At 68.5% G+C, this 56,637-nt stretch carries 51 protein-coding genes and 1 pseudogene (1 of these 52 cut by a window edge); 23 read left to right on the top strand and 29 right to left on the bottom strand.

Going from position 1 to position 56,637, the window contains the following annotated elements; translation table 11 throughout:
• The first annotated feature begins 80 nt into the window (after positions 1–80).
• The 3 genes from IPG50_12460 to IPG50_12450 all read left to right on the top strand — a co-directional run bounded on the left by IPG50_12460 (position 81) and on the right by IPG50_12450 (position 3,736).
• Entirely contained in the window at positions 81–1,592 is a 1,512-nt protein-coding gene (locus IPG50_12460; protein ID MBK6692994.1) for a PAS domain S-box protein, read from the top strand.
• Positions 1,593–1,760: 168 nt separating this feature from the next.
• On the top strand, positions 1,761–2,753 hold the full coding sequence (locus tag IPG50_12455; protein MBK6692993.1) for a phosphatase PAP2 family protein: 993 nt from the start codon (positions 1,761–1,763) through the stop codon (positions 2,751–2,753).
• Positions 2,750–3,736 (top strand): hypothetical protein, encoded by a 987-nt coding sequence (locus tag IPG50_12450; protein ID MBK6692992.1) that lies wholly within the window; start codon positions 2,750–2,752, stop codon positions 3,734–3,736. The genes IPG50_12455 and IPG50_12450 overlap by 4 nt, the downstream gene beginning before the upstream one ends.
• A 16-nt stretch (positions 3,737–3,752) precedes the next feature.
• Here the strand turns inward: IPG50_12450 and IPG50_12445 are convergent, their stop codons facing one another.
• Both IPG50_12445 and IPG50_12440 read right to left on the bottom strand, forming a co-directional pair.
• Positions 3,753–6,191, bottom strand: a complete 2,439-nt coding sequence (locus IPG50_12445; GenBank protein MBK6692991.1) for a protein kinase — start codon at positions 6,189–6,191, stop codon at positions 3,753–3,755.
• A 75-nt stretch (positions 6,192–6,266) separates the two neighbouring features.
• Complete coding sequence (locus IPG50_12440) at positions 6,267–6,917, bottom strand: hypothetical protein (protein MBK6692990.1); 651 nt, start codon at positions 6,915–6,917, stop codon at positions 6,267–6,269.
• A 110-nt stretch (positions 6,918–7,027) separates the two neighbouring features.
• Between IPG50_12440 and IPG50_12435 the strand changes: the two genes are divergently transcribed.
• The 6 genes from IPG50_12435 to IPG50_12410 all read left to right on the top strand — a co-directional run bounded on the left by IPG50_12435 (position 7,028) and on the right by IPG50_12410 (position 14,991).
• Entirely contained in the window at positions 7,028–7,855 is an 828-nt protein-coding gene (locus IPG50_12435) for a hypothetical protein (protein MBK6692989.1), read from the top strand.
• A 280-nt stretch (positions 7,856–8,135) separates the two neighbouring features.
• Entirely contained in the window at positions 8,136–9,923 is a 1,788-nt protein-coding gene (locus tag IPG50_12430) for an OmpA family protein (GenBank protein ID MBK6692988.1), read from the top strand.
• Positions 9,924–9,958: 35 nt separating this feature from the next.
• Positions 9,959–10,738 carry a nitrate ABC transporter permease gene (locus IPG50_12425; GenBank protein MBK6692987.1) on the top strand — a complete coding sequence of 260 codons (780 nt, stop codon included), beginning with the start codon at positions 9,959–9,961 and terminating at the stop codon, positions 10,736–10,738.
• Positions 10,735–11,586, top strand: coding sequence for an ABC transporter ATP-binding protein (locus tag IPG50_12420; GenBank protein MBK6692986.1), 852 nt, complete (start codon positions 10,735–10,737; stop codon positions 11,584–11,586). The genes IPG50_12425 and IPG50_12420 overlap by 4 nt, the downstream gene beginning before the upstream one ends.
• Positions 11,587–11,600: 14 nt before the next feature.
• A complete protein-coding gene (locus IPG50_12415) occupies positions 11,601–13,838 on the top strand; it encodes a serine/threonine protein kinase (GenBank protein ID MBK6692985.1) in 2,238 nt (745 codons plus the stop codon).
• A gap of 76 nt (positions 13,839–13,914) precedes the next feature.
• A complete protein-coding gene (locus IPG50_12410) occupies positions 13,915–14,991 on the top strand; it encodes an SGNH/GDSL hydrolase family protein (GenBank protein ID MBK6692984.1) in 1,077 nt (358 codons plus the stop codon).
• Between the two features lie 48 nt (positions 14,992–15,039).
• On the opposite strand, the gene IPG50_12405 is transcribed toward IPG50_12410, so the two are convergent.
• From IPG50_12405 to IPG50_12375, 7 genes are all read right to left on the bottom strand, one after another.
• Positions 15,040–15,360 carry a hypothetical protein gene (locus tag IPG50_12405; GenBank protein ID MBK6692983.1) on the bottom strand — a complete coding sequence of 107 codons (321 nt, stop codon included), beginning with the start codon at positions 15,358–15,360 and terminating at the stop codon, positions 15,040–15,042.
• A 1,099-nt stretch (positions 15,361–16,459) separates the two neighbouring features.
• A complete protein-coding gene (locus tag IPG50_12400; protein ID MBK6692982.1) occupies positions 16,460–17,683 on the bottom strand; it encodes a hypothetical protein in 1,224 nt (407 codons plus the stop codon).
• A gap of 103 nt (positions 17,684–17,786) precedes the next feature.
• Complete coding sequence (locus IPG50_12395; GenBank protein ID MBK6692981.1) at positions 17,787–18,398, bottom strand: hypothetical protein; 612 nt, start codon at positions 18,396–18,398, stop codon at positions 17,787–17,789.
• 120 nt (positions 18,399–18,518) lie between these two features.
• Positions 18,519–19,355 (bottom strand): hypothetical protein, encoded by an 837-nt coding sequence (locus tag IPG50_12390; protein ID MBK6692980.1) that lies wholly within the window; start codon positions 19,353–19,355, stop codon positions 18,519–18,521.
• Between the two features lie 3 nt (positions 19,356–19,358).
• Positions 19,359–19,775 (bottom strand): hypothetical protein, encoded by a 417-nt coding sequence (locus IPG50_12385; GenBank protein MBK6692979.1) that lies wholly within the window; start codon positions 19,773–19,775, stop codon positions 19,359–19,361.
• A gap of 202 nt (positions 19,776–19,977) precedes the next feature.
• Positions 19,978–20,781: a hypothetical protein gene (locus IPG50_12380; GenBank protein ID MBK6692978.1), complete on the bottom strand. Its 804-nt coding sequence runs from the start codon at positions 20,779–20,781 to the stop codon at positions 19,978–19,980.
• Between the two features lie 73 nt (positions 20,782–20,854).
• Positions 20,855–21,808, bottom strand: coding sequence for a hypothetical protein (locus IPG50_12375; protein MBK6692977.1), 954 nt, complete (start codon positions 21,806–21,808; stop codon positions 20,855–20,857).
• Positions 21,809–22,590: 782 nt separating this feature from the next.
• Between IPG50_12375 and IPG50_12370 the strand changes: the two genes are divergently transcribed.
• Positions 22,591–23,814, top strand: a complete 1,224-nt coding sequence (locus IPG50_12370) for a hypothetical protein (protein MBK6692976.1) — start codon at positions 22,591–22,593, stop codon at positions 23,812–23,814.
• A 362-nt stretch (positions 23,815–24,176) separates the two neighbouring features.
• A complete protein-coding gene (locus IPG50_12365; protein ID MBK6692975.1) occupies positions 24,177–24,803 on the top strand; it encodes a Uma2 family endonuclease in 627 nt (208 codons plus the stop codon).
• A 156-nt stretch (positions 24,804–24,959) separates the two neighbouring features.
• On the opposite strand, the gene IPG50_12360 is transcribed toward IPG50_12365, so the two are convergent.
• The 3 genes from IPG50_12360 to IPG50_12350 all read right to left on the bottom strand — a co-directional run bounded on the left by IPG50_12360 (position 24,960) and on the right by IPG50_12350 (position 27,045).
• Positions 24,960–26,051 carry a hypothetical protein gene (locus tag IPG50_12360; protein ID MBK6692974.1) on the bottom strand — a complete coding sequence of 364 codons (1,092 nt, stop codon included), beginning with the start codon at positions 26,049–26,051 and terminating at the stop codon, positions 24,960–24,962.
• 135 nt (positions 26,052–26,186) lie between these two features.
• A complete protein-coding gene (locus tag IPG50_12355; protein MBK6692973.1) occupies positions 26,187–26,468 on the bottom strand; it encodes a hypothetical protein in 282 nt (93 codons plus the stop codon).
• Between the two features lie 238 nt (positions 26,469–26,706).
• Positions 26,707–27,045, bottom strand: coding sequence for a hypothetical protein (locus IPG50_12350; GenBank protein MBK6692972.1), 339 nt, complete (start codon positions 27,043–27,045; stop codon positions 26,707–26,709).
• A 353-nt stretch (positions 27,046–27,398) separates the two neighbouring features.
• On the opposite strand from IPG50_12350, the gene IPG50_12345 reads away from it, so the two are divergent.
• Complete coding sequence (locus IPG50_12345) at positions 27,399–28,178, top strand: hypothetical protein (protein ID MBK6692971.1); 780 nt, start codon at positions 27,399–27,401, stop codon at positions 28,176–28,178.
• Here IPG50_12345 and IPG50_12340 read toward each other — a convergent pair.
• The 5 genes and pseudogenes from IPG50_12340 to IPG50_12320 form a co-directional block, all read right to left on the bottom strand.
• On the bottom strand, positions 28,142–28,963 hold the full coding sequence (locus IPG50_12340) for a nucleotidyl transferase AbiEii/AbiGii toxin family protein (GenBank protein ID MBK6692970.1): 822 nt from the start codon (positions 28,961–28,963) through the stop codon (positions 28,142–28,144). The genes IPG50_12345 and IPG50_12340 overlap by 37 nt on opposite strands.
• An 11-nt stretch (positions 28,964–28,974) precedes the next feature.
• Positions 28,975–30,255 carry a hypothetical protein gene (locus IPG50_12335; GenBank protein ID MBK6692969.1) on the bottom strand — a complete coding sequence of 427 codons (1,281 nt, stop codon included), beginning with the start codon at positions 30,253–30,255 and terminating at the stop codon, positions 28,975–28,977.
• Positions 30,239–30,991 (bottom strand): hypothetical protein, encoded by a 753-nt coding sequence (locus IPG50_12330; protein ID MBK6692968.1) that lies wholly within the window; start codon positions 30,989–30,991, stop codon positions 30,239–30,241. The genes IPG50_12335 and IPG50_12330 overlap by 17 nt, the downstream gene beginning before the upstream one ends.
• On the bottom strand, positions 30,988–31,155 hold the full coding sequence (locus IPG50_12325; GenBank protein MBK6692967.1) for a DUF99 family protein: 168 nt from the start codon (positions 31,153–31,155) through the stop codon (positions 30,988–30,990). The genes IPG50_12330 and IPG50_12325 overlap by 4 nt, the downstream gene beginning before the upstream one ends.
• 161 nt (positions 31,156–31,316) lie before the next feature.
• Positions 31,317–31,577 (bottom strand): annotated as a pseudogene (locus tag IPG50_12320) (DUF99 family protein).
• Positions 31,578–31,706: 129 nt separating this feature from the next.
• Between IPG50_12320 and IPG50_12315 the strand changes: the two are divergent.
• The 3 genes from IPG50_12315 to IPG50_12305 all read left to right on the top strand — a co-directional run bounded on the left by IPG50_12315 (position 31,707) and on the right by IPG50_12305 (position 34,060).
• Entirely contained in the window at positions 31,707–32,315 is a 609-nt protein-coding gene (locus IPG50_12315; protein MBK6692966.1) for a hypothetical protein, read from the top strand.
• Complete coding sequence (locus tag IPG50_12310; protein MBK6692965.1) at positions 32,312–33,178, top strand: hypothetical protein; 867 nt, start codon at positions 32,312–32,314, stop codon at positions 33,176–33,178. Before IPG50_12315 ends, IPG50_12310 begins: the two co-directional genes overlap by 4 nt.
• 147 nt (positions 33,179–33,325) lie before the next feature.
• Positions 33,326–34,060 carry a hypothetical protein gene (locus IPG50_12305; GenBank protein ID MBK6692964.1) on the top strand — a complete coding sequence of 245 codons (735 nt, stop codon included), beginning with the start codon at positions 33,326–33,328 and terminating at the stop codon, positions 34,058–34,060.
• Between the two features lie 40 nt (positions 34,061–34,100).
• Here the strand turns inward: IPG50_12305 and IPG50_12300 are convergent, their stop codons facing one another.
• From IPG50_12300 to IPG50_12265, 8 genes are all read right to left on the bottom strand, one after another.
• On the bottom strand, positions 34,101–34,643 hold the full coding sequence (locus IPG50_12300) for a hypothetical protein (protein ID MBK6692963.1): 543 nt from the start codon (positions 34,641–34,643) through the stop codon (positions 34,101–34,103).
• Entirely contained in the window at positions 34,588–35,190 is a 603-nt protein-coding gene (locus IPG50_12295; protein ID MBK6692962.1) for an SH3 domain-containing protein, read from the bottom strand. Before IPG50_12295 ends, IPG50_12300 begins: the two co-directional genes overlap by 56 nt.
• 179 nt (positions 35,191–35,369) lie before the next feature.
• Positions 35,370–37,139: an amidohydrolase family protein gene (locus IPG50_12290; GenBank protein MBK6692961.1), complete on the bottom strand. Its 1,770-nt coding sequence runs from the start codon at positions 37,137–37,139 to the stop codon at positions 35,370–35,372.
• An 84-nt stretch (positions 37,140–37,223) separates the two neighbouring features.
• Positions 37,224–37,844: a hypothetical protein gene (locus IPG50_12285; protein MBK6692960.1), complete on the bottom strand. Its 621-nt coding sequence runs from the start codon at positions 37,842–37,844 to the stop codon at positions 37,224–37,226.
• On the bottom strand, positions 37,751–38,740 hold the full coding sequence (locus IPG50_12280) for a hypothetical protein (GenBank protein ID MBK6692959.1): 990 nt from the start codon (positions 38,738–38,740) through the stop codon (positions 37,751–37,753). Before IPG50_12280 ends, IPG50_12285 begins: the two co-directional genes overlap by 94 nt.
• A 158-nt stretch (positions 38,741–38,898) precedes the next feature.
• Entirely contained in the window at positions 38,899–41,259 is a 2,361-nt protein-coding gene (locus tag IPG50_12275; protein ID MBK6692958.1) for a M28 family peptidase, read from the bottom strand.
• Positions 41,241–42,161, bottom strand: a complete 921-nt coding sequence (locus tag IPG50_12270) for a branched-chain amino acid transaminase (protein ID MBK6692957.1) — start codon at positions 42,159–42,161, stop codon at positions 41,241–41,243. The genes IPG50_12275 and IPG50_12270 overlap by 19 nt, the downstream gene beginning before the upstream one ends.
• Positions 42,162–42,281: 120 nt before the next feature.
• Positions 42,282–42,998 (bottom strand): Smr/MutS family protein, encoded by a 717-nt coding sequence (locus IPG50_12265; GenBank protein MBK6692956.1) that lies wholly within the window; start codon positions 42,996–42,998, stop codon positions 42,282–42,284.
• Between the two features lie 592 nt (positions 42,999–43,590).
• Here IPG50_12265 and IPG50_12260 point away from each other — a divergent pair.
• The 4 genes from IPG50_12260 to IPG50_12245 all read left to right on the top strand — a co-directional run bounded on the left by IPG50_12260 (position 43,591) and on the right by IPG50_12245 (position 47,486).
• Positions 43,591–44,667: a protein kinase gene (locus IPG50_12260; protein ID MBK6692955.1), complete on the top strand. Its 1,077-nt coding sequence runs from the start codon at positions 43,591–43,593 to the stop codon at positions 44,665–44,667.
• 197 nt (positions 44,668–44,864) lie between these two features.
• A complete protein-coding gene (locus tag IPG50_12255) occupies positions 44,865–46,607 on the top strand; it encodes a hypothetical protein (GenBank protein ID MBK6692954.1) in 1,743 nt (580 codons plus the stop codon).
• A gap of 121 nt (positions 46,608–46,728) precedes the next feature.
• The gene (gene smpB, locus IPG50_12250; GenBank protein MBK6692953.1) at positions 46,729–47,205 is read left to right on the top strand and encodes an SsrA-binding protein SmpB; all 477 of its coding nucleotides are present in this window, start codon (positions 46,729–46,731) and stop codon (positions 47,203–47,205) included.
• Entirely contained in the window at positions 47,202–47,486 is a 285-nt protein-coding gene (locus IPG50_12245; protein ID MBK6692952.1) for a hypothetical protein, read from the top strand. The genes smpB and IPG50_12245 overlap by 4 nt, the downstream gene beginning before the upstream one ends.
• Before the next feature lie 14 nt (positions 47,487–47,500).
• On the opposite strand, the gene IPG50_12240 is transcribed toward IPG50_12245, so the two are convergent.
• From IPG50_12240 to IPG50_12230, 3 genes are read right to left on the bottom strand one after another with little or no spacing between them, the layout of a single operon-like run.
• Complete coding sequence (locus tag IPG50_12240; GenBank protein MBK6692951.1) at positions 47,501–48,196, bottom strand: hypothetical protein; 696 nt, start codon at positions 48,194–48,196, stop codon at positions 47,501–47,503.
• Positions 48,193–49,029 carry an ATP-binding cassette domain-containing protein gene (locus tag IPG50_12235; GenBank protein MBK6692950.1) on the bottom strand — a complete coding sequence of 279 codons (837 nt, stop codon included), beginning with the start codon at positions 49,027–49,029 and terminating at the stop codon, positions 48,193–48,195. Before IPG50_12235 ends, IPG50_12240 begins: the two co-directional genes overlap by 4 nt.
• Entirely contained in the window at positions 49,026–49,661 is a 636-nt protein-coding gene (locus IPG50_12230) for a hypothetical protein (GenBank protein MBK6692949.1), read from the bottom strand. Before IPG50_12230 ends, IPG50_12235 begins: the two co-directional genes overlap by 4 nt.
• A 387-nt stretch (positions 49,662–50,048) precedes the next feature.
• Here IPG50_12230 and IPG50_12225 point away from each other — a divergent pair, with 387 nt between their 5' ends.
• The 4 genes from IPG50_12225 to IPG50_12210 all read left to right on the top strand — a co-directional run bounded on the left by IPG50_12225 (position 50,049) and on the right by IPG50_12210 (position 55,765).
• Complete coding sequence (locus IPG50_12225; protein MBK6692948.1) at positions 50,049–52,298, top strand: hypothetical protein; 2,250 nt, start codon at positions 50,049–50,051, stop codon at positions 52,296–52,298.
• A 56-nt stretch (positions 52,299–52,354) separates the two neighbouring features.
• Positions 52,355–53,101, top strand: a complete 747-nt coding sequence (locus tag IPG50_12220; GenBank protein MBK6692947.1) for a hypothetical protein — start codon at positions 52,355–52,357, stop codon at positions 53,099–53,101.
• A gap of 27 nt (positions 53,102–53,128) precedes the next feature.
• A complete protein-coding gene (locus IPG50_12215; protein ID MBK6692946.1) occupies positions 53,129–53,797 on the top strand; it encodes a pseudouridylate synthase in 669 nt (222 codons plus the stop codon).
• Between the two features lie 75 nt (positions 53,798–53,872).
• Positions 53,873–55,765 (top strand): PD40 domain-containing protein, encoded by a 1,893-nt coding sequence (locus tag IPG50_12210; protein MBK6692945.1) that lies wholly within the window; start codon positions 53,873–53,875, stop codon positions 55,763–55,765.
• 47 nt (positions 55,766–55,812) lie between these two features.
• Here the strand turns inward: IPG50_12210 and IPG50_12205 are convergent, their stop codons facing one another.
• Positions 55,813–56,637, bottom strand: the 3' portion of a protein-coding gene (locus IPG50_12205) for a hypothetical protein (protein MBK6692944.1). The gene runs 303 nt beyond the window's last position; the window shows 825 of its 1,128 coding nt (coding positions 304–1,128); its start codon lies off the right edge, out of view — the gene reads right to left on this strand; it ends in the stop codon at positions 55,813–55,815.

Below are 56,637 nucleotides of genomic sequence, written 5' to 3'. Positions count from 1 at the left end.
AGCCGCTTCGCATTTCAGGGCCTCGCCGCGGCGTCCGAGGGCGCGTATGCTCCCCCCCGGGGAGGCGGCGGCGGGGGCCTATGACGGACGAAGACGAACGCGCGGACGACGTGCATTTTCGGGCCCTCGTGGAGGCGGCGCCCGATGGCGTCGTCGTCTCGCGTCGGGGGGTCGTCCTCTTCGCGAACGCCGCGGCGTTGCGGCTGCTGGGTTGCCAAGAGCCCTCCGACCTCGTCGGCCGCTCGATGGGGGAGTTTCTTTCGCCCGACGACATGCGCGTGATGCAAGAGCGCATCATGGCGAGCCGCGGCGGCGAAAGCCTCGGTCCTCGTACGTATCGCGCGAAGCGCAAAGATGGCGGCGAGGTCGCCGCCGAGATCACCTCGCTGCCGCTACCCTGGGAAGGCGGCCCGGCGGTCATCGCCTTTGCACGCGACGTGACCGAGCGCGCCCGCCTTGAGGCCGAGTTGGCGCGCGCCGAACGCCTCGCCTCGGTGGGGACGTTGGCGACGGGCCTCGCGCACGAGATCAACAATCCGCTGGCCTTTGCGCTCTTGAGTCTCGATCGCCTCCGTCGCGTCGCGACCGGCGAGGCCGATGAAGACGGGCGTCGCCAAGTCGAGGGAATCCTCTCCGACGTGCGCGGTGGCCTCGATCGCGTGGCCGCCATCGTCCGCGACCTTCGCGCCTTCGCTCGCGACGGTGACGGTCGCAGCGGAAGCGCGAACCTCGCGACGGTGGTCGGCGACGTTCGTCGCCTCGTCGCTCACGAGGTCGAGCCGCGCGCTCGGCTCGCGGTCGAGGTTGGTGAGCTCCCGCGTGTTCGCGGCGACGCGCTCCGCATCGAGCAGGTCCTCGTGAACCTCATCGTGAACGCGGCGCAGTCCTTCGCGCGGCCGGCCCCCGAGAACCTCATCGCGCTCTCGGCGGACTGCGAGCGATCCGGCCGCGTCGTCGTGACCGTGCGCGACAACGGTGAAGGCATGGCGAGCGACGTCCTCGCGCGGGCCTTCGATCCATTCTTTACGACGAAGGCCGGCTCCGGCAGCGGCCTCGGTCTCTGGATCTGCCACACCATCGTCGAGAAGCTCGGCGGCAAGCTCACACTCGAGAGCCGCCTCGGCGGTGGCACCACGGCGCGGCTCGAGCTCGCCTCCGCCGACGACGTCGACGCGATCCTCGCCGCGCCTCGGAGCGAGCGCGTCAGCGCTCCCGCCCGGCGCTCGGTGCTGGTCGTAGACGACGAGCCGGCGCTCCTCCGAACGGTTCAGGCGCTCTTGTCGGATCGTTTCCAAGTGGAGGTGGCCACCTCTGGCGACCAAGCCATTCATCGACTGACGGGAGACGCCCCGCCCGACGTGGTCCTCTGCGATGTGCAAATGCCCGGCGTGAGCGGCGTCGACGTCTTCACGCGCGTTGCGCGGGAGCGCCCGGGCCTTGAGGATCGCATCGTCTTCATGTCGGGCGGGAGCTTCCTCGATGACACGGTTCAGTTTCTCGCGAGCGTGCCGAACCGTCGCATCGAGAAGCCCTTCTCGATCTCCGCGCTCGAGGCGGCGCTCTTGGAGGGCCCGCCGAGCTCTCGGGCCTAGCGTTCGGGCCAGCGTTCTGGCCTAGCGTTCGGGCGTCGCGTTCGGCTTCAGGCCGCTCGCGCCCCGCGGCCAAGAGACGGCGTTGTTCCCCGCCCTGGGGACCGTTGTTGTATCGTCGGTTCGTTGGGCCCATCGCCGTCTTTTCGCGCTTCCGCGGCGCGCGTTCTCGTGGCCGTCGCCGCTCTTTTCGGCGCTCCCGCGGCCATGGCGCAGACGGCGCAGACGGCCGACTCGGTGGAGGCTCCGGTCTCGCCGGCGGCTGCACCGGCGGCCACGGGTCCCGCGGCGGCGAAGCCGGCTTCGGACGAACCGACCGTTCGGCGTCAGTCGTTGCCGCCGGGCGTCCAGCAAGGCGCCGTGGTGGGCGGAGCCACCGAGGCGTGGCAGCCCACGTTCCGCTACGAGACGGGCCTCGCGGATTTCGTCGTGACGGGCCTGGCCGTAGGCGTGGCCGTGGGCGCCGCCGTGGTTCCGCCGAGGGCCGGCGAGCTCCGCCACGGTCTGTGGTTCGACGACGACGTCCGCGGCGCGTTGCGCCTCAAGTCTGTCGACCAGCGCTACCGAATCCGCGACGCGAGCGACGTCGGCGTGTCGCTCCTCACGACCTGGCCGATCCTCGTCGACTCGCTCATCAGCGCCTGGTGGTACCGCGGCAACTCGGAGGTCGCCAAGCAGATCGCCATCGTCGACGCGGAGGTGCTTGCGGTGGTGGCTGCCGCGCAAGGCATGACGACGACGCTCGTCGGTAGGCAGAGGCCTTTTGGCAACGACTGCGGTGGCAGCATTCCCGAGAGCGGCGTCGATTGCGACAAGCAGGTTCGCTTTCGCAGCTTCTTCAGCGGTCACTCGGCCCAATCGTTCGCGTCGGCGGCGGTGCTCTGCGTCAACCACATGAAGATGGGCCTCTTGGGCGACGGCCGCGACGCCGCCACCTGCGTCATCGCCTTGGGCGTGGCGGCCACGACGGGCACCTTTCGCATCGTCGGCGACATGCACTATGCAACCGATGTCCTGACGGGCGCGCTCGTGGGCAGCGCACTCGGGGTGACGATTCCGCTACTCCACGGGACGGATACGACGAAGGGGGCGCGCGAGCGCGAGGGGCTCCGCGTGCGCCTTGTCCCCATGGGCATGGGCCTCTCGTTGGGAGGCTCGTTTTGACGCGCCGCCTTGGCTTTGGTCTTGGTCTTGCGGCCCTGTCGTTCGCTTGGTCGCCGGCGGCTCTCGGCGACGAAGCGCCAGCCAACGTACCGGTCAACGCCCCCGTCGACGCGCCGGCCGACGCTCGCGCCGAGACCGCTCCCGTCGCGGAGCCGGCGCCCGTGGCGTCGACCTCGCCGCCCGTCGGGCCGCCCGCCGCCCCGGCCCCGGCCGACGCGACCGACGCGAAGTCGAGCGACGCGCTCGTGGATCCGACCATGCGGCGCTCCTGGTGGGAAGGGAAGGACCGCCTCTTCTTCGCGACGACCGTCGACGGTGGGTACCTCTACGTCAGGCCGCGCGCGTCCTTTGGCTACGGCTTGCCGTTTACGCGGTGGTTTGGCGTGGACGTAAACCCCGTGGCGACGGGCGCCGGCCTCGCGGCCTACGGCGGCTTGCGCCTGTCTTTGCCGCACTTCGATGTGCGCGTGGGCTCGCGCTACTTCTCGGCGTTCCAGCACTCCTACTTGCCCGTCAAAGACAACTACGGTCGCCTTGATCTCGAAAACGCCGCGCTCGATCGGGCGCGGATCGTGACTCACGAGGTCGAGCTCGACGGGACCGTGCCTGTCGGGCCCGGTGAAGTCCTCGCGCTCGCCAGCGGCTCGTACGTCGCCAACGTGCCGAACGGCGCCTACGTCTTCGAGGAGACGCTGAAGGTGGTGGTGAACCCGCCGCTCGTCTGGCGCCTGCGCGGCGGTTATCTCTTGCGGCTTGGTGCCTACAACCAGCACTCCGTTGGCTTTGTGGCCGATGTCCTCAACGTTCCCCGGCGCGAGTCCGACACCACCGTGCGCGCTGGGCCCGTCTTTCGCGTGGTGCTGTCGCGTCACTTCGAGGTGCGCGGCAGCTTCGTCTTGACCGTGTGGAGTCCCGATCGGCTCGGTCTCTCCGGCGGCGACTTCACCGAGCTCGGCGTTCGCTACCGCTGGGCCACCGAGTAAACGAAGGCCGCGCGCGTCACGGTCGATTGGGCAACGCTGTAGGACGCGGCCGTTGCACTTTGGGGCGCGCCGGTGCTGTGCCACGGACCTCGCCGGGCGCGTTCGGCGCGGGCGACGACGTGACCGGCGGAACGCTGGGCGCAACGACGGGCGGAATCGCCACCGCCGACGTGGGCGCCGTCGCGGGTGGTGTTGGGAACGTCGCCGTCGGAGGCGCAGTCGGCGGCGGCGGCGCCGTTGGCTTGGTCGAGGCGGGCGCGTCGTCGCTTGTGGCCGGCGGCACGACCTCGCGCGATGGCCGAAGGGCAAAGAAGAGCGCGAGGAGCACCACGAGCGCGCCGGCGCCGACCACCGCGAGCACGCGCGGCGGAAGCCGTCGCAACGACTGCACCAGGGCCTCCGCCCGCGAACCTTTGTCGCCCGGCTTGGGCGTTCGCCTCGGTGCTTTGGCACGAGACGCACGAGCCGCGGGCCCACGCGAGGCGCCGCCGTGCGCCGGAGGCCGCGGCCGATCGACCCGCGACGTCGGGGGCGTGGACGGCATGGTCGGCAAGGCAGCCGGTTTGCCGCGCGACGCGATGGATTCCAGAAGAGGCGCTTCCTCCGGGCCGACGAAGGCGCGGAGCGCCAACGCGAACTCCTGGATGCTCGGGAGCCGCTCGGTCAGGTCCTTGGCGAAACAGCGCGCGAAGAGCGCGTCGAGCTCCTCGGGCAGTCCCGGGTTGCGCGTGCGGATGGGCACGTAGGCCTCCGTCGTCACGGCCAAGAACACCGTCGCGGGCGTAGCGCCGTCGAAGGGCAGCGCTGCCGTGAGAAGCTCGTAGAGCACGACGCCGAGAGACCAAACGTCGGTTCGCGCGTCGACCTTCTTCGTGCTTCGAATCTGCTCCGGCGACATGTACGCCGGCGAGCCCATGATCATGTTCGTCTGCGAGATGTCCGAGCCGACGGCGATGCGCCGTTCGTCGGTGATCTTCGAAAGGCCGAAGTCGACGACCTTGGCGAAGCGTGAGCCATCGGCCGCCGTGGCGAGGAAGATGTTGCCGGGTTTCAGATCGCGGTGGACTACGCCGAGCGCGTGGGCCTCGGCGAGCGCGTCGCACGCCTCGAGCACGTGATGAACGGCTTCGCGCAGCGGGAGCGGTCCGCGCTGCTGGAGAACGGCCTCGAGATCTTGTCCCGTGAGCAGCTCCATGACGATGTACGGCGCCCGGTTCTTCGGCGTCGCCACGTCGAAGACGCGTGTCGCGTGTCGGCTCGAGAGCTCGGAGGTGACGAGCGCCTCGCGGGCGAAGCGATCGTGGACCGCCTCGGCGCCCGTGGACCGCAAGAACTTGATGGCGACGGGGCGCTTGAGGAGGAGGTGTTCGCCCGCGAAGACCTCTCCCATCGTGCCGCGGCCCAAGACGCCGGTGAGCTGATAGCGGCCGTCGAGGATCTCGCCAACCTGGGGCACTTCGCCCCGCCCGCGAACACGCAGGGGCGACGCTTGCACCGGCGCCTTCGACGGGGACGCGCCAGCGACAGATGGCGCGAGAGGAGCCGCAAGGGCCGGCGCGACCACGGGCTCGAGCGTCGCCGCTTCGTCGTCGGCATCCGGCGCGTCGGGCTTTCCTTCCCCGGGGAGCCTAATCTCTGTGACGAGATCCGCGGCTTCGTCGAACTTTGCCGGCGTCGCGATCGTCGTGAGGCTTTCGGCCACGAGGCCAAGGGCGCTTCGGAGATCGGTCATCGTCGCAAAGCGCCGCGCCGCATCCTCGCTCCGCGCCCGCGTGATCACCGACTCCCACTCGTCGGGAAGGCCTGGCGCAAGCTCCGAGAGGCGCGGGGCCGTCGCCGCGCGTTCGTCGGGATGGTGACCCGCGACGACCTCGTAGGCCAACGTGCCCCACGCGTGCTGATCGCTCGCAGCCGTCGCGAGGCCGAGCCGCTGCTCGGGCGCCATGTACCGCGGCGTCCCCGCGAGCGCCATCGCGGCGTGTGCGCCATCGTTTGAGAGCTTGCCTTCGGCGAGACCAAAGTCCATGAAGCGAGCCTTGCCGTCGCGATCCACGACGACATGGTCGGGGGTCAGGTCGCGATGAACGAGGCCCCCTTGGTGCATGACCTCGAGCGCGCCGGCGAGGTCTTGGAGCCATTCGAGCTTGGTCGACGTCGGGATCGCATCGCTGGCGACGCGCTCTCGCATCGTCGGCCCCGTCACCAGCTCCAGGGCGACGAACACGGTCCCATCGGCCTCGCCGACTTCGTAGATCGTCGGCAGGCTCGCGTGGTGCACCGCGGCGCAGGCCCGTGCGCCGCGGAGGCGCTCCGCCGGGGAGGCGCCGTCGTCAGGGCGCTGGAGCTTGAGCGCGATGGGGCGGCCCGTGTCCGAGTCGATCGCGCGAAAGAGGTCGCCGGCGCTCGTCTGCCGGAGCGGCGCCTCGATGCGATAGCGCGCGACGGGCGAACGCATCGGCGGAGGTTAGCCGAAAGGAGGCGTCGCCAGCCAGACAGCTACGGCGCCCGCCCCGCAGCCTAGGGCTCCGCGCTACGGCTCCACGAGCTTTGGCGAGTCGCGGACAACCTTCGCGACAATTTCTTGACCGAAGAACTCGAGGACTTTTTGGACTTTGACCTTCTCGTCGTTGCAGCTCCGCGCGAGGCCTTGCTGCGTGGAAACCTGAAGCTCCATCAGCTTCTTGATCTCCAAGATCTCCGCTTGCAGCTTCTCGATGCGCTTTTGCGCGTCGCCCAGCACGCTCTGCGTGTGCCGCGCGCCGTGCTGGATGTAAGCCTCGAGCGCCTGAATCTGCTCCACCGCGCCCTCGACGATGTCCTCGATGGGGATCTGAAAGGCCTTGAGCGAAGCCTCCACGATTTGTCGCTTCACGTCTTGCGGCGTCTCCGCCGGCAGGCTGTCGACGAGCGCCTGGGCCTTCTTCACGCGCTCCTGCTCCTCCGGGGAGATCTTCGCGGCCTGGTAGACCTTCTCGAGGATCGCGGCGTCGAGGTGCCGGCCCGCGGTCACCATCGGCACCTCGCCGTCGAGGCGGAGCGACTTGGGCGCGTCGGGCGCGGGCGGCTGGGCGGCCGGCTTCGCCGCGTATTCCTCGATGAGTTCTGCGGGACTCGCCTCTTCGTCGTCTTCGCGGACGACGAACCAACCCAGCACCGACTCGCCCAAACTCTTCTTCGCCACGAGAAGCCTCCCGCTGCGACGCGAATCCAAACGTGATGAATCGCGCGCGCGAAGGCGATGGTACCATCGGTCGGTCACCTTTCGCGCCCCCGGCGAAACCGAGCCCGACTGTGAAGAAGAAGAAGAGCGCGGACGATCCGCCTTACGCCAAGTACGCCTTCCTGAATCCTTACAACCTCTCGCTCTTGGCGGGCGCATCGGTGGCGTCTGCGGCGACGGGGCACTGGTGGATCGGCGTCGGCGCGCTCGTCGCCGAGACGGTGTGGATGCTCTTCGCGCCCGACTCGGCGGCGCTGCAGAACGTGTGGTTCGACAAGGTCCACGAACAAGAACGCCTCGCCGGCATCACGAGGGTGCGCGACGACAAGTACCGTTCGCTCCCCGACGCCGATCAGGCGCGCGCGCAAGTCTTCTTCGACGCCGTCGCTCGCATTCGCAAGCTCGCCCTCGAGAACCCGTCGATGACGGCCGAGCTGGTGCGCGCCGAGCTCGTCAAGCTCGATGGCCTCTACGACGACTTCCTCGATCTCGCCATCATGGCCAGCAAGGGCGAGGCGCACCTCCGCATGGTGAACTTCGAGCACCTGAACGCGCTCTGGCGGCGCTATCAGGACCAAGCGAAGGCGTTCCCCGAGCGAGACCAGCGGCGCGAGGTTGCGGAGAAGAACCTCGAGGTCTTGGGCGAGCGTCGTCGTCGCTTCGACGACCTCGCGCAGACCATCGCCGGCGCGCGCGGCCAGATGGACCTCCTCGACAACACGGTGCGCTTGCTCGGCGACGAGATCGTCGCCATGACAGCGCCGGGGGAGCTGTCGTCGCGTGTCGATGAGCTTCGCCTGGGCGTCGCGACGATTCGCGAGACGACGCAAGACATGGACGCTGTCTACGCCGAGCTTGAGGACGCCGCGGAGGAGCCCGCGCGCCGCGCGTCGCGCTAGGCACCCTAGGCAAGAGCGCATCGGCGAGCCTCTGTGTCCCTCCTCTTAAGAGGAGGCCGTGTGGCGTCGATCGCTTCGGCGTGGAAACGTGCGTGCCAATCCGATTGTGCCGATTGGAGCTTGCGCCGCCTTGGGCCGGCCCCAGCTTCTTCTCCGTTCGGAAGGGCCTGGCGTCGCCAGCGCCTTGTCGTCACAAAAGAGCGTGTTTCGGCCCGCGTCCGATATCCTCCCCGCCAGCGCGAGGAGGCCGCGAGGCTCGTCACGCGAAGGAGAGGGAACCGTGGCTCGTTTCAGGCTCACCACGCAGGCGAAGGTTTTCATTGCGGTCGTCGTCGCAGCCACGGGGGGCTTCGTCGTTTACAAGAACCCGCAGTGGCTCGGCCAAGTCGCGCCGCCGGCCGCGTCGGGGCTCGTGCCATCTTCGAACGTACCGCCCCAAGCGCAGTTGCCGGGGGAGGGGAGCGGCAGCTTCCCGACCGTCGGCGATGCGCCGGCCGGTTGTGCGAACCTGCCCGAGGTCCGCTTCTACCACTGGGCGTGGAACGCGCAGATGGGCCTCATGTACGCGACCGGCGGCAAGCAAGCCGTCGCCGGCAGCCTCATGTGTGAGCGAGGCGTGAACCTCAAGCTCATCCGCGAGGACAACACCGACAACATGCAGAACCTCTTGGCGACGTTCGCCGAAGGGCTCAAGAAGGGCGAAGCCAACCCCGCCGGCGGCGCTCACTTCGTGGCCATCATGGGCGACGGCTCGGCGACGTTCTTGAAGGCGCTAAACGATCGCTTGGAGAAGATCAGCCCCGACTCCATCGCGCAGGTCGTCGGCTCGGCCGGCTACAGCCGCGGCGAAGACAAGTTCATGGGGCCCCCGGCGTGGAAGCAAAACCCGCAGGCGGCGCGCGGCGGGCTCGTGGCTGGCTACCTCCGCGACGGCGACTGGAACATCGCCCTCAAGTGGCTCGGCGACAACAAGATCCCCAACAACCCCAGCGAGACGACCTACGATCCTGACGCGCTCAACTGGGTCAACGCGTCGGACTACATCGACGCGGGGCAGAAATACGTAAGCGGCTTCTGCGTCGACTTGAAGAACATCAAGACCGGCCAGAAGGAGAAGAAGTGCGTCAACGGCGTCGTCACGTGGACGCCCGGTGACGTCACCGTGGCGGAGCAGAAGGGCGGCCTCGTCTCCATCGTCTCCACGAAGGAGTACCGCTCGCAGATGCCCAACGTCATCATCGGCAACAAGAAGTGGATGACGAAGAACGCGAAGACCGTCAGCAGCATGCTTGGCGCGATCTTCGACGCCGGCGACAAGCTCAAGCAATCCGACGAAGCCCTCCGCAAGGCGGCGGCCATCAGCGCTCACGTCTACAAGGAGAAGGACGCGGCCTACTGGCACAAGTACTTCAAGGTCGTCGAGCAGAAGGACAAGCAGGGGCTCGTCGTGGAGCTCGGCGGTTCGTCGGTCAACAACCTCGCTGACAACCTCCAGCTCTTCGGCATGGCGCCCGGTTCGGTGAACGCCTTCGCCGCGACGTACACGGTCTTCGGCAACATCGTCAAATCGCAATACCCCGATCTCGTGCCCTCGATTTACCCGGCCGAGAAGGTCACCGACACCGCGTACATCAAGGCCCTCGCCGACGCGGCCGCGCCCGCGACGCCGGCCGACAACCCGAGCTTCACGGCGACGCAGAAGATCACCTCGGTGGTGAGTCGCAAGGCTTGGGACATTCAGTTCGCCACCGGCAGCGCCGAGTTCACGGGGCAGACGCAGGAGACCTTGAAGACGCTGCTCGGCGATCTCGTGGTCGCCAGCGGAACGCTCGTCGAGATCCACGGCCACACCGACGATCAGGGCTCGCCCGACGGCAACATGAAGCTCTCCGAGCAGCGCGCATTCGCCGTCAAGACGTGGCTCGAGAAGCAGAGCGCGACGAACTTCCCCGAAGGTCGTGTGAAGGTCTTCGCGAAGGGGCAGACCGAGCCGGTGGCGCCCAACACCACCAACGAAGGTCGCGCCAAGAACCGCCGCGTCGTCATCGTGCTCGGCACCGGCGCCTAGACGCGCGGCAGAGAGCGCGTGTAGCGAGCGACACCATGTGGAGCGGCTTCCTTCCCAACCGAGTGCTGCGCGCCTCCACCACGGGGCTCATCGTCGCCGTTTGGATCGTCGTCGCGCTGGCCCTCTGGCTCGCGAGTCCTTGGCAGAGTCTCCCCAAGCCCTTTGAGGTCTGGCACGCGCTCGGCGCGCTGTGGTGGCAGCGCGGCATGGGGCCCGAGCTCTTCGTCACGCTCCGGCTCATCCTGCACGCGACGCTCATCACGACCGTGGTGTCGCTCTTGCTCGCCTACGCGAGCGTGGTGCCGGTCATTCGTCCCGTCGTGGCGGGCGTCGCGAAGCTTCGGTTTTTGGGCCTTACGGGCCTCGTCTTCCCGTTCACGCTGATGACCGGCGGCGGCTACGGACTCAAGGTGGCGCTCTTGGTCTTTGGCATGAGCACGTTCTTCGTGACGGCGATGGAGCGCATCGTCGCGGACATCCCGCGCGCGCGCTTCGAGCACATGAAGGTGCTCGGCGCCGGTGAGCTGCGCACCGTCTGGGAGGTCGTTGTTCGCGGGACGCTCGAGCAAGCGCTCGACGTCACGAGGCAGAACGTCGCCATGGGCTGGTCGATGATCACGATGGTCGAAGGGATCAGTCGCGCCGAAGGCGGCCTCGGCGCCATGCTCCTGAACGAGAACAAGCACTTCTTGTTGCCCGAGGTCTACGCGATCTTGCTCGTCATCCTCGTGGTGGGCCTCGCCATCGATTTCGCGATGGGACTCTTGGAGCGTGTCGTCTGCCCCTGGGCTTCGCTCGGAAAGGTCGCGCGGTGAGCGAGACCAACGAGACCAAGAAGGCCGAGGAGATCAAGGAGATCAAAGAGGGCGACGTCCTTCTGTCGGTCAAGGACGTCTCGCTCACGCTGGGCGACAAGCTCGTCTTGCGCGACCTGTCGCTGGAGATGCTCGACCGGAAGCGCGACGGCGCCGTCACGGGGCAAGTGGTGGCGCTGTTGGGACCGTCGGGCATCGGCAAGACGCGCCTCTTGCGGCTTATCGCCGGCCTCGATCAACCCGACAAGGGCGTGATCGCGGGGCATGGCGGTGGGCCGCTCGATGTCTCGCGCGTCGGTTACGTCTTTCAGGACTATCCGCTCCTCGAGCATCGCAGCGTCGAGTCGAATCTCCTCCTCGCCGGCAAGCTCGCGGGCATGACGCCCGCTGCCGCTGAGAAGCGCGTGAACGAGCTCGTCGTGCATTTTAGGTTGGAGGACCGGCGCAAGGCCTACCCGAAGGAGCTCTCCGGCGGGCAGCGGCAGCGAGCATCGATCGCCCAGCAGCTCGTGGCGCCGCGGACGTTCCTGCTCATGGACGAACCCTTCAGCGGCCTCGACCCGGCGGCCCTCGGTGACGTCAGTCGGCTCATTCAACAGACGGCGAACCTTGACGACGAGAACACCGTCGTCCTTGTCACCCACGACATTCGCGCGGCGATGATCGTGAGCGACACAATCTTCATCCTCGGACGCGACCGCAAGGACGACGCCTTCGAGCCCGGCGCGCGGGTCCAACGCACCATCGACCTGGTGGCCCTCGGGCTCGCCTACCAGCCGAACGTCGAGGATCGTCCCGAGTTCGACGCCCTCGAGCGCGAGCTCCGCGCGCACTTTCCGCATCTTTGACGTACCCTCGTCCAATGCGTGTCGGCAGCGGCGACGGCGGCGGCGCGGACGGGAACCGACCCAAGAGCGGCGACGTCATCGCTGGCAAGTACCGCATCGAGCGGCTCCTCGGCGAAGGCGGCATGGGCGTCGTTTTCGCGGCGTGGCACCTCGAGCTCGGCAAAAGCGTCGCCATCAAGTTGATGAACGAGGATGCCCTCGCGAGCACCGGCGCGCGCGCGCGCTTTCTGCGGGAGGCTCAATCGGCGGCGGCGCTCGAGAGCGAGCACGCGGTGCGCGTGCTCGACGTCGGGACCCTCGACGACGGCGCGCCGTACATCGCGATGGAGCGGCTCGTCGGCACAGACCTGGCGCAGGTGCTCCGGATCGTGGGCCCTCTCCCCGTGCCGGCGGCCGTGCGCTGCATCCTCGACGCGTGCCACGCCCTTGTGGAAGCGCACCGGCGCGGCATCGTGCATCGCGACGTCAAGCCGTCGAACCTCTTTGTCTCCCGTCGCTTCGACGGTGCCGAGCGCGTCGTGGTCCTCGACTTCGGCATCTCCAAGGCGCCGGAGGCCGCGAGCCCCTCGCTAACGGCGACGACCGATGCGCTGGGCTCTCCGCTCTACATGTCACCGGAGCAGATCAAGAGCATGAAGGGAGTCGACGCTCGCACAGACGTGTGGGCGCTCGGGGCCGTGCTCTACGAGCTTGTGACCGGTGAGCCGCCGTTCTCGGCGCCCACGTTGACGGCGCTCTCGGTAATGATCGTCAACGAAGAGCCGCGGCGCCCGCGGAGCTTGCGCGAAGACCTGCCGGAGGAGCTCGAAGCGGTGGTGCTCCGGTGTCTTCGGAAAGATCTGACGGAGCGCTACGCGAGCGTGAGCCACCTGGTACGCGATCTTCAGCCGTTCGCCGAAGACGCCCCGCTCGCGCTGCTCGGCGCGCGCGAGCATGAGGGCGGCGACGCCCCGCCGGACTCGCGGGCCGCGACCATGCCCGCCTCACCGGAAGAGAGCGGAGGCCGCGACCGCACGACGGCGCCGCGCTCCAGGCTGGCGTCCGCCGCGGGCGACCGCTCGCTGCCGCTCTTGCTGCTGGGGACGCTCGCCGTTGGCGCCGCTGCGGCCCTTGGCGTTGGCCTTCGCAACCGAACGGCGGCACCGAGCCCTGCCGCTGCTACCGCCTCGAGCCCGCCTAAGGGATGCGTGGTTTCTGGCCGGCGCTCCTATCCAAGCGGCCAACTCTTCCGCCGACCGCAGATCGCTTCCGGTCACCCGGAGGCGCTCATCACGGGCTTCGGAAGGACGGGGAGCGAGGACGCGTGGTGGTTCGCAAACCTCACCATGCCCATCGGCGATAGCGGTGCGCCAATCGCCTTCGTCTTCCCCGGCGTGGCCGAGGCGCCCAACGTGCGGCTCGTGCCCGCGGTCACTCAAGGCGACGTCGCCGTCGTCGGAGCGCGGACCTCGGCGATGCGTGGCGAGGAGTCGTCGTTCGTCTCACTCTTCTTCCGGGACCTCGAGCGACGGCCGTACGTTCCTCGGGGAGGGCGCAACAGCGCTCGCTATCGCTTGCGGGAGCACGCGGTCGCTTCGACCACCACGCAGCTGATCGTCGTCTCGGCGGGGACCGTCTTGGGCGAGAAGGACGCTCCGCTCCGCGATGAGGTGCGCCTCGCATCGCTCTACGGCAAGAACGCCGAGGTTGCTCTCTTTGCCAGTGACGCAGATTCGCCTGCCGCGCTGCCGCGCCAGGTCGCCGGTGCCTCAGGGCGCAGCCGCTCCGCCATCACGTTCGTGGCTGGGAGCAAGCTCTACGCATCGGTGGTGCCGCCGCTCGTGGCCGAGGTGGTGCCACCGCTCATCGAGCTCGCGACGGGGACCATCAGCGACTCGGCGGTGATCGCCCGAGGGGATGAGCTTTTCGTCGTGTGGAATCAGCGTGAAGGCGAGACCCGGAGCCTCCACTACCGGCGCCTTCCGCAGGGGGCCGCGGACTTCGGGCCGCGCCGCACGCTCCCGCTGGGCTCGCCGTCCTCGTTCGCCGTCGCGGCGAAGGGCGACCGTCTCCTCCTCGTGTGGACCGACGCCGAGCGGGCTACGACGCATTTCGGGTCCTCGACGGAAACGCTCGAAGATGCCGCCGGCCAGCGGAGCGAGCTTGTGGCCGATGGGCTGGTGTTAGGTGCTGCCCTCGCAGAAGGGGGCGCCTGGGTTCTTTATGGCGGCGCGACCGTCAACGCGCTCTCTCTTTCATGCGCCGGCTGGTAGAGACGCCCGCGAGACATAGGAACGACGTCGTTTTTATGTTGGCGCTTTCGCTGGAGGGCGCTACCGCTCACGGAGCATGGGAAACACGCTCCTCCGCGCGACGGCCTTTTTCGCCGCGTTGGCCTTTGGCTGTTCCGCCGACGCTCCGCCGGCGGGGCCCACTGGCGCGAGCGGGGGCGACCGCACCGTCATTGGGCGTGACGAATACACGCCGTCGTCGACGACGACGCCGGCCGCCTCATCGACGGGCCCGTCGACGGTCGTGGAGCGTGACGCGTCGGTGCCCGACGCCACGCCGAAGCCGAGCCCGACGACCGCGAAGGAGTGTTTTCAAGCGCTCGAAGGCGCCATCGTGGGGCCGAACTACGACAAGTTCGCGCCGGTCATGGGGAAGAACTGCGCGGGCACCAAGCACCAAGCCATCGCTGGTGTGGAGCGGCTCGTCTTCCTCGGCGACTCGGTGACGACGGGCACGCCGCCGACGATGCCGTGGGAGTATTACCGCGCGCGCGTGGAGGCGTCGGTGAAGGCGAAGTTCGGCTCCGCCGTGGCGGTGTCCGATTGCTCCAAGTGGGGCGCTCGCAACGACGACTTCCTAGAAGGCGGAAAGCAGATCGAGAAGTGCTTCCCGACGGGCGTTGAAGCCAAGAAGACCCTCGTGGTGATGACCATGGGCGGCAACGACATCCACGCGTGGATGAAGGACAAGCTCTCGGCCGTGGATGCCTTGAAGGCCGCCGACGACAGCGCGGCGAAGCTTCGCGACGCGGTGACCTGGCTCAAGTCGCCCACGCACTTCCCGAACGGCAGCTTCGTCGTCTTCGCCAACGTCTACGAGTACACAGACACGAGCGGCGACTTGCTCTCGTGCCCGCAGGCCGCCCTCGACGGCACGAGCGGCACGTGGACCGAAGGTACGGCCGCGGTGGTGCACCTCCAAGAGGAGTACATGCGCATCGCCGTCGACACGAAGTCGGACATCGTCTTCTTGCTCGAATCGTTCTGCGGTCACGGCTATCGCCGCAACGACGCCACGCTCCAGTGTTACCGCGGCGCCAACGCCGAGCTTTGGTTCGACCTCACGTGCATTCACCCGACGCCGAAGGGCCACGAGGTCATCGCGAAGCTGTTTTCCGACGTGATCGCGCCCTAGTTCAACCGCCGACGACGGCGTTTCGATCCGGCCGGACGAATCCTCGGCTCAGTTGCCGCAGACGAACGAGGCCGCGGTCAAAGGATCGCGGCAGGTGCGCTGCACCCGTGGATCGAGGCCGCGGAAGCAGGCGCCCTCCGCGGTGTAGGGTTCGCAGACGCCGCGCGCAGCGTCGCGTACGCAGCGCGATTTTTCCGAGCCGTCGCAGGCGCGGCAGCTCTCCGCGGCGCACGCCTCGAGCGTCTCGACCTTCGCGCCGCAGCTCGCGCTCGTGAGGTCGTTCATCATGAGCGATGCGCAAGCGCCGCGGCTGTAGCGGACGGGCTCGTCGGCGCGCGCGTGTGAGGACGCCGCCGGCGGTGGCGCCATCGCCCGGCATGAGGCACGCGACGCACGCTTCGTCGGCCGTCGCGATGGCGGGGCACGAGCCGCTCAGCAAACAGGGCACGAGCGCGTCGAGTTGCTCGCGCGAGCACGCCCGTTGGTGCGCCGTCGTTGGCGGCCGGAAGGGGGGAGGCGCTAGGAACGGCACGGGCCCGCAAGGCGGAGGCTCCGCGGACGCTGCGACCTCCGGCACGTAGCCGTAGCCATAGCCGTAGAGCGCGTCTTCGGAGAGCGTGTCGTCGTCACGGCCGCCGGCGCAGCCGACGTGCGCGGTCGTGGAAAGAGCCGTCAGCGCGATGGCCAGGAGGGGCGCGTAGGGCGCGTACGCGGGCAGGCGAAGGGCGCCCGTCCAACTTTTGCGCGGTCCACGCTCTTCCATGGCTCGTTTCGCACTACGCAACGTACGTGCCTTTTCTACCCCGGCCACCGGAGCCCCTTTTACGCGGCGCTGCCGTCGCCTTGCGGTGATCGACTGGCGAAGTTGACCATGGCGCGAACCGGCAGGGGCGAGGAAATTGGCCTCCCGCGCGGGCGTTGAGCGGGTCGGGGCGGCAGCCAGGCCGGCGAAGGGGCACGCGTGGCGGTCGGCGGGGCCGGCCATCGGTCCCCGAACACTTAGCATGCAAAGTGTTAAGGCCTCGGCCCCCGCGCCGGCGGCTCGGCGTATGTCTGTGAGATATTTACGTATGTGGACTTATGACACGGTCTTGTTTGGGCATCGGCGACCGTTTCATAGCCATTGCCGACACATGTCAGTCCTATATGGTCAATTACGCGATATCACTATGACAATAGTAGGCTAGTTCAAGCGGTGTCGGGAGCTACATCATTATTGTCTGTCGCCACATCATGCGAGTCGGCGAGATCGAATCTCTTGTCTGTCGAATGTCAGATCAATCCATACTAAAGACAATGGATGTTGAACGAACGACAGGCATCATGCGTAGTCCGACAAGCAAAAGGTGCTAACAGACAACAGATTGTATAATGTAGGCAGGTGTGTTCATTGTGCGACTTGACCGCAATGCGCATCGACTTCGCCGCAACGCGATCGCGCGTGCCCCGCGCGCCGCTCCGCGCGGGCTCACCACGACTTCGTCGGGAACCCGTACACGGCGCTGTTCACCGAGCCGAAGTAGACGACGCCGTCGAGCGATCCGATCGACGTCGCGTCGGCGGGCGCCTTTCCGATGCAGCTCCAGGTCCCCAAGTCGGTCGTCATCATGACGTCGCCCGTGTGTTTCACGGCGAGCAAGCGACCCTCGGTCACTTGAAAGAGCGCGAGCGGCTCCTTCTTCGTTTGGTAGCGACCCGGCGACTCGAAGAAGCGGAAGTCGAGGTTCTTCCGCTTCGCGCCGTCGAACGCGAAAAACTGTCCGAGATCGGCGAAGACGATGTGACCCGCGAAGGGAGCCGGCGCGAGGAACTGTCCGAACTCTTCCCAGAAGTCCCAGGCGCCGCCGTCGTGCTTGTAGATGAAGCCCGACTCGCTCATGTACGCGACGCCGCCCAGCGCCGCGCCGAAGATCCAGCCGCCGGTGATGTCGTAGTACTGGGACTCGGGCGTCGACGCGTCGAAGTCGGGGAAGAGCTGGAAGAAGGGGCCGCCGTCGACGGAGCGCCAGATGTGCCCGCCGGGCCGCCCGTTCGCCGCAGCGCCGACGGCCGCGTCGGTCGACATGATGGCGCTGCCCGTCAGGTAGATGTCGCCGGGCGCGCGCTCGATGGCGCTCGTGATGTGGAGCGTTCGCGGCGCGATGTCGATCTGCTTCCAGTCGTGGCCGCCCGTCGCGACCGCGTATTCGGGCGCTGTCGTTCCGTCGAAGGGCGTCGCCGCGATCGGCTGGGCGGCGGTCGTGTAGAGGCTGTCGCCGATGGGGGTGAAGCGCTCGATGGCGTGCGTCGCAAAGGCCGGCGTCGTCTTCGCCGCGCCCGTGCCGCTCTCGAAGTAGCCGACGGGCCGGTCTTGCCACACCTTCGTCTTCGGCTCGAAGGTCGTGATGTGAATCGGGCCCGTGTTCGCCTCGAAGTCGCCGTAGCCGAAGTAGAGCAGGCCCTTCCAGCCGCGCGTGTCGCCGAGCGTCTTGCCGAGCGGCGTCGGCTGCAGGCTCGCGTGCGGGTGGGTCCCTAGGAGCGTCGCTTGCGTTCCGCAGCGAGGGTCGGCCGCGTCGCCGCCGCTGGGCGCCGGAGACGTCTCGGCCGTCGCCGCGTCGGGCGCGGGCGCCGCCGCGTCGCCATCGTTCCCGCACGCGAAGTGCAGGCATGCGGCACCACCAAGGAACAGAGCCGCGAGGACGACGCGCCGCATCGGGAGAGGGTAGCGCACGGAAGCGGCCTACCGAGTCCCGTGTTGCTCGGTGGGTCGCGGTCTCGATGTCTCGTTCGGAGAGAAGGCACTCCGAAGGGGGTGCTCAGCTCTTTGCGGCTCGCGGTGGCCACAGGACTGGTCCAACGAGAATGATGAAGGCTGCTAGCAGGCCTTGAATCAGCCCATGATGGTGGGCGCGGCCACTCCCGGCTGCCGCAGCCGCACCGGCGGCCAGGGAGATCGTGACCCAAGCCGCGGCGCCCGCAGCCGACGCGACGAAGAACGACCGCTTCGGCACGTTCGCGGCGCCTGCCATGAGCGCGCCTAGACCACGGAGCGGGAGCAGCGCTGACGCCACCAGCACGTGAACCACCCGTGGCTCGCCCCATTTCACGAGCGGACTGCCGAGCGGCACCGGCTTGGGATGGACTGCGCGACGTAGGGCACGTCCTAGGGCGCGGTTCGCATAGTCCGCGGCGAGCAACGCCCCGAACGCGCACACTCCGAACCGAACAGGCGACATCCCCGATCGGCTCGCCTCAGCTCCGATAGCGAAGAGCATGGCGGTGCATGGGGCGAGCGCAAGCGGCAGAATCGCGTCCACGAACACGACTCCGATGATGACCGAGCAGACCACGAGCGGCTGCTCCGCAAGTCCCAACGCAAAGTGGTCGGCGTGGCGAAGGATGAAGACTACGGCGGCGATGGGGTTCACGGTGGGGCTCGTTGGCGTTCGCAGGACACGACCGTTCGATTCACGCTCTCGTGCGGCTCGCTTGCCACGCTTCGCAGATACTAGCCGCGCGGGATGTCATGGTCCGTCGTCACTTGTTCACTATCGAACGGGGCACGGTTGCTCCACGGGCAACACGCGGCGCGCCTCTGCTGCGGGACCAACCGCGCGACCATTAATGCGGTGAAGCATGAGCCTGAGAATCAGCTCGGCGCGCCGAGCCGGCCGCGAGAGCCCAAGCTTTGTCATGGCAATCGCCAGCGGTGTCGTCTCGTCATCCAACGCCCACGCCCTGATGAGTTCTGGCGCGAGGCCCGAATACCTTGTGACGTCGTGCCAGTCGCCGTCTTCCCACCGCTCGCCGCGGAAGCTTGCTGAGAAGCGCTTGTCGAGCGCGCGGTCAAGAAGCTGAACAGCCTCCCCAACGTTGTGTGGGATGCGGTAGCCCGTCGGACTCGTCGCATCCGGGACGAGGGTCCACTTTGCCGGTGGGTGCAGAGCCGTCGCGCCATCGAGGCTTGGGGCACGCCTTCTCCCTGGCGCTGTCGTTGTGCCTCCCGCGAGGGGAGGCGCGGCTCCGGCTTCCGCGCGCATTGCCCACAAGTTGCGGTTGTCTTCGCGCGCCTTCTCCGCGCGTTCCGGGGTGCACGGAATGTCGTAGTCCTCCGCGACCGCCCAGTGCCTTTGCACGCCGGTTTGCGCGAGAGCGCGCCCGACGGCGGGATCGATTCGATGGCTCGCCTCCGTTCCGCCGTCGCTTGGACCCAGCGAGCTCGCCTTGGGCGCGGCCTCTGCCTCTTCGGCTGCGGGAGCGGGAGGGTGAGCTGTTTGCGAACCTGCGGCGCAGGCCGCCACGCTCGCGAGCGCGAGTGTGAACCCGAGCGCAGCGCGCGGGGAGGGGCGGCTGGCCTTCGCGTCGGCATCGGAGTTCCTTGCCATGATTCACCTCGCGAGCGGCCAGTAGTGCACTGTGGCCGACCCTCGCTGAACGCTGCTCGCGTCAACGTGCAGGCGTGCTTCTGCGCAAGCGACAAACGCCGCGGGATCGGTGCGCAGCGAATCGTGCGCTGTTGACCAAAATCTCAAGACTTTGACAAGAAGCCTGCTCGGTTGCACGAGCACGCGCAGCGAAGCGCTCGCCACCCCGCCAGGAAGACACTGCTCGAGGTGGCCCTCGCGCAGGAGGCTCGCCACTTCGGTGGGAACGCGCCCGCGCGCATCGGCGTCGTTGATCAGTGGGACCGGCTCAAAGCCCAGCGGGTCGTCGCTCGTGTCCGGAGTGGCGCTTGGTGGAACGACGGCTACGACCCTCGGCGCGATGACTTCGCGCAGGACCGCGCCGTCGAAGGGCTCAGTCATTGGTCGTGGGACCGTGAGGTCGGCGCCGCTGTCGGACCGAGCCACGGATGGCGATAGGGACGCGGGCCCAGGGTCAGGACTTGGCGTTCGGGCGGGACACCCCACAAGGAACGTGGCCCAGGCGACGCTTCGAATGTTCACGCGCGTGCCGACTTTGAGGCGTGCGCCGCGGCCCGCCTTGGTGAGAGGCCAGAACTTCGCGTCATCGGCTCCCATCGGGTTGCTCCTTGTAGCCGAAGCGGTAGGCCGTGAGCCTCTCTGGACTCCCCGGCGGCAGCGTGGTCTGGCGAACCCACAGCCCGTCTTGGGCGGTGGCGCGAGCCCATTCCCAGTCGAAAGGCTTGTCGGTGATCTCGCAGAGGAGGCGGAGCACGAGGATTCGCGCCATCTCGTCGACCTTGTGAATCGCGTGCTGCGCGAACTGTGTGCGGAGCGGCGCGCCCTCCATGAGCCAGTTTCGTTCCAACCAATACTGAAGCGCCCGTCCTTCGAAGGCTGGGTTGCCACGGCGTGCCGCCCAGATGAAGCGGTAGTCAGTCCAGTGCGACTTCTCGTAGACGGCGCGGTATTTCGCGTCCGTCGCGCGCACAAACATCTTCGCCGCCTCGTCGACGGTCCTCGGAAGGCGATAGCCGTTGGGGGACTCAGGATCGCGCTCCGGCCTGAACTTCGGCGGCGTCTCGTCCGGTGCGTCGAACCATCGATCTTGAGACGCCGGATCGTTTAGAAACGTGAAGCGATAGTCGCGCTGTCGAGGCGCGTCCTCGCCGATCGCTCTCGCCGCGCGCGCGCGCCACACGAAGCCGCCGGCGACGCTCGCCGCCATCGTCGCGACCGCCGCCGCGCACGCCACCCACAGCCATCGCCACCGCCTTCGCGATGGCGGCCGCGCCGGAACGTCCTCCCCCGCGGCGACGCGCTTCTCTTCGGCACCAGCGTCGCCTGCGTGCGAACCGTGGCCCTCACGGTTCGGCGACGCACCCGCTCTGTCTTCCGGGTCAGCCATGACGTTCGCGAATACTACGACGCGGTTACGCGCCCGCCACTACGCCAGCGCTCGCGAGACCAGTCACCGTGCTTCATTGAAGTCCTCCCGAATCCTTGATCCTGAGTAGAAGTCCGTCGACACGTGCGATGTCGCCGAGCCAGTCGATCTCATGGCCGCAGAGCGTCTCGTGCGCGCCCGCGAGCTTGGTTGTTGTGCCGCTTGCGACCTGGAATGTGCCCGCTTCCGTCGCGACGACGGCAGCATCGGGCGAGATACCGACCAGGCCCAAGGCGGTCGTGCCGAGGCTCTCGGCCGTTTCGTTCAACCTGCCGTTCCTGAGGAGCCACTGCTGCGAGGTCTCGCAATACCGCACTGCGTGGAAGGTGGCCTTCGCGTTCCAGGACGCGCCGACTTGAAAGGTCGCGAGCACACAGCCGGCGTGCGCCGGGTCCACCACCAGTTGCCCAATGGCTCCGAACTCGTCGGGCATCTCCGCGCACGGCGTCGTGAGGCACACCTTGCTTAGAGCTGCGGACTCGGTTTCTCCGGGCGCGGGTCGCGCACCAACGAAGACGGCGCGATCGGTGGCCGCCAACGTGGCTCGGGTGCGAGGCTGCAGATCAAATGAGCGAACGAGTCGCCACGCACCGCCCAGCTCGCGGAGGTAGAGGCCCGCGCGCGTTAGTACGGCCACCCCGCGAGGCGTCTCGACCACGCCAAGGGGCGGGGCATCAAGAGCGTGAGGGAACGTGCCATCGGCGCGGACCGTCTTGCCGTCGTAGAGCAGGACTTGGCTTTCGTACGAGAAGGCATCCTCCGCGAGGAGCAAGGCACCCCCTCGCGATGGCGCGATCGCGCGTACGCATCGGTTGACGATGGGAGCGCAGTTCGGGTTCTCGTCGCGTCGGACCCGTACGAGGTTGCCGCCAGCTCTGAGCAAGACGAGTTGGTCTCCGACCACTACGCCAGCAGTCGCCGCGCCGGTGCCTCCCGCGGTGTTGCACGATGCCGCCAGCGCCTGGTCCACTTCGTCGGCGGAGTACACTGATGGAGTCCTCGCTCTAGGATCGGCTGAGCGATTTCCGCAGGACATCGCGCTGACCGCAAGGAGGAGGTGGGTGGTCGTCGCGCGGGCGATTGACATGCCTCGAAAGCGTCGGAGTCGCCAACGTCGTGCGTGCGTTCGATCCACTTGGCGCGTCCCTTCGGGTTCGCTGAGGTTACGCCTTTCTGCGCTCCCTCTCGTCATCTCCCATGCGGACCTCACTCCATTGGAGGTCGCGATGACCCGATCTAGGCGATCGTCGAAGCGAAGCTTGCCGTCATCAACCAGCAAGCCGATCAGCGGCGCCGTCCTCGCCTTCGTGAGTGACGGCCGGCGACGCGTGGCACCTTGGGTCTTGCCACTCCCGTAGTTGTCGTTTGCCGGCAGCTACTCTCAGTCTCTGCGTCCAACGCTCGATGAATTGGACGCCCGCGCGTCGAACTCGGCCGCGAGCTCGAGTGAGATGTCCCGCGTCCCAGGACATCGCCCATCCTGTCCCGGGACATCGCCTCCCTTTTTTTCCTGTTGCTCGATCGGTTCGCGCGCGAAGGCCCGCGTCTTTCCGCGCCGCCCTAGGCACAGGTCGCGGGTACGGATGCTGCACCTACGCCTCCGTCGTTCGAGCGCGAACATCATCGCGATGCGGCAAGGCGCTCGGCGCCGCGAATCGACACAAGGAGACCCCATGGCATCGACCAAAGAATCTCGAGACCTCATACCTGGATAGTCGCCGAGGCCTGCTTCGGTCCGTCTTCACGGCCGGCGCGGTCGGCGTCGTTACATTGGCGGCCAAAAAGGCGGCCGCCGTTCAGGTGGAGAGCCAAAATCTTCCCTTCGTCATCGGGTCTGCGTTCAACATCCAGCCGTATCTCGAGACGGAGAGTACGGCTGCGATCCAAGCAGCCCTGCAGGCCATTCCCTACGGGGGCACGCTCATGCTCGGCCCCGGCACCTACCGCGTGTCGAACCTGACGCTCCCGCCCGGCGTCAGCCTGGTTGGCGCGGGCCCCTTCGCCACGGTGCTGCTCGGTCGCAATACCGGCGAGACCATCGTCACGCTGAGCGACGCGTCCTCGCTGCGCAACCTCAAAGTCGATGGCGGGGACACTCGCAGTGCGGGCTTCAGCGTCGTCGTCGCCGGCAACGGCGTCGTGATCGACAGCTGCACCTTCTATCACTACTACATCGCCATCACGGCTGGAGCGCTCTCCGGACCCACCGGCCCGCAGTTCGTCATCAATCCACAGGTTCGGGACTGCAACTTCGCATTCCCGCAGGTCTACTCGGGCGGTGGCGCCGCTCAGTTCCTGCATTTCTCCAATGCCCAAGTCACCGGCTGTGTGGTCGCGGGCCCCGAGGCCGGCGCGCAGCCTGACTTTGGGCTTCGTTTTCAGAATGGGGACACCGCGTTCGTCTCGAACAACAACATCACCGTCCACGGACAGGCGCTGCTGATTGACACGCCGCCAGGGTTCAACATCTACAGCTTCGTGTCGTCGAGCAATTGCTACGACAGCAGCGGGCCGACGGCGTCGGTTTCGGCGCCTTCCTCAGCGGCGATCATCGCCGGCGGCGGGGTCTACAACACGCAATTTTCGAACGATTGGTTCGGGCTGTCGCGTCAAGGCTCTGGGTGCTTGGTCACGACCTACGGGACCGGACTGGTGGACGGCGTTGCCTTCACGGGATGTCAGTTCCCGGGGAACAAGCAGAACGGCTTGACCATGTCGGGCAGCCAGGTCCTCAATTGGCAAGTGACCGGCGGGCACTCGGAGGGCAACGCGTCCGGGATCGCCGCGCAAGCCGGGACCAGTCGATTCACGATCACCGGCCATCGGGCAGGCAACGCCGCGGGTCGCGGTCCCAACAACATCGGGATCAATGTGCTCGGCGGCTCGCCCTCGAATCACTACGTCATCACCGGGAACAACACGTACGGCAACACCAGCGTCGGCATCTACGACGGCGGGACCGGCACCCACAAGGTCGTCGCGAACAATCTGTGATGGGGACGAATACCGTCTGCCCCTGAATGCTGCCGGGGCGGACGGAAGGCTAATCGCCGCGCCCCACGGGCAACACGAGCAGATTCGCCGTCGCAACGTCGCCGACCGCAAGCTTGGATCGGGCTACAGCGTGCCGCGTGGCCGTGGCCATCCAGAACCGTCCGCGGCCAGGATCCGCGCAGAAAATCGCGTGAGATGTCGCGCGCGCTCTCTGGCGCGAGGCGTGCTCGGTCGTCGGGCATGCGGCCGCACGAGCCAAGCTACGACGCGCGCACTAAGCTAGAGCCCATGGCAGACAGCCCTGCTCTCAAGCTCGCGCATGTTCGTCCCGTGCGGCCCGCCGACTTTCCGTCGGCCGAGCCATGGGAGGAGCACTTGGACAGTCGCAGCGGCACCTGGAACTCTGCTTCCTGCTCTTCGCCCTCTTGAAACGCCTGGTCGCACCGGAGCACTCGTGCGGGGCCGATCAGTTCGTCTACTGGAACGCCCGGACCAACCGCAGGCAGCTCGCGCCCGACGGCTTCGTGAAGTTGGGCGTCGCGCACGAGGCGTTCAATTCGTGGAAGACCTGGGAGAAGGGGATCCCCGAACTCGCGGTGGAGATCTTGAGCCCGTCTGACACGCCGGAGCGGTGGACCTTCGAAGAAGAGCTCGAGCGCTACCACGAGCTCGGAGTGCGGGAGCTCGTTTGCTTCAACATGGATGGGCGCGTCGGCGAGCGCCTTCGCGTTTGGGATCTCATCGAAGGCGATCTCGTCGAGCGCATCGTCGAAGGAGAGTCCACGCCGTGCCTCACGCTGTCAGGCGTGCTCGGAGCACCAGTCCTGTGGGCCGTCGCGCCGTTCGGCGAATTTCCCGCCGCCCTCCGGTTGATGCGCGATGGCACGCTCGTGCCAACGGCCGAGGAAGAGCGCGACAAGGCTGAGCGCGAGGCCAAGGCGCTGACGGCGCGAGTGGCGGAGCTCGAAGCGAAGCTGCGCGGGGAGTGAGGCGGTGGGCTGACGGCGCGGCGAGCGGCGAAGTCTAGCTAGTGGGACCGTAGCCGGTCCCCTCCACATCGCTGCGCGATGCGGAGTCCTCCCCCCGCCTCCTCGAAAGTCCGAGGAGCTGCGGCTTCGGCAGGCTCGCCGCAGCGGAAGAAGGCCTTACCCCTCGAGCCGCACGGCCCCTAAGCGCTCGGCTTCGCGCAGCCAGCCTGAGAGACGCTCCGCGTGGGGGCGTTGATCGACCAAGGCCCGAGGGATCTGGCCGCTGTCGACCATGTGCGCCAGCTCCGGCTGGCTCGTCACCCACGCGCCGCTTGGGCCTTTCACGGCACGCGCCAGCGCGAGCTTGGGCGTCGGCGGATTGGGCGGAGGCGGCGACGGGGACAGCGCCTTCGCTGGATCGATGCAGACCGCAAGCGATGCGGCCGCATCCATCCGTGGGCCGAGGCTCGGAATGCCAAAACGATCGCGCAGGTCGCGCCCACGAGCTGTGCTCGAGCACCGTCTTTTCGACGTGGCCCGCCTTGACCATGCCGCCCACCACGAACGTGAGAACGCGAAACCAAGCTGCTGAAACTCGGGGATCGGATCGGTGGTCGTGGGCGGCGGAACGTGATCGAAGAAGCCGCCGTGTTCGTCGTAGGTGATGACGAGGAGCGTTCGCTTCCACTGAGGGCTCTCGGTGAGCGCGCGGTAGACGCTCGAGACGAAGACCTGCCCGAGCCGGATGTCGTGGCTCAGGTGATCGTCGGCGGCGAAGAAGTCCGGGTCGATGATCGAGAAGTTCGGCAGGGTGCCGTTCTTCGCGTCGTCGAAGAACTCGGCGATGGGCTTCGACGGATTGAGGTTCAAGACCTCTCCGATGAAGGCGCCCGTGTACCAAGTGACGGCGCCGGCCGCGTAGTTCTTGAAGGTCTTGCCGGCGCTCTGAAGGCGCTTCCACAGCGTCGTGGGCGCGCCGACGAAGTACGCCGAGTTGTCCTTCTTGCCGCCCGACGTGCAGGCGTGCAGGTAGAAGCGGTTGGGCCACGTGGGGCCCATGACCGATGCGAACCAGTGATCGCAGACGGTGAAGTGATCGGCGAGGAAGTAGTAGAACTCGAGCTGCGAACGGTCGTGGTAGCCCATGACCTCGTCTTCGCGTCGCTCCCGAGAGTGAGCCTTCACGAAGCCGTCGTTTGCGCCGTTGTTCCACTGGGCGTGGCTCGCGTTCCACGAGTGAGGCGGGTCCTCCGGCGTGAAGTTGGTCATCTTGAAGGCGCTGATCGCGCCGCCGTCGGGGCCGGGGTTCGTCTCGGTGCCCGTCAGCCCCTCGACACCGCCGGCGTGGGTGGTTTGGGTCTGAACGAAGCGCGCCGAGGAAGTGATCGAACGAGCGGTTCTCCATCATGACGACCACGATGGCGTCGATGCGCGAGAGAGCTCCTCAGCCGTCTTTGGCAACGCCGCGTCTTCCGCGTCTTCTGACCCGGTGTCCGCCGCGTTGGCGGTGCCCGCGTCGCGTGGCTCGCCGAGGGTCGCGTCGGCGCCGCCCACCGACGCGTCCGTTGCCGGCGGCGTCGGTGGAGGCGTCTCCGTAGTGGAGCTCGCGCCCTGTGAGCCGCACCCGACGGCCACGAGGCCGCCGAGCCAAACCATGGCCTCGCGCCGAGACACGAAGGTGCGCATGAGCGGACGTTGGCAGAAAACGGCGCGCCTTTCAACGAAGGCCGGCCGGAAGGGGCGGCGAGGTGCGACGTGGCCGGCAAGAGCGGGCCGCCTCTACGGTGCCGGCGTTACTGGCACTGCGCGGCGCAGCTCTGCTCGACGCAGGCGTCGATGGCGTCCACCTTGGCTCGCCCTGCGGGTATTGGGCCTGGCATGCCGTGACGCACTGCTCTCTTGGCCCCCCGGCTGTTGCACGCCGTCAAAGCACTTCGACATGCACCCGTCGAGGGGCGCTGCATTGGGCGTCGGCGAAGCAGGTTCGCACGGGGGCGCAGCACTTCTGCTTCACGCAGGTGGAGCACGTGTCGTCCTCGGGCTCGGCGGCGCAGACGTCGCCGCTCGCGGCCGGAGCTGCTCCCGCGTCGCCGGTTGCCGCGACGGCGGAAGGCCCCGTGGACGGCGCCGGCGTGGGCGCGCCTCCACGAACCGTCTGCGACGTCGAGCCACCGGTCTCGGGAGAGCCGGAGCAGCCGACGACGAAAGCGGACGCAAAGAGCGCGGAGGCGAGAGCGGCGAGGTGAGCGAGGTGAGAACGCATGCCTCGGTGACAGCAGGAAGCAAGCCACGCCTGCGACGCGCGTCGAAAGAGGCCGCCCCCGAGGATTTCCAAGGAAAACGCTCGGCGGCGTCGGGCTCGCGCGACGTGCGTGATCCAGCGTGTCGCAGGGCCCGTTACAGTCGGGGATGAAGGACGCCGGCGAAGAGCGCTGGCACGGCTCCGGTGGCGTTGCGTCCCGGAAGGCCCATCGATAGCGTAGTCACAATGAGACGGGTGTTTGCGTTGGTCGCCCTGGCGACCATGGGGTTCGCCGTTGCGGCATGCCCCGAGGAAGCTGTGTCGGACTTTGGTGCGGTACCCGAAGGGCCAGGCTCGCCCGCCATCACCGACCCGTGCCCGACGCTACGGCTTCCGATGGCGCGACCGTCGACGCGGCCCTCGTTCCTGACACGGCGGTGACCTCCGACGTGGCCTTGCCTCCGTGTGCCCTCGATGCCGTCACGTGGCGAAACAACCAGTATGAGGTCGTGGCCAAGGGAAAGCTGTGGACGCTCGACGGCAACCGTCAGCTCACCGGCAGCCCCATTGGCACCGACCTTCGCGCCTTCTCAGGCTTGCGTGATGGCCCCTGCGGGTCGCAAGCCTCGGTCTGTCACCTGGACGCGCTCACGTGGCGCCCCGACATTGCGATGTATTATGCAGTCTATGGCTCGCGCTACTGGGTTCTGGACGGCGCCTTCACGTTCGGCGACGCCGGCGACGGCGGGGCCGGGGGCAACCTGCTCGAGACCGTGGCCGGCGTGGCGGCGGGGCCTTGCCTCGGCATCGACGCCGGGACGTGCGCCGTCGAAGCGCTCGCGTGGCGCGACGACAGCAAGGAGCTCTTCGTGGTGAGAGACGGCAAAGCGTGGCGCCTCGATGGCGCCCTCGCCCTGACGACCGCGGCGGCGGGGACGCCCCTCACGGCCATCCCCGGACTCGTCAACATGTGCGGGACCATTGGTGGCAACTGTCCCGTTGACGACTTCACGTGGCGCGACGACGTCGCGCAGTACCACTACTTCGCCGGTGGGAAGCTCTGGGCCGTCAACATCTCGTCCACCGCCGTCACCGGCAGCGGCGCCGATCTTCGCAACTACGCCGGCTTCGCCGCCGGGCCCTGCTCTCCATGAGTACCGTCGCGCTCGCGTGAGCCGGCAAGACCGAGGGCCGACACGCGCTCGATGAGGGCGCGGCGTGCCGCCGCAGTTCGTCCCTCACGACCGTTACGTCGCCATCCAAAGGGCACGGCCGTCGCTTGAGAAAGGTTGCCCAGCGGCGGCGGCTTCCGCGGCTCTGGCCACAGGTCGGCTCCTCCAGAAACGCCCTTGTCGCGCTGAGCGGCGTGCTCCGGCTCTCGAAGGCAAGGGCGAGGGGCTCGGTCGAGTGCGCCATCCAGCGCGCCGGCGTCCAGCGAGGCTTCGCGAAAGAGCAGGAGCGCGTCGGCGAGGTCTTTGGCGCGCCAACGGCCGCGGCCGTGCTCCACAAGTCCGTGCAGCTTCCACGCAACCATCGTCTCGGCGCGCACCGCCAGGAGCGACGCGCCGCCAACGACGAGCGGCTCGGGGCCTGGCTCCAAGGGATCGCCGAAGCCCAGGTCGATCTGAATGCGCGGTCCGGGCCGCGCTTCCACCTTCGTCTCCACCGTGGTCCGAAGCCCGGGAAAGGGCGTGTCGCCCCAGATGATCTCGCTCACGGGCGAGTGGAAGGAGACGCTCTCGTCGCTCGACGCCGGCGCAAGGGCGAGCGCGCGCATCTCCCGCCGCGCCTCCGCCTCGTCGAAGCGGCCGAGGCCGACGAGGTCGATGTCTTCGGGCGCGGGCCTTGACGGACAGTGGTGGCAGGTGACAAGGCCGCCGCGAAGAATCCACCGCTCGCGGAGCGGCGAGCGCGCGAGCCGCCGCAACCAGGCGTCCAAGAGCGCTCGCATTACGCGCCGTTCATCCAACCGGCGTCGACGCCGATGTTGCTGTCGTAGACGGTGTATTCGCGGAGGCGCGTGCTCGTGCGGAAGCCTGCGGCGTCGAGCGCCGCCACGAGCGCGTCGAAGGCCGCGGCGCTTGTCACCCGGCCCGAGCGATAGGCTCTCTGTGTAACGAACCGCGTAACGAAACGCGTGACGAAACGCGCGACCGTGTCACGAGCCGCCGTGTCGCGCCCCGCCGTGTCCCGCCCGCCGTGTCCTGGCTCGCCGTGTCCTGACTGCTCGATCGGCGCGCGCCGGGACAGGTGCGCGTCGTGTTGCTCGCAAAGAGACCGGAGTGCCGCGAGCGCGTCCTCCGAACCGTCCTTCGGCAGAATGACCTTCACGTGGTACTCGAAGTAGTTCTGCGGAGGCCGGGTCTCGGCTTCCTCATCGGTCTCGGGCACGTCGCGGCTCGCGCCGACGGCCTCGATCTTCGTGCGCGTCACGGAGAAGCCGCGGCGGACGAGCTCCTTGCCGAGCGCGAGGACCTCGGCGTGCACGGTCTCGAGGCGCCCCCGGTGGTAGGACGCCGTCATGGGCTGCGAGCGGGTGACGCCCCGCGGGAGCTCGATCTGAACGAACTTCACGCCGAACTCGTTGCACGTCGCCGCGAAGCGGGCCGCGGTCGCTTCGTCCTCGGCGGCGATCGTTACGTGCGCCTCGAAGACGCCGTCGTAGGACCGTCCGCGGAGCACGCCCGCCAGCGCGAGGTACGGGAGCAGGCGCATGTTGGTGAGGTATTTCGTCGCCAGAAGCTCCGATAGCGTCCGCGCATAGCCGTCGGGAACGACGACGCGGTCCCAGCCGTAGCCGCCGGTGCCCTTGGGTCTTGCTGCCACCTGTCCGACCAGCTCGCCCGAGAAGACGCGAGGCGTGCCCTCGTCGCTCGCGTAAGCGACGGCGACGCGCGCGCGGACGGCGGCGCCCCCGAAGCGCGAGCAGAAGGCCTCTTCGCCGCCGAGCTCGGCGACGACGTGCTTCCAGGCGCGCGGCGCAAAGGCCGGCGGCTCGTCGATGCCGTGCTCGTGCACCCATAGACCCGCGTTCTCTAAGAAACACGGCGCGCCGAGGCGACGAAACGCTTCGCTCACGCGACCGCTGGCCGCCGCTTCGAGATCGTCGCCGGGCACGTGCGCGAGCGGCAATCGCTCCCACCGGACCGGCACGCCCCCGAGCAAGGTCGCGATCTCGTCGGCCTTGCCGCGGTTTTGCGTGACGAAGATGACGCTAGAGGTCGAGGCCATCGTGGAAGTTCCATAGCGCTGGCGCGCCGGTGTTCTCTGGCAAGAAGCGGCCATCGATCTTCGCCGCTTCGACGAGTTTCGCCACGATCAAAACACGGTCGGCCCGCTCGACGCGATAGACGACGCCTTCCGCCCTGTCATCGGCGCCGTGACGCCCCCGGTCGCCGAGGAGCGCCCGCGCCTCGGCGATGGAGAGGGGCGCGCCTCGATGCACCACGTGCGGCGTTGAAAAGCCGTGCTCGCGCGCGCGCGCTTCGACGACCGGTGACGCCTTTCGCACGGTCCGTTCCGAGGCCGATGAACTCAATAGGTCGAAGAGCACGAACGGCTCATGCGTGAGCGCGTAACGGGTGCCGTGCACCAACGCCAGCCATTCGCCGGCGGCGCGCTCGCCGTCTTCGAGGAGCGCGTCGAAGCGAGGCGCCTCGGCTGCGACCCAGCGCGCGAACATTCGGCGACCCGCGTTGGGAGAGTCGTCGGCGCGCGCACCGTCGCGTCCGAGGGCCACGACGCGTCCATCGAGGCGCGCCACCATCACGCACGAGCCGTCGAGCTTCTCTTGCACGGTGACCGTCGTGCCCGGAAGAGCGGCGCCCGCGACCGTGCAAGCGCGCGCCGTCGCGGCGCTCACCGTGCGGTCGCGCGGGCCCGTGCGCGAGCCAGGCAGGTGGCCGAGGGAAGGGTAGGGCGGCGCGAGCCTTGTGCGCGCGGCGCGGGCGCCGGAAGCCGCGTTCACGCGCGCCCTCGGCTCGCGCCCGTCGTGACGCCGCCGGCGATGAGGTGGGCGAGCCGCAAGGGTTCGGGCAAGTTGCCGTGCAACGTCGTCCCCGCGATGAGCTCACCGGCCTCCGACGGAGAGAGGCCCACGCGCTGCACGAAGACGCCGCGGAGCGGTTCCATGGGCCCCGCGCGCTCGATGAGGCGCCACTTGCGCGCGGCGCCGGGACGCCAGCGCGAGGTGCCGCTGCTCGTGGCGGCTCCCCGCCTGCGCCCCGCCTCCGAAGAGCGCGCGTTTGATGGCGGCGTAGTTTGGGCGCCGGCGCGCGACGACGAGCACGGGCGTCGAGCGCTTCGTGAAGCGCGTGGACGTCGACGACGTTGAAGCCGCCGACGGCGATGCCCTGGAGCAGCACCGCCTGCACGTGGTGCGCGAACTGCGAACCCTGCACCATCTCGATCATGCGCGCCGTGGAGTTTTGCCCGTCACGTCGGATCCGAGACGAGACGACGCCGTCGAGTCGCGTCCGCGAGCAAACGGTCCCGACGACGAGAATGTCCCCCGGTGGGCGGTTCGAAGGGCGCGTCGTCGAAGCCAATGACATTGGATAGCGTCGGCATGGGACCGTTTTAGCGCGCCGAAGCAGGCGCGGTAGCAGGCAGGAAGCGACCACGAACGGATGCGCCGCCGTGCAGGGGCGGTCCTTGCGGAAGCGCGCTATAGTGAGGTCCTCATGTCGTCGCGACTCTTCAAAGCCATCGTGGGGACGGGCATCGCGCTAGGCGCGACGAGCGTCGCCTGCGGTCGCTTCATCGACGAATCGAACCCGGAGGTCGCGCGACCGACGAGCCCTGCCGTCGGCACGCCCGGGCCCGCGGCGACCGTCTCGACGTCGGCCGATGGCGCCGCAGCCGCGTTGCCCGAAGCGGACGCCAACACCGACGCCGAGGCCGATGCGGGCGTCTCCGAGGTGGATGGCAGCGCGGACGTCCTCGTCGATGCGTTCTGCGACAACACGTGGCCCACCACGAAGGGGCACGGCGGCGAGCTCCCGTCGATTTGCGTCGACCCCACAGGCGCGTGCACGCCGAAGGGATTGCCTCATCACTGCTACGCCGACCTCGGCGGCGGCGCCTGCGGCTTTGTCGACCTGTCGGCGCTCTGCGTCGGTACCGATTGGCAATGCCAACCGGGCACCGTGCGCGCGGAGACCTGCAAGTGTTTTGGACCCGCCCCCGTCGTCGGTGCGACGTGCGCCACCGGAGGCTGGCTCCTGCCCGATGCAGGCGCGAGCACCGACGCAGGCCAGGGCACCGACGCAGCCTTCGCGGACTCGGGGTGAAGCGCGCGACGCCTCCGCTCCCCGCGGAGTTGCCCGCGTTCAGTCCCGACGGACGCTGGGGCGGTCGACTCACGCAAAAGCCGCTCCCGGAAGCCGACGAGAGCCTCGAGCGGCTCACGGCTGCGGAGCGGCGACGCCTCGCCGAGATCTGGCTCTTGCGCTCCGGGATGGAGCGGCGCGTCGGCGACTCCTTCGCGATCATTCACGCGGCGCTCACGCGACGTCGTGCGACCGGAGGGGGTGCCGCGGCACCGCTTTGCGCGCTCGCGCATCGCGCCGTCGACGACGAGCTTCGCCACACGGAGCTCAGTCGCCTCGTGGCGTCGCACTTCGCGGGCCGTGCGCTCGCACCGGCGCCGAGGCTCGTGCTTGAACCGCCCCGGCACAAGGGCGCGTCGCCCGCGCTCCGCGACACGCTCTACGTCGTTGGGCAGTGCGTCCTCAACGAGACCACCGCGGGCGTCTTCTTGGAGTCGTGCCTTGAAGTGGCCGAAGGTGAGCTCGCCCGCGCCGCGCTTCGCGAACTCTTGAGCGACGAGATCGAGCACGGCCGCCTCGGGTGGGCCTACCTGGCGAGCCTGCCGGTCGACGAGCGGCGCGCCGTCTCTCCGTGGCTCTTGCCGATGGCGTTCCTCAACTTGCGCCAGTGGCGCTACGAGACGCCGGTCGATGAACGGCACACCGATGGCCTCGCGCGCCATGGCGCGCCGCCGGCGGAGCTCCTGCACGGAGCCCTCGTCGACGCGCTCCGCACGCTCATCGTGCCAGGCCTCAAGGAGCTCGAGATCGAGACCGCGCCCGTGGAGGAGTGGCTCGACGCGGGAGCGGATACGACGCGAAGTCCGGGCTCGCGCGACACTTGAGGTCGTGCCTGCGAGGTGTCTCGCAGGGGAGCCTTTCCGCGCGGGCAAGGCCGCCTTGCCGCCGTTTCCCGTGCGCGCGCCGGTCGATGAAGTCAAAGACCGCGTGACTGCTTCGCCAGGTGGCGGCGTCAACAAAGGAAAAACCCCATGCGCCTCTTCTTCCGTGCCCTCGCTCTCTTCACCCTCGCGACCACGCTTGGTTGCTCCATCGACGCGCGCGAAGGGGAGGCCTCCGGTAGCGGGGAGCAAAGCGACGAACTGCGCGCAGGCCTGGCGGCGCGCTACAGCGGCGTGGTCGAGGTGGACGGCGCACGGTACCTCGTGCGTCTCGACGTCGCCTCGACGTTGCCGTCGCGGATCGCGCAGAAGGTGGACTGCTGGGCGCATGCCTCCAACGAGCCTCTCTGCTACCGCTGGTTCGACGGCGCGTCGAACACCATCAAGACGACGCTGCGGGTCTTCGCTGAGAGCGGCGCGATGCTTGGCAGCACGGAGACGAACCACACACACGCGCCAGGCACGGGCTACCTCGACGCCCAAGAGAGCCACGCGTACCTCCTGAACGCCGCGGCCCCCGCAAGCGAGACCCGCGATGGCACGCTGACCACCGACGGCGTCTCGGTCGCGCTGCCGCCCGGTGGCCACCTGCAGCTCGCCCGCGGCTACGGCATCCCGGGCCGCGTCGAGGTGCCGGCGACCGTGCTGCTCTCGCAGGCGCGCGGCAGCATGGTCGACAACAGCTCGGGGGTGACGCGCCTATCGACGCACACCTTCGTCGGTCGCCCGTCGCTGTGGCTTCCGTCCGAAGTTCGCTTCGTCGGCAGTCACGTGTCAGCGTCGGCGAGCCCCTCGCTCGACGTCGTCTTGCATCGCACGCAATAGGACCCGGCGTCGAAGGCGCTCGACGGGGGCTTTGGCCAGGTCAGTTGCAAGCCAGGAACTGGTCCGGGGTGAAGGCGCCGCCGTAGTGGTTCGTGTCGGTGCTGATGATGGTCTTGGCGCCAGGCCCCTTGAGCCGAACCATCGCGGCGTCGAGCTGGCCCTTTTGCCCCGTGTCGTCGGCTTCGAAGATGTGGAACGGCGCGATGAAGTTCGCCGCCGCCGGCGTCGGCGCCACTTCTGTCCGAATGGAATCGATGTCGGCCGCCTCCACGTTCTTCAGCACGAAGCGGCAATGGACTTGCCCTGAGTCGTAGAGCGCCTTGATCTCGCGCAAGAGGGGATTCAGCGGAATCGTCACGTTGTTGCTGAGGTTGTCGATCTCGCAGTAGTCGGCGCCAACCTGCGCCGAGCGCTTGAGCTGGTGCATCGTGAACGGCTTCCATCGCGCCTTGTCGGTGTTGGGCGTGCCCGGCGCGTTCTGTGCGTTGAACGAGCGGTGAATGCCGGAGCAGCGCGCGCGCTCGCCGTCATCGACGCCGCCCGTGTCGCCGCATGGCCCTTCGAGGTAGGCGAAGACTTGCAAGCCGCGCTGGTGCGCCTGCGCCGCGTAAGAGATGAACTCGCTCGAGTAGGGGGCCGATGCGCCGCCCGTCGCGTTGGCGCCCCAGACGTACGCGGAGCCCGCCGCCGGCAAGCTCGGGAGTTCGTCCGCCGAGAAGCGGAGCTTGCGCGGGGCACAGGTGCCACCGGGCGTCGGTGTCGGCGTGGGCGTTGGCTCCGTCGCGCCGCTCCCTGCCTTGGCGAGGGTAGCCGCCGTGGACCCATCCTTCGTCGTTGCCGCTCTTCACGTTGTAAAAGGCGCCGCTCGGCCTCGTGCGATTCACGGTCACCACCGTCGAGCCTTTGGCGAGGATGCGCTTGACCGCCGTCGACGTGCTCGGGCCGGTTCGGAAGTTGACCCGCGCCGTCGTTGTCAGCTCGGTGCCCACGGCGAGCTCGCCGCTCACGCCGCTCGTCAGGGCGGCCTCATCGGCAACACCTTCGTCGTCGATGTCGCCGCTGCAGCCCGCGAGGGTCGTGCCGGCCACCATGAGAAGGAGTCCACCGAGAAGCAGCTTGGTTTGCGTCATGACCAAGCAAGTGAGCAAGGCGCGCACCACCGTTGCGATCGCAACAATACACACCGTGACGTACGGCGATGTGCGTTCCCCGGTGGCGCGTAATCGGGCTCGTTTGTGCGCCGTCGCCGCAGCGAGACGCGTGGAGCGACACCGATCCGGGCTGGCGCCGCAGCTGGCGGCGCGCGTCTTTACAGCGCGCGGAGCACGCGCCCGAAGCCGCGCTCGTGCCCGACGGCCGCGTCCACGACGCCGCGCCGACTGGCGACGCGGCCGCCCACCACCACCAGCGTCGTGGCGTCTTCACTTCTACGCACGAGGCGCGTGTGAGCGCCGAAGCCTTCGATGACGGCCTCGCAAACGTCCTCGAGGCGGTCCGTCAGGCCCGCCGGGTCGACGACGACGACGTCGGCGCGCGCGCCCACGTCGAGGTGCCCTGCGGCGATGCCAAACCAGGATGCGATCTCGCCCGTGAGGCGGTGAACGGCGCGCTCGAGGCTCATCGCCGGCCGACCCGCTTGGTGGGCGGTCTGGACGCGCCGCAACATGCGCAGCGGGAAGCTGTAGTGAGCCATTTGCCGCAAGTGCGCGCCCGCGTCAGAGAAACCGATGAGCACGTCCGGGTGGCCGATGATCTCGAGGAGGGAGCCCTCGCGATCGTTGGCCATCATCGTCGTCCAACGCAGTCGGGTCCCGTGTGTCGCGACGAGGTCGAGGAACACGTCGACGGCGTCTCGCCCGCGGTCTTTCGCGATCTCGGCGAAGGTCTTTCCCGCGAGGCTCGCGTCGGGCGACGAAAGGACGCGCGCCAAGGCGAGGTTCCGGTGAAACGCCCGCGGCAAAATCGGATGCCGCCACTCGCGACGAAAGCGCGCTCGGTACTCCGGATCGCGCAAGAGCGCGGAGCGTTGGTCCGGGTCGGCCAAGTGGAGCGCCGCGGCGCCGGCGCCGAACTCCTCGAAGACCACGAGATCGAGGCCATCGGCCCAGAGATCGAAAGGCTCGGGCAGCGCTTGCCAGCGAAAGTCGCCGCCCATGACGCTGTTGACGAAGCGCGCGAGCGCTCCGATGACGCGGTGAATCCCCCGCTCGCCGACGAGATCCATCATCGAGATGATCGTCGTCTTGAGCGGCTTGCGATCGAAGAGCGGAACGCTCTCCAGCATGAACAAGAGGGCGTTTACCTTCGTCGAGACGTTGGGGACGCCTTGGAACACGCGGTCGCGGGCGCGCACCTCTTGAAGGAGCGCTCGGTATTCGGACCAACGCGCAAAGGTCGAAGGCAGCGGCCGGCTTCGGTACGGCTCGGTGCCGCCCATCTTGTCCCACGGCAAGGTCTGGATCGACAGCCCGACGTACCCTTCGTCGAGGCCCTCCCCGACCAGGTCGCGCATGCGCGAGAGCTCCTGCGCCGTCGGGACGACGCCGCGCTCGAGGCTCCGCTCGATGCCCATCACGTTCGCGCGAATCGCCGAGTGCCCGACGAACGACGCGACGTTCGGCCCCAGCGGGAGCGCGTCCAGGTGTCGATAGTAGTCGGCGTGACCTTCCCAGGTCTTCGCCGCCCGAAGGAGCGGTCGCACGACTTCGTCGGGCAGCGCTTCGACGCGGCAGTACATGTCCGCGAGCTCGTCGGGCGAGCCGACGGCCAGGCTGAGCGAGCAGCTGCCGAGGAAGACCGTCGTGACGCCGTGACGCAGCGATTCGGAGAGCGAGGGCGCGACCTCCACCTCCGCGTCGTAGTGCGTGTGGAAGTCGATGAAGCCCGGCATGACCCACTGGCCGTGGGCGCTCACGACCTCGCGCGACGCGGGCCGCTCGTGCGCCGCGGACGGCTCGAAGAGGTCCGCGATCTGGCCGCCTCGAATGCCGACGGAGAGACGGCGCGGCGCGTTGCCGCGCCCGTCGAACACGAGGCCGCCTTCGATGAGGAGGTCGTAAGGGCCCGGGCCGAGACTCATGGCGCCAGGGTAGCGCCGTCTTGGCTCGAGCGGCCTATCGCAGCGCTGCCGAACTCCCGAGCGTGCGCGGCGGGCGCGCGCTCCTCACTGGGGCTTCTTGCGCTCGACGCGCTCGATGCCGTGGGCGTCGATGATGCCGCCTTCGGCGCCCAGCTCGGGAGCCGGCGCCGGCTCCGCGAGGCCGCAGGCTTCGCGACCCGGGATGCGCCCCGCCACATGATCGCGGAGGTCGGCGTCGAGCGCCAACGCGCCGCTCTCGCAGCGAGACTTCAGCGTGCTGGCGAGCTTCCGAGCCTGCTGGGTGACGTTGGTCAGGTCCGTCGGCGTGAAGAACGACTCTTTGGCGAAGACGTTCTGAACGTCGGAGTTGGGCTTCGCGATCTCCGCGGCGAGCCACTGGAAGTGCTTGTACGTCCGCGAGCTCATGTGCGCGAGGCGAGACACGACGCCGGCGCCGCCGTTGGCCTGCGCGTTGATGTTGGTCTTCGAGACGCCGCAGTCGTTGTCGCGCAAGAGCAGCTCGTGAACGATGACGCCGGGAAGGTCGGGTCGGTCGATGGGCGTTTCCGCGCGATCTTGGTCCTCGTCCTGGCGGTCGAGGCGAACCTTCTTCAGGCGTCCGCCTTCCTCAAACACCTTGAAGGCCTGCGACTCGATGTTGCCGTAGCGATCCTGCTGCGAGAGCAGCTCGTCCATGAGGACCATGTCGGCCGCGTCTTTTGCCAGGATGAGCCCTTGCAACGAAGCTGCGCTTCGGCGCCGCCACGAAAGCGCTGGGCGAGGGGCGTGCTCTCAGAGACCGCCTTGAAGGCGCTGCCACCCAAGAACTGGTTGAGGCCCGCAGCGCCGCCGGCCGTTCGCAACAGAGGGTGACGGCCGTTGTCCTTCGCGTTGTCCTGGAAGGCGCCGTAGATCTGCATGAAGTCCGACGTGTAGACCTGCGCCGTGCGCGGCGCCGTCTGCGGCCTGGCGTCCCAGGCCTTGAACTGAACCCAACCGTCGTAGACGTCGCAGCCGGGGCCATCGACGGGCTTGGCGGCGACGATGCCGCGCTCGACCATCGCCTTGTGCTTCTCGAGGTCCATCGTGCGACCCACGGCGACGGGCACGCTGGCGATGCCGCCGAGGAGCCGCGACAGGTGGTAGTAGCCGATGATCGAACCCGTGTAGCTGCACGTGACGCTCTGCTTGAACGTCCCGACCTTCGACGTGCGGCAACCGCCCGCCTCGACCTCAGCCTTGGTCTTGCCGTCGAGCTTGTTGACGTAGATGCCGGGGTTCGTGCTGGACGTCTTCGGGCAGAGCGCGACGGGCTCGCCGGGCGTCTCTGATTCGAAGTTGAAGTTGCAGAGCTTCTTCTCGTCCTTCACGTCGTCGGGCGAATACGCGCCACCGGGCTTCTTGGGAATGATGCAAAGCTCGTCGGGACGGCCGGCAATGGGAAAGCGCATCTGCGACTCTCCGCGCGCGGCGATGTCCGAAACGGTGAGGGCACCTTCGTCGGCGACCACTTCCTCTTCATCGGCCGAGCCGGAGGAGGAGCAGGCGACGGTGATCAGGGGGAGGCTCGTGGCTGCCAGGGCGATAAGGAAAGTTCTCATGCCCCGGGCGAAGCACAGCGTGGGCCAGCGCTCGCGCGAGCATTTCCGCGCGTTCTGCGCACATTGTCGCCTGGGCGGTGGCGAGGCGATCCAGGTGAGCTGGTGACTGGTTCCCAGAACGGATCACGGAGAACGCACTGCCTTACCAACACACGGGCTCACCAACGCACGGTGCGCCCCACGACGGTCCGATCGCTATCGTCGCGGGCGATTTGCCCGGCAGGGCGGGGCTTCAGCACCACCGTGGGGAGGCCGTCGCGCACCTCGAGCAGCCGGAGCGGGACCTCCGCGTCGCTTCGCGTGTGAAAGACCACTTCGAGCGGCTCGCCACCGGGCGCGCAGAACTGGAAGAAGAAGCCTGACGGTGAGCCCCCGAGGCGCAATCGCCGAGCGAGCTCCTGGTCCTTTTCGGCGGAGAAACGGATGAGGTGCCGGACCGGCTTTCCCGCCACCGAAAGCGCGTCATCGACGTGCTGTTCATCGGCGGTGGCGATGAGGCAGCGCGCGTCCTTCGAGGGGGCGAGGATCGCGCGGAGCTCAAAGCCGTCGGCCGTCTTCCGGCGCTCGTGGGACGTCACCGTTACGCCCTCGAGGCCCGAGGCCTCAGAGGGGGCGACCCACCACGTCGCCTCGCTCAGCGTGAGCTCTGGGAGGGCTCGTTTGGTGGCGTCTTCGGGCCGCAGCGCCGGCGCCATCCAGGGGTGCGGCGACGTGCCGAAGAAGAAGCCCTGCTTCTTGTCGGCGTCGACGCCGTACGCGAGCGTCGTTCCCGTGGCGACGGCGTCGCCAAGGGGCCACGCGAGTCGCCCGAACGAGAGCCCCGCCACGACCAAGAGCCCGCCCAAGGTCGCGAGCAAGCGGCGCCGCTTCCCGGCCGCTGCGAGCGGCGCCACGACGAGGTTCAACGGGGCTGCAAACGCGGCGGCCACGAGACCTGCGTTGGCGGCCGCGGCCACCGTGAGCGCGTAGAGCGTCGGGAGCCAGACCGTGAGGGCCACGGCGATGGCGACGTAGAACACTGCCGGCCGAAGCAACGTGGCCCGCCCGACGAACCAAGCCGTCACGAGCGCCGCCAGCGCGCACGCGGTGTTGGTGACAAGAAGGGGCACGCTCGCCATCGGCGCGAGGAGCGCCACGGCGAAGCCCGCGAGGCTGAGCAAGGCGAGCGAGCCGAGCGTCGCCGCGCTGGCGCCAATGCGCCGTGCCGTCAGGTGAAAGATCGTGAAGCACGTGAGCGTCGAGAGCGCGATGGCGCTCGTGGCCACGGCCCCGCCGCGCACGAGCAGCGCGTCGTAGGAGGCGACACGGCCCGCTAGAAAAAGCGCGAAGGCTCCCGCACCGACGGCGAGCGCGAACGCCAAGAGGGCCGATGCGCCGCCCCAGGCGATGGCCCGCGCTGTGAGGTCGCGGCGCTTCACAGCGAAGGCGGCCGCGAGCACCGAGAGGAGCAGCGCCGCCGCCGCGCCAAGGATGCTCGTGGCCCTCGAGAAGGAGACGAGCGCGCTGCCAAAGAACGTGAAGTAGGAGACCTCCTCGGCTTCCATCGCTTGAACGGGACCGCGGCCCAAGTGCCGCGCGAGGGCGACCATCGTGTCGCCCATCTGCTGCAGGCTGCGCGGGTCGAGCTCGTCAGGCGAGTCGGTGGCGCGATGGTAGTGCACGATGCCGTCGGCGAAGGCGAAGCTCATCGTGGGGACGCCGGCCTTCTTGAAGATTGTCGCGTCGGTGTCGTTTGGCATGAGCCGCGCGAGCACCGACACCAGCGAGCTCGCCTGGAGCCGCGGCACGTGCGCGAGCGCGGCGATGAGCGCGCCGTTTTCCGGTGACGTGTCGAACATCGCGACGCTGCCGTGGCTCCCTCGCGCATCGAAGTTGAAGGCCGCGACGACGTCCTTGGCGAACGGGTGCTCTTGCATGAAGGCCCCGGCGCCGAGGAGTCCGAGCTCCTCGCCGTCGGTAAAAAGGACGATCACGTCGCGGTCGAGCGGCGGGCCGCTCTGGAGCGCGCGGGCGCCTTCGAGGAGCGCGGCCGTGCCTGAGCCATCGTCGCCGGCGCCGGGACTTTGCGGCACCGCGTCGTAGTGTGCCGCGAAGAGGAGCGCGCGGTGATCGCTGCCGCGGCCCTTGATGCGAGCCACGACGTTCTCGACGCGAGCGCCCGACGTGCGCCCGAAGAACTTGTGCGTGATCGCGGTGCGTTGCACCTGAGGCTCGAGGCCGAGCTCCGTGAGGCGGCGCTCGATGAGGGCGCGGACGTCGTCGTGGCCGCGGGACCCAACGGGATGCGGCGCGCGGCAAAGCTCCCGGACGTGAACCATCGCCCGCGCTGCCGCGAACGCCTCGGGTGGCGCATCGACGGCCCGCGCGGCGGGCGGCTGCATACCTGCGAAGGCCACCGCCGCCGTCACAAGGACGACGAGGAGTCCGAGCCAATGGACGATGCGCGGCGCGAGCGGGCCGCTAGGGGAGCGCGTCGCCGGAGCCGGCGCGCGCTCCGGCGTCACACCTTGGTCAGCCACTCGGGGTGCGAGGTGTCGGAGCCTTTGACGACGTCGAAGAACCGCGTCTGGAGGCGCTTGGTGATGGGGCCCGGGGCGCCCTCACCGATGGTGCGGTTGTCGACCTCGCGGATGGGCGTCACCTCAGCGGCCGTGCCGGTGAAGAACGCTTCGTCGGCGAGCCAGAGCTGATCGCGCGTGATGCGGCCCTCGCTCACCGTGACGCCCTCTTCGCGTGCGAGCGTGAGGAGCGTGTCGCGTGTGATGCCGGCGAGGATGGAGCAGGAGAGGTCGGGCGTATGCAAGACCCCGTTCTTCACGATGAAGAGGTTCTCGCCGGAGCCTTCCGAGACGTACCCCTGCGTATCGAGGAGGATCGCCTCGTCGTAGCCGGCGAGCTTGGCTTCGCGCTTCGCGAGGACGCTGTTTGTGTATTGCCCCATCATCTTCGCCTTCGCGAGCGAGACGTTGATGTGGTGGCGGGCGTACGAGCTGATCTTGCAGCGGATGCCGCTCTTGAGCGCTTCGTCGCCGAGGTATGCGCCCCACTTCCACGCGATGACCGTGGTGCGGATGGGGTTATTGGGCGCGTAGATGCCCATCGCGCCCTCGCCGACGTAGACCATCGGCCGCAAGTAGCCTTCGGCCATGGAGTTCGCTCGCAGGGTTTCGAGGCACGCCTGCGAAACCTGATCTCTCGTAAACTTGGGCACGAGGAGCGTCAGCTTGCAGCTGTCAAAGAGCCTGTCGATGTGCTCCTTGAGCCTGAAGACGGTGGTCTGACCGTTGGTCCGCTTGTAGGCGCGAATGCCTTCGAAGGCGCCGAGGCCGTAGTGGAGCGAGTGCGTGAGGATGTGCACCTGCGCCGCGTCCCAGTCGACCAGCTCGCCGTCCATCCAGATTTTTTGAAGCTTTTCCAGCATGATCCGCTCCGAGTCCTTCCTATCTGGCAGACCTTCTTCGGCGCGTAAAGGGCCGTCCGTGTTTCTCGCTCTTCGAGGCCCCCATCATCGTCAGGGCGTCGTCCGGGCGTCGACACGGCTTCAGCGACGCAGCAAGACGTAAACGGCGCCCTCGCCGCCGTCGGCGCTGTTGGCGGTCGCGAAGGCCGCCACCTCAACGCTCGCCGCGCCTTGCGAGAGCCAGGCTGAAATTTCGCCTCGGAGCACGCCCACGCTACCCGGGGAGCCCTCGCCCTTGCCGTGAATCACGAGGACGCACCGCTCGCCACGAGCGCGCTTGTCGTGAAGGAATGCGCGCAGGCGTTCGCGTGCGTCGGCGGCCGACAGGCCGTGCAGGTCCAAGGAGGCGTCCACCGGGAAGCCGCCGCGGCGAAGCCTCCGCACGAACTCCAGCGGCACGTCGTCGCGACGACCCTCGACGCGGCGCCCGTCGTCGGAGACCTCGAAGGCCGAGCCTTCCGTCACGAGCGCGCGCAGGTGATCCATGGTCTCGTCGGGCGGCACGACGCGCCGTGGCGGCCGCGCGACGGGGGTGAGGTCCCCGGTCTTAGCGACGCGCGCTCGCGACTGGTCGAGCGGTGTCACGCCGCTCATGAGCCGATGGAAATCGAGATCGGCCGCCTCGCCTTGAGGCGCGCCCTTCGGTGCCGCCGCCGCGCGGCCGGCGTCCTGGCGGGGTTTCGTTGGCGCAGCGCCCTTGGTCTTGCTGGCCTCTGCCTTTTCGAGCTCGTCCTTGAGCGCTTGGAGCGACGCGAAGGGGCCCGGCGGGACTTTCGACTTGTTCTTGCTCTTCGACATGGCGGGCTTGAAGGAGGTGGCGAGCGCTGGTGCGTGCGCGCAGTTCATCACCGAACGCGACGCCGCGTCGGATTGTTCTCGTTAGGCCCCTGAACCAACTAAGGCCTCATCGTAGAGCCGCTGCGCGTCCTCGACGCCGACGCTCGTCACGAGCCGTTGCGATGGGTAGATCGCTACCGCGGAGCCGACCTTCGGGCAGAGCCCCAGGCAAGCCGTCGCCGTGACCCAAACCGACGCGGCTTGGCCTCGCGCCAGGGCGACCTTCTTGAGGGTGGCGTAGAGCTCGTCGCCGCCGCACCCTGCGCCGAGCGGGCTGTCGTCCGGGCGACGGTTGGTGCAAACGAAGAGATGGACTCGCGGCTTGAGGTTCGAGGGGATCAGGTGGTGGCTCCTCCCGTCGCTGAAACGGTGCTGTGGCCATAGGGCCTTTCGCCGTTTGGTTCCAGCGGGGCTCGAGAGGACGACGAGTCAGTTGTTCCCGTGGATCCGGGGGATGGATCAAACCGCACCCATGGCGACACGCGGCTCCTCGTAGTTGTGCGAAAAGACCCCTTTGCCGGTGGCCGGGCAGTTGCAGGAAGGGAATCGGCCCATGACTCTGCCGGCGATGGCAACTGCAGCACCCACGGTCATTTCCCTTGGGGATGGTCGGACCATCCGCCTTGGCGAGCTGATTGGGCGCGGCCAGGCCGCGACCGTCTACCGTGGGTCGCTCACGCTTCCGTACAAGATTCGCCGCGCCGTGGCCGTGAAGCTCTTCGACCCGGCCGGTTCGGACGAAGCCGCCCACTACATCGAGGCGGTCTCGCGCACCGTTCGCAAGACCGGTTGCGTGCACCACCCGAACGTCGTCGCGCCCATCGAGTTCACCGTGGCGGATCAGCGACCGGTGATCATCTCCGAGCTCGTCGACGGCGCGTCGTTGGAGCAGCTGCATCAGGCGTTCGTCCGCCGCGACCGCAAGGTGCCGACGGACCTCGCCCTGTTCCTCGCGCTCGAGATCGCCGAGGGCCTCGTCGCCGCGAGAGAGGCTCGCACGCCCGATGGCTCGACGCTTAACATGCGGCACCACGACCTCTCGCCGCGCGAGGTCCGGGTCTCGTGGGCCGGCGAGGTGCGAATCACCGACTTCGGCGTCACGGCGGCGCTTCGCGCCGGTTCGGGTGTTAGAAGCCTGCAGCACCTTGCGGCGCGCTGCGCGACGATGGCGCCAGAGGTGCTCGCGGGAGAGCGCGGCGACGCGCGCTCGGACGTCTTCTCGTTGGGCATCATCCTCAGGCAGCTGCTCGTCGGGCCGCGCTTTCCGCAGGACATGACGGACTCCGAAAAGATCGACCAAGCTCGAGAAGGCGCCATCCCCATCGGTTTGATGGAGCCGCCGGTGCGTGAGCCAATGGCGGAGATTCTCCATCGCGCGCTCGAAGTGGAGCCGGCGCATCGCTACGCTGAGCCGTCGCGAATCGCCTTCGACCTAAGGCGCGCGTGCCTCTCGCTCGGCGTAGGCGACGGCCGCGTCTTCTTGCGCTCGGCCATGCGCGACCTCTTGGCTCGCGAGGTTCCGTCCCAACCGACGCAGCCGGAGCCGGCGCGGCGAACGAAGGCCGACAGCGGCGAGGTCGCGACGACGGACGGGGCAGCGGACGGCGCGGACGCCCGCGAGGCGGGCTAAGCGCACTCGAAGCCGGGCGCCTACGCATGCGGCGCCCTCGCTAAGTGGCTCGTTTCGAGGCCGGTTCGACCGTCGCCGGGCTCCATCCGATCCGCCAACGCGGGCGAAAGCGGGCACGAAGCCCCCGAATCGCGCGCGAATCGCCTGTCGCCGAGGTGGCATAACGTGTGCGAGTTGGTGGGCGGAGGATATTTACGATGGCTCTCCGCCCCTGGCTGCTCGGTTCCTCGATCGCACTCGTCTTGGCCTTCGGTCAGGGCTGCTCCGGCTCTCAAGAAGAAGAGTCCGACGGCGAAGAGAGCGCGCTCAGCACGGTGAACGCGAAGTCTCTCCCCACGTCGCTCAAGGCGGCACGGCTGCTCCAGGGCTACAACCCTCTCATCGACCAGTTGAGTCGCGAGAGTTGCGTCACGCCGTCGCTCGCCGACCGCTCGGCCATCGAGGTTGGCGGCGTCGAGAACACGTTCCAGCTCACTCACGCGAACGCGAAGAGCGATCTCGCCAAAGAGTTCAACATGGACATCGGGCTCAACTTCCGCATCCCGAAGGTGGGCGGCGACGCGACAGCCCAGGCCGTGAACACCCTCAAGCGCTCGTCGACGTCGAGCAGCATGGTCGTGCGCGTGACGAAGTCGTACGGCGTGAACACGACGCGAGGCTTCGCCATCAAGCAGAAGGACCTCTTGGTCAACAAGCCGCTCGAGTTCCTCCGAACCTGCGGCGCCAAGGTGATCACCGGCGTTCGCTACGAAGCCCAGTTCGTTGCCGTCGTTACGTTCGACACCAAGACCCAAGAGCAAGCGAAGCAGATTCAAGCGGCGGTGAAGGCACAAGGCTCGGCGAAGATCCCGAAGGTGGCCGTCGCGCAAGTGGGCGCCGATCTGAAGAGCAAGGTGGCGCAGGCCACGGCGGCGGCGGAGAGCAACGTCTCCGTCAAGCTCTTCACGAGCGGGTTCAACGCCGCCGGCAAGGTGGCCGTCAACGGTGCGGGGCTCGAGACCTTTCAGGGGGGACCCGAGCTGCTGAGCAAGGTCGATCAGCTGCTCGCCGCCTTGAACGACTCGGTGGAATCGGCCCGCGAGAAGGACTTCCAGAGCTACGATGCCGACGTGGCCCAGGGCCGGTTGGTCAACCTCGCCCGCGTCGAACTCACCGACTACGAGAGCGCCGGGGGGACTTCGATCCCCAACTCGGCCTTCAACAGCCTCAGCCAGCCGCTCCTCGAGGCGGAGCAATTCCTGCGCTCGTTCACGGACCTCGATTCGCAGATTGACGGCGTGCGTGACGAACTCGGCTCGTTCCTGCGCGCCGGTACCGACCAGCATCGCTACAACGCGATCACCAGCCCTCTCGCCTCCACGATGAAGGTGGGGGCGCTCGCTCAGCGGTGGGCGCCGAAGTTCGCCGAGGAAGGGCCAGCCTCGGTGGCGCCTGCAGTCGATGGGGCGCTCAACACGTGCCTCGCGGGCGTGCGTGCCGCCGACTTTGGGGCCTGCAAGGGAGCGCCTACCAGCCACCCGGCCTACACAGCCGCCGTGGCCCAGATCGCTGAGTACTCCAAGCAGCGCATCGCTCGCCTCAGCTTCACCGACCTTCCGCAACGAGTCTCCTTCGCGGAGGCCGAGAAGGCGTGTCAGGCAAAGGGAGCGCGGTTGCCGACGCCCGAGGAGATTCGATTTCTGGCGCCGGCGACGGCGGCGGCCGGTGGAGCCGCATGGGTCGCTCGCGCAACGTGTCCCGGCTCAAAGGGCGGCTTGTACCTGCTCCCGCAAAACGAAGCCGAGGCCGAACCGGTCGCGAAGGCCTCGTTCAGCTGCGATGGCAACTGGTTCACCAACACCGTTGCGCTCGCGGGGTCGTGGTTTGGGACCGATGCGGCGGCCTTCTGCGTAAGTGGCAGCGGCCCGCGCGTCGAACCCCCGGCCCCGGGCCGCCTCTGAGCCTTTCCCGCCCGCCCGGGGCACCTTCACCGGCGACCGCCGCGGGCCTTCCGTCGTGCTCCGAGCCATGGGATGGTCTGGCGCAGGGGCGACGTCGTAGCGGCGCCGCCCCGTTTTCGCCATGAGCAAGCCCAAGAGCGGTGAAGCGCTCATCGTCAAGAACCGTCGCGCGACCTTCGACTACGAGATCAGCGAGACCTTCGAAGGAGGCCTCGCGCTCGTCGGTAGCGAGGTCAAGTCGATGCGTGCCGGCAAGGTCGACCTCGTCGACGCCTACGCCGCCGTTGAGGGCAACCAGCTCTGGCTCAAGCAGATGTACATCGCGCCCTTCGAGCAAGCGAAGGCGTTCCCCCACGAGCCCCGCCGCAACCGGAAGGTGCTCCTCCATCGCCATGAGATCGAGCGCATCGCTCAGGCGATTTCGCGCGAGGGGCTCACCGCGGTGCCCCTCCGCCTCTATTGGAAGGGTGGTCGCGCGAAGGTCGAGCTCGGGCTCGCGAAGGGGAAAAAGAAGCTCGACAAGCGCGCCGACATCGCCAAAAAAGACGCGGCACGCGAGGCGCGCGCCGAGCTCGGACGGAGGCAAAAGGGCCGATGAGAGTCGCGTGGGAGAAGGGCGGTGAGGCCGACCTCGAGGTGCTCACGGAGAGTCGTGTCGTCCTTGTGTCAACGCGGTCTTCACCGCCGGGCTCGCGCATCGACGGAACGCTCCGCTTGAGCGAGGACAGCGCCAGCGAAGGCGCGTCATCGCCCGTACGCTTCAAGATTCATTCGTGCCGTCGCGAGGGCGAGAGGTTCCGCCTCGAGGGCCGGCCCATCGACATCACGCGGGAGCTCTTGGAGCGGGTCCGCGCGGCGCTGCCCGCAAAGCCTGAGTAGCGCCGTCCAGCGCCCTAGTGAAACCGCGTGCTCTGGGCCCGCGCCAACGTGGGCCGAAGGCGAAGCGAGGCAATGACGACCCCAGCGAGCACGAGTGCGATGAGGAGCACCGAGCTCGTTCGCTGACTCAACGAGAGTGGGCTCGTGCCGCCGAGGAGATTCCTAAGGTTTGCGCGAACCGTGAAGGCCCCCGCGAGGCCGGCGCTCTGCCCCACCATCGCGTCGACGACGAGGACGACGAGCCGGCCCCCGCCGCGCCTTCCGAACGACGCGCCGGCGAGAAACAGGCTCACGTACGCGGCGGCTCCGAGGGCCGCGATCCACGCGGTCGTGGGGCCGTCGCCGAGGGGAGCGCCCGGAGGCCGTGCGACGAAGACCACCGCGAGCGCGACGCCCGCCACCAGCGTCGTCGCAGCGGCGCCGCACGTGACGAATGGGGCAAGGCTCGCTGAGCGCCGCTCGGCGCCGAATCGCACGAGCCAACCCACGGCGTCGGCGAGGCTGCCTCCACCCAAGACGGCGCTCGTGACGGCGAAGGCGGTAAGCGGCACGACGAAGGCGCCCAAGGTGTGGATGACGACCGCGTCGGCGCCGCTGCCGCGCCGGACAACGGCCGTCGCGACGGCGAGCGTCAGCCACAAGATGGCGAGCAAAACATGGCTGCGCCGACGAACAGCGCCTCGCGCGAGCAGCATGGAGAGCATCTTCATGGCACGGGCTCGAAGAGGTCGAGGTCGATGCCGAGCTCGGCGATGGCCGCTCCCACGGCGAGAGCGAGCGCCTCAGGGTCCTCGCTGCGAACCACGAGCGCGTCGTCGTGCCATGAGATGGCGCTCGCCGACGCGTCGCTCGAAAGGCGCGTCGCCAGCGCGCGAAGGCCCCGTCCGACGAGCCGATAACCGCCCGCTGGCGAGACCGACGTGGCGCCTTCCGATGCGAGCCACGAGGTGCCGCCCATGACGTAACGTCTCGCGCCAAGCACCGCGGCGTCGCGTCGCGAAGCGGTGGCGACGACGACGCACGCCGAGCGGGAGCGCTCCACGAGCGCCGACGCAAGGGCTCCCGCGGCCCTCGCGTCGAGATGCGTGAAGGGCTCGTCCAAGAGGAGGATCTTCGCCGTCGACGTGAGCGCTTCGACCAAGAGCACCGTATGGCGCTCGATGGCATCGAGCGATGCGAGCTGACGATCGATGAGCTTGGTGAGACCAAAACGTTCCAAACGCCCCGCCGCCGGCGACGGGGCCTCGCGCCTTAGTGCGGCGGCGGCGGCGAAGAGCTCACCGACCGTCAGCGCCGGTGGCACGCTTGCGTCCGTTAGCCTGACCCACGTGACCTCTGCGCGCGATCGGGGCGCTTCACCGAGCACGGTCACGAGGCCGCGGTGCACGCGAGCCGCGCCCGCCAGGACGGCGAGCAGCTCCGGCGCACCGGCGCGTGGCGGGCCCACGAGTGCGTGGACGCCGGCCTCAAACTTGGCGTTCACGGGGCCCAGGACGACCTGGCGTCGGGCCCCCAGCACCTGCGCGTTGTCGAGGACAATCAAGGTCGAGGCTCCCGAAAGACGCGCAGCGCCGTCCCGGCGGAATGCCGCGCCGCCGTGATCGCGACGACAACGACGACGCCCAGCGCCGCCGCCGCCGTCAGCACGAGCGCGACGTCCACCGAGCCCGGCGACAGGCCGCGGCGGAGCGCGCTAAAGGCCGACGGGATCGCCATCGCTTGCGCCAGCGGTTCGGCGGGGGCGAGACCGAGCAGGGCCACGCGGAGTAGCTCGGGGCCCGCGAGGGCAAGCACCAGCGTCAGGTAGCCACGGCCGCGGCTCCGCGGTGCCAGGGTCGCGAAGACGAGCGCGGCCATGACCGCCGAAAAGGCGAGGCACTGGAGAGATGCCGCTAGGCCCGTCTGCAGAAGCTCCAGCGATAGCGCAGCGCCCCGCGCCGAGGACGCGGCGGCCACCATAACGATGAAGGCGCCCAAAACGGTCGCGATGACAAGCCACGCCGCGAGCGCCGCGATTCGCGCCAGCACGAAGTCCCTTCGCGATACGCCGCGCGAGAGCGGCAGCGAGAGAAGGCCGGTCTCGGAATCGATGGCGAGGGCGCGCAAGCCAACGGTGAACGCGAGGAGCATGCCGGGCCCCCACGCGAGCACCTCGGCGGTGAGTCCTACGATCACGAGCGCCGCGCTGCGCCCGGCGAGCGGCGGCCGTCGCCGCAACGATCGCGAGGGTCACCGACAAGAGCAGCGCCAAGAGCAGCGCGGCTCGCACGCCAAAGCGCGCCCCCGTTGCCCGGAAGAGAAACAAGAAGAGCTCCCGTTTTGCCGGTTGGGACATCGCGCGAAGGAGGCAAGGTAGCGGTGATCGCGAGCGCTAGTGCACCGTTTCCGTCGAACTGACGGGGCGGCCGAAAACCAAACCTGTCATGGGAACGTTTGGATCCCTGGCGATCGAGGGTTGTTCTCTGGCCCTTGCCCCGCCTTGGGACGGCGAACAACCCGTCGTCCCAAGTGAAACGCAGCACGAGGGGCTTCCTCGAGGCTTTTGTGCCACGATTGCGCGTCGTGCGAAAGCATCGCGGTCGCTTCTTCACGCTCGGTGTCGTCGTCTACGTGGCCGCCGCTGCGGTGACGGAGCCCGTCGGCCTTTGGGGCTTTGCGTTGCTCGCGTTCGCCGCCGCGGCGGCATTTTGGGCTGGAACCGCGCCGACCCGGATGACCGGGGGCGCGTCCTTGTTCGCGGCCATCGCCGCCGCATCCGCCGCCGGCGGCGCCGCGGCTCCTCTCTCCGTTCATATCGGAGGCAACCTCGCCGCTGCCCTCGCCCTCGTTCTCGCGCATCTCTCGCTGGCTCGACTAAGTGGACCACCGTCGCTGGCGGGGCTCCTCTCAAGACCCACGCCCGTCACGGCGGCGCTCTCTGCGGCCGCCTTTGTCGTTCCGTGGTTCATGCAAGATGCACGAGCTGCGGCCGCCACCGGGCTCGTGGCGGCAGCCATCGTCACCTTGCTCTTCGCACTCTTCGAACGCGTTCGTCGCCGCTACGAGCTGGGGCTCCGCGCTCGCCTGGCGCTCGGGGCGACGACGATGCTCGCGGGCCTGATCCTCTGCGCCGCCGCGTCGCGCGTCGCCGCGGGCGGCTTCACTGACGTGGTGACGCGCGCGGCCCTCGCGCCGACGGCGCTCGTCGCGGTCCTCATGAGCGAGCGGGCGCGCGAGCTAGCCGTGTTGCATGCCAGCCGCGTCCTCGCGGTGCTCATCGCCTTCGGCGGCGTGGTCGTGCTCGTGGTGCTCGACGTCTCGCTTCGCGGGCGTATCGATGGCGCCGTCGTGGCGGCCATCGGCTCCACGCTGTGCCTCGCGCTCGGGGCGCTCGCCCCGCGCGTCGCCGACGGCCTCCGCCCGGCCAAAGGCGTCTGGCTCGACGCCTTCGCCCGGGCCGAGGCGTCGCTCCTTGAAACGAGCGCCGACCTCGGCCTGCGCGAGGCGCTCTCGACGCTCCGGCGCCCGCTGGGCCAGGGGGCGCCGTCGCCGGAGCTTTGGCTCTTCGACACGGGCGCCGGCGGCGAGGCGCGCGTCCTCGGCATCGACACCGCGGGCTACGCCCACGACCTGGTTGGTGTCTATCCGGCCGATGTCGTGGCCGTTGCGGCGAGTGAGCCTTGCGCCACGGTACGAACGGCAGTGCTCGAACAGCTCGAGGTGCGACGGCCCGATCTGCGGCCCGCGCTGCGCTGGCTCCTTGAAAGGCGCTCGCTCTCCGCGACGCTCATCATGGACGCAGGCGAAATGGTGGGGCTCTTGGTCGTGCCCAGCGGCATGCGTGATGGCCTCTCCGACGTCGAGACGCTCGAGGAGATCACGGCGCAGAAGCGGCTCGCCGATCGCCTCGCGTCGGTCTTGGCATCGCGCGCGGCGATCGCACGGGGCCTCTCCCGCGAGCAAGAGCTGCGCGCCAAGCTCGAAGCGAAAGACGAGGAGGTCCTCGCGCTGGACGCCGAACGCTCCCGAGACCGAGCGCGCCACGAACGCGCCGCGGCCCGTCTGGCGCGTCCTGCGCAGAGCGGCCTCTACGCTCCGTCGTCGCGTCTCGCCTACGAAGCGCTCGAGGCGCGCGCGCGGCTCGGCGCCCCGACGGTCGTCTTTCACGCAAGCGGAGTCGATCCGGTTCCCTTCGTGGCGCGGGCTCACCTGGCGGGTGCGCGGCGTCGGGGCGCGCTCGTGGTCGTCGACGGCACCTCGGCGCGTGAGCACGACCTCGCGCGCTGGGTCGACCCGCTGGCGTCGCCGCTGGCGCTCGCCGACAAGGGACTCCTGCTCCTTGTCGACGGCGCGCTCCTCCCGGCCGACGTCCAACGCGTCGTCGCGCAGGCTGTGGCCGAGAAACGTGGCCCTTGGGAGAGCGGCGAGCCCCTCGACACGGTGCTCGCGGTGACGAGCGTCTTGCCGATGGACGCGCTGAAGGAGCGTCTGGAGGGGGGGCTCATGGCTCGCCTCGCCGACGCGCTTCTGCACCCGATCCACCTGCCGACGCTCGCGGAGCGGGCAGAGGATCTCCGTGCGCTGCTGGCCGATCGGTTGGCGAGGGAAGGGCTTCGCGCCCGCGGCGAGCCGTTGGCCCTGAGCGATGGGGCCCTTCACCGAATCGTCGAGCGGGTGGGCGATGGCATCGTCGGCGACGAGGCCGAGCTACAGGCCATTGTGCTCCGCCTCGTCGCCGTCGCCCGCGGGCCCATCGTTTCGGCGGAAGACATCGAAGCCTGCGGTTTGCCCGCGCCCATCGACGCGGCCGAGCGGCGCCTCCGCCTCGTCTGAGCCGCAAAAATCCCCTCGTAGATTCCGCCCGGGGACCGTGATACACACGCTCCTCGATGAATCCGCGCTCGCTCTTCGTCCTTGGCGCCGTGTCCGTTCTCTTTGGCTGCGGCAGCAGCGAAGAACCCTACAAGGCAACGCCGGCGTGGTCGGGTCGCAAGGCCAACGTGCCTGCGCCGCCGCCCTTGCCGAGCCAGCCCATCAAGGCCGGCGACGCCTACACGGTTTACGGCACGGTCCATCACATGCGGAGCCGCATTCACGGCGCCGAAGTGACCGGCAAAGAGATCGCCATCGTGGGGTACATCATCGAGTCGAACATCTCGACGGCCCCGCCCTGCGCGGTCCACAAGACCGGCAAGAAGGATCCGGAAGACTGCCTCAACATCCCGATCCCTTCGTTCACCATCGCCGACACAAAAGACGCGAAGCCGACCGACGCGAAGACCCCGCGGATTCGCGTCATGGGTTGGGCCGCGAACTTCGCCAACGTCTTTGAGGCGATGGAGAAGTACAAGAACCTCAAGGAAGCGCCCAAGGAGCTCTACAAAGACGAGCTCTGGGCCGTTGACGTCCCGTACCCGCTCCCGGCCGTCGGGGCGAAGGTGAAGGTCACCGGCAAGTACGGCGTGAACTTCTCCAAGTCTTCAAACGGCATCGTGGCCGACCCGCTCAACGGCATCATGACCTACGGCAAGATCGAGGTCTTGGAGCCGGCTCCCCAGCCCCCGGCCTTTAGCAAAGAAGCTGGCGGCGGCGTCGCTCCGGGCAAGGGCGGCAAGGTCGTCGCCCAAAAGAAGTAGCTCGCGCGCCTCGAGCGCGGCCCGGTCGTGGACATCCTCTATCGTGACGACGAGCTCGCCGTCGTGAACAAGCCCTCGGGGCTCCTGACGCACAAGAGCACGTGGTCTGGCCCTGCCGACGACGCGGCGGTGCAGCAGGCGCGCGACGCGCTCGGCGTTCACGTATGGCCCGTTCATCGACTCGACCGGCAGACGAGCGGGGCGCTGCTGTTTGCGCTCTCGGCTGAGGTGGCGGCGCGCATGCAAGAGGCCTGCGAAGTCGGCCTCGTGGAGAAGCGCTACCTCGCCATCGCGCGGGGCGTCGTCCCGGGCGAGGTGCACGTCGATCACCCCATTCCGCGGGGCGAAGGCAAGCCGCGCGCCCCCGCCGTGACCGACTTTCGACGCGTCGCTGTCGACGCGCTGTCACGGGCGTCGCTCGTCGAAGCGTTCCCCCGTTCGGGGCGGTTTCATCAAGTGCGCCGTCACCTCGCGCACCTGCGCCATCCCATCGGTGGCGACTCCAACTACGGGACCGGCTGGTTCAACCGCTTCATGCGAGACGAGGTTGGCCTTCCGAGGCTCGCGCTGCACGCCGCGTCGCTTCGACTTCCGGCGAGGAGCGGCGAGGTCCTCGTGTCGGCGCCGGTGCCCGCTGATCTCGAGGGCGCGATCGCGCGCCTCTTCGGGATGGACATCGATAAAAGCCGCGTCTGAGTGAAAAATTTCGCTCCTATGAGACGTCGGGGAGCGTTGACGGGTCTGTTTCGCCTGGCAGAAGGTGCGCACGCCATGCTGAAGGGATTTTTACGGGGCCCGTTGGGACTTTTAACGGTCACGCTCGGCGTCGCGCTCGCGGCCTGCGGCGACGGCTCGCGCGATCTGAGCGGCAAGGGCGCTCCCGGTCCCGGTGCCGGTGCCGGCTTCGCCGATCCCAACGCAGCCTTCGACGGCACCCTCGTGCTCGACCCCGCCGACAAAGAGATCGACGTGAGCGGCGCCCAGCCCGTGAGCGTCCCTTACAAGGTCTCGCTCGTGGCGAAGACCGGCGAACGGACCGACGTCACCGATCGCGTGGTCTTCTCCGAGGAAGGCGCGGACGTCGGGTTCACGGTGGGCACCTTCAAGGGGGCTACGTTCACGGCGGCCGGCGATCGCGTCGGCCGCACCATGATTCGCGCCCGCCTCGACGAGCGCCTCGAAGGCAAGACGTCGCTCTCGCTCAAGGCGAAGCGGGTCATCGTGGCTGCCGGTGCAGACCCGTCGGCGGCGTCGAAGTTCACGGGCGCTGACTCGCCGTCGGCATCCCCGAGCCTCGTCTACCCGGCCGATGGCGTCATCGTGCCGCCGAACATGAACGACATCGAGTTTCACTACGTGCCCAAAGCGGGCCAGTCGCTCTTCGAGCTCGGCTTTGAATCGCCCTACCTCGACCTCAAGGTCTACGTCGGCTGTCAGACGCTCGGTGCAGGGTGCACGTATTCGCCCGACAAGACCGTTTGGAACCTCATCGCCTCGAGCGGCCGCGACGTCGATCCGGTGGCGTACCGACTCCGCGCCACGTCGGCCGGCGGCGGCGCCGTGGGCCGCTCCGCCGATCGTCACATCGGCTTTGGCCGCGAGAGCATCACCGGCGGCGTCTACTACTGGAACGCCGGCGCCGGCCAAACGAAGCGCTACGAGTTCGGCGTCAGCGGGCAAAAGGCCGAGACCTTCTTGAGTCCCGCCAACGCCGGCTCGCTCTTCTGCGTGGGCTGTCACTCCATTTCCCGCGACGGGCGATACATCGCCGTGGGCCTCGACATCCCCGGCACCGCGTCGAAGACGCTGACCGTCGGAACCCGTCAGCAGGTCTTCGCGCTGCCGGGCGCGTCGTTATTCGCGTTCTCGCCCGACAGCAGCCAGATCATGACGTCGAACGGTCAGAACATCGTCTGGCGGACGACCCAAACGGCAGCGCCCATCAAGGAGCCCGTCGTGGCGCAGGGAACGATGCCCGACTGGTCGGCCGACGGAAAGCAGCTCGTCTACGCGAAGTCGACGGATCCGATGATCATCGGCGCGCCGGCCATCTCCAAGGGCACGCTCGAGGTCATCTCTCTGAACGGCTCTGCGTGGAGCGCGGCGACGGTGCTCGTGCCGCGCACCGGCTCCGAGAACAACTATTACCCGGCGTTCTCGCCGGACTCGGCGTGGGTCCTCTTCAACCGCTCGCCGTCGGGCAAGAACTCCATGGGCGACGACTCCTCCGGCGGCAACACGCCTTCGGGGGTCGCTGACGGCCAATTGTGGATCGTTCCCGCTGCCGGCGGCCCGGCGAAGCGGCTCGACGCGGCGAGCGTGCCCGGCAAGGACACCTTCGACTCGTGGCCGAAGTGGGCGCCCGTGGTGCAGACCTACCGGGGCAAGCGCCTCATGTGGTTCACGTTCTCGAGCCGTCGCGCCTACGGCCTTCGAACGAACGACGGGGACAACACGCAGCTCTGGATGGCGGCCTTCGACCCAGAGAAGGGCGCGGCGGATCCGAGCCTCCCGGCGTTCTGGGTTCCCTTTCAGGAGCTCTCGAGCGGCAACCACATCGCCCAGTGGGTGACACGCGTCGAGCGCCAGCCGTGCGGCGGGCCGGGCGCATGCGCCTCCGGTGAGCAGTGCATCGAAGGCCGCTGCGTTCCGGCCATCAAGTAGCTCGTCTTTGACCGCGCAGCGAGGCACGGGAGCGTGAGTGGGCGCTCCTAAGGAGCCAGCGCGCGCATCGCTTGCGTCGCGGGGCGCGCGTCCCCGTCAGCGCGTACGAAGCCCCACCAGCGCTCGTGGGCGTCGTAGCGCCACGCGAGCGCGCCTTGCAAACACGACGAGCGCGCGGCGCGCACGAACGCCGACGCGACGCGCGCTTGGAGGGCATCGTCGTCGACGCGCGAGCTCTGCCCGAATTCACCGAGCACGACGGCGACGCCGTCGTGGGCCGCCCGCCGACAGACGGCGTCGGCGCCTCCGATGACGCCGTCGTCGGCGTAGGCGTGCAGGTCGTAGAACGACAGTCCGAGACCCGAGAAGAGCCCGCCTGCGAGGTCAGCGGCGCCGCCTTCGTGGCCCGAGCTCGCCGTGACACGCAGCCAAGGCGCAGCCGCGCGGACGAACGCCGCCGTCCGCCGCACGTATTCGCGCGCGCCGCTGTTGCCGTCGGGCCAATAGCCGCGCTTCCTCGGCGCCTGCAGCTCGTTGATGAGGTCGAGGCCGTAGATGACGTCGCGGTGCGAGGCCAAGAGGCCCAAGAGCGGCGCCAAGACGCGCTCTTCGTAGGCCGCCGCTTCGCCGTGCCCGCCACGAAAGAGGTGTCCGTAGAGCACGCGCAAGGGGCCCGCCTCGGCCGGCGCGTGGTTGCCGTCGAGCGCCGTGAGGTACACCGACAGCTTCAGGCGACGCGCATGGCGGAGCGTGATCGCTAGGTTTTGAAGGAACAGGCTGTCGATGCCGACAATGGTCGGCGCGTGGTCGCCGAGGGTGATGCCTTCGAGTCCCTCGAAGAGCCAGAGCCGAACGACGCTGCCGCCGGCGGC

Source organism: Myxococcales bacterium (assembly GCA_016703425.1).
Lineage (GTDB): Bacteria > Myxococcota_A > Polyangia > Polyangiales > Polyangiaceae > JADJCA01.
Note: the sequence above shows the minus strand (reverse complement) of the source record. Positions and strands in the feature narration are given on the sequence as shown.

Coding starts and splice junctions, on each gene's coding strand:
- IPG50_12460 (MBK6692994.1), top strand. CDS start 81: ATGACGGACGAAGACGAACGCGCGGACGACGTGCATTTTCGGGCCCTC.
- IPG50_12445 (MBK6692991.1), bottom strand. CDS start 6,191: ATGCGTTCGCCCGTCGCGCGCTATCGCATCGAGGCGCCGCTCCGGCAG.
- IPG50_12425 (MBK6692987.1), top strand. CDS start 9,959: ATGTGGAGCGGCTTCCTTCCCAACCGAGTGCTGCGCGCCTCCACCACG.
- IPG50_12415 (MBK6692985.1), top strand. CDS start 11,601: ATGCGTGTCGGCAGCGGCGACGGCGGCGGCGCGGACGGGAACCGACCC.
- IPG50_12410 (MBK6692984.1), top strand. CDS start 13,915: ATGGGAAACACGCTCCTCCGCGCGACGGCCTTTTTCGCCGCGTTGGCC.
- IPG50_12405 (MBK6692983.1), bottom strand. CDS start 15,360: ATGGCGCCACCGCCGGCGGCGTCCTCACACGCGCGCGCCGACGAGCCC.
- IPG50_12400 (MBK6692982.1), bottom strand. CDS start 17,683: ATGCGGCGCGTCGTCCTCGCGGCTCTGTTCCTTGGTGGTGCCGCATGC.
- IPG50_12390 (MBK6692980.1), bottom strand. CDS start 19,355: ATGGCAAGGAACTCCGATGCCGACGCGAAGGCCAGCCGCCCCTCCCCG.
- IPG50_12385 (MBK6692979.1), bottom strand. CDS start 19,775: ATGACTGAGCCCTTCGACGGCGCGGTCCTGCGCGAAGTCATCGCGCCG.
- IPG50_12380 (MBK6692978.1), bottom strand. CDS start 20,781: ATGGCTGACCCGGAAGACAGAGCGGGTGCGTCGCCGAACCGTGAGGGC.
- IPG50_12365 (MBK6692975.1), top strand. CDS start 24,177: ATGGGAGGAGCACTTGGACAGTCGCAGCGGCACCTGGAACTCTGCTTC.
- IPG50_12360 (MBK6692974.1), bottom strand. CDS start 26,051: ATGACCAACTTCACGCCGGAGGACCCGCCTCACTCGTGGAACGCGAGC.
- IPG50_12355 (MBK6692973.1), bottom strand. CDS start 26,468: ATGCGCACCTTCGTGTCTCGGCGCGAGGCCATGGTTTGGCTCGGCGGC.
- IPG50_12350 (MBK6692972.1), bottom strand. CDS start 27,045: ATGCGTTCTCACCTCGCTCACCTCGCCGCTCTCGCCTCCGCGCTCTTT.
- IPG50_12335 (MBK6692969.1), bottom strand. CDS start 30,255: ATGGCCTCGACCTCTAGCGTCATCTTCGTCACGCAAAACCGCGGCAAG.
- IPG50_12325 (MBK6692967.1), bottom strand. CDS start 31,155: ATGGAACCGCTCCGCGGCGTCTTCGTGCAGCGCGTGGGCCTCTCTCCG.
- IPG50_12315 (MBK6692966.1), top strand. CDS start 31,707: ATGTCGTCGCGACTCTTCAAAGCCATCGTGGGGACGGGCATCGCGCTA.
- IPG50_12305 (MBK6692964.1), top strand. CDS start 33,326: ATGCGCCTCTTCTTCCGTGCCCTCGCTCTCTTCACCCTCGCGACCACG.
- IPG50_12295 (MBK6692962.1), bottom strand. CDS start 35,190: ATGACGCAAACCAAGCTGCTTCTCGGTGGACTCCTTCTCATGGTGGCC.
- IPG50_12290 (MBK6692961.1), bottom strand. CDS start 37,139: ATGAGTCTCGGCCCGGGCCCTTACGACCTCCTCATCGAAGGCGGCCTC.
- IPG50_12285 (MBK6692960.1), bottom strand. CDS start 37,844: ATGGTCCTCATGGACGAGCTGCTCTCGCAGCAGGATCGCTACGGCAAC.
- IPG50_12280 (MBK6692959.1), bottom strand. CDS start 38,740: ATGAGAACTTTCCTTATCGCCCTGGCAGCCACGAGCCTCCCCCTGATC.
- IPG50_12270 (MBK6692957.1), bottom strand. CDS start 42,161: ATGCTGGAAAAGCTTCAAAAAATCTGGATGGACGGCGAGCTGGTCGAC.
- IPG50_12265 (MBK6692956.1), bottom strand. CDS start 42,998: ATGTCGAAGAGCAAGAACAAGTCGAAAGTCCCGCCGGGCCCCTTCGCG.
- IPG50_12260 (MBK6692955.1), top strand. CDS start 43,591: ATGACTCTGCCGGCGATGGCAACTGCAGCACCCACGGTCATTTCCCTT.
- IPG50_12255 (MBK6692954.1), top strand. CDS start 44,865: ATGGCTCTCCGCCCCTGGCTGCTCGGTTCCTCGATCGCACTCGTCTTG.
- smpB (MBK6692953.1), top strand. CDS start 46,729: ATGAGCAAGCCCAAGAGCGGTGAAGCGCTCATCGTCAAGAACCGTCGC.
- IPG50_12245 (MBK6692952.1), top strand. CDS start 47,202: ATGAGAGTCGCGTGGGAGAAGGGCGGTGAGGCCGACCTCGAGGTGCTC.
- IPG50_12240 (MBK6692951.1), bottom strand. CDS start 48,196: ATGAAGATGCTCTCCATGCTGCTCGCGCGAGGCGCTGTTCGTCGGCGC.
- IPG50_12220 (MBK6692947.1), top strand. CDS start 52,355: ATGAATCCGCGCTCGCTCTTCGTCCTTGGCGCCGTGTCCGTTCTCTTT.
- IPG50_12210 (MBK6692945.1), top strand. CDS start 53,873: ATGCTGAAGGGATTTTTACGGGGCCCGTTGGGACTTTTAACGGTCACG.